Origin of the sequence: Brevundimonas sp. UBA5936, from assembly GCA_002430835.1 — a bacterium.
GTDB lineage: Bacteria > Pseudomonadota > Alphaproteobacteria > Caulobacterales > Caulobacteraceae > Brevundimonas.
The window spans coordinates 1-53513 of record DJDA01000020.1 but is presented as its reverse complement, the minus strand read 5'-3'; the positions used below and the strand labels follow the sequence as shown (position 1 = coordinate 53513).

The 53513-nt window shown below is 66.2% G+C and carries 48 protein-coding genes, 2 tRNA genes and 1 pseudogene; 14 read left to right on the top strand and 37 right to left on the bottom strand.

Annotated elements, in window-relative coordinates; all coding sequences use genetic code 11:
• The 18 genes from B2Y21_RS01790 to B2Y21_RS01705 all read right to left on the bottom strand — a co-directional run.
• Window positions 1-536: proton-conducting transporter membrane subunit (locus B2Y21_RS01790; RefSeq protein ID WP_292056377.1), on the bottom strand; the 536-nt coding region annotated here is incomplete at its 3' end.
• A 7-nt stretch (window positions 537-543) separates the two neighbouring features.
• Entirely contained in the window at window positions 544-2031 is a 1488-nt protein-coding gene (locus B2Y21_RS01785; protein ID WP_292056369.1) for an NADH-quinone oxidoreductase subunit M, read from the bottom strand.
• Between the two features lie 5 nt (window positions 2032-2036).
• The gene (gene nuoL / locus B2Y21_RS01780; protein WP_292056375.1) at window positions 2037-4088 is read right to left on the bottom strand and encodes an NADH-quinone oxidoreductase subunit L; all 2052 of its coding nucleotides are present in this window, start codon (window positions 4086-4088) and stop codon (window positions 2037-2039) included.
• A gap of 14 nt (window positions 4089-4102) precedes the next feature.
• Window positions 4103-4411 (bottom strand): NADH-quinone oxidoreductase subunit NuoK, encoded by a 309-nt coding sequence (gene nuoK, locus B2Y21_RS01775; RefSeq protein ID WP_003164596.1) that lies wholly within the window; start codon window positions 4409-4411, stop codon window positions 4103-4105.
• Window positions 4411-5037 (bottom strand): NADH-quinone oxidoreductase subunit J, encoded by a 627-nt coding sequence (locus tag B2Y21_RS01770; RefSeq protein WP_292056367.1) that lies wholly within the window; start codon window positions 5035-5037, stop codon window positions 4411-4413. The genes nuoK and B2Y21_RS01770 overlap by 1 nt, the downstream gene beginning before the upstream one ends.
• 113 nt (window positions 5038-5150) lie before the next feature.
• Complete coding sequence (gene nuoI / locus B2Y21_RS01765; protein WP_003170180.1) at window positions 5151-5642, bottom strand: NADH-quinone oxidoreductase subunit NuoI; 492 nt, start codon at window positions 5640-5642, stop codon at window positions 5151-5153.
• Window positions 5642-5857, bottom strand: coding sequence for a hypothetical protein (locus B2Y21_RS01760; RefSeq protein ID WP_125900147.1), 216 nt, complete (start codon window positions 5855-5857; stop codon window positions 5642-5644). The genes nuoI and B2Y21_RS01760 overlap by 1 nt, the downstream gene beginning before the upstream one ends.
• Window positions 5854-6081, bottom strand: a complete 228-nt coding sequence (locus B2Y21_RS01755) for a hypothetical protein (protein WP_292056365.1) — start codon at window positions 6079-6081, stop codon at window positions 5854-5856. The genes B2Y21_RS01760 and B2Y21_RS01755 overlap by 4 nt, the downstream gene beginning before the upstream one ends.
• A complete protein-coding gene (gene nuoH, locus B2Y21_RS01750) occupies window positions 6081-7157 on the bottom strand; it encodes an NADH-quinone oxidoreductase subunit NuoH (protein ID WP_292056362.1) in 1077 nt (358 codons plus the stop codon). Before nuoH ends, B2Y21_RS01755 begins: the two co-directional genes overlap by 1 nt.
• A gap of 3 nt (window positions 7158-7160) precedes the next feature.
• Window positions 7161-9206 carry an NADH-quinone oxidoreductase subunit NuoG gene (gene nuoG / locus B2Y21_RS01745; protein ID WP_292056360.1) on the bottom strand — a complete coding sequence of 682 codons (2046 nt, stop codon included), beginning with the start codon at window positions 9204-9206 and terminating at the stop codon, window positions 7161-7163.
• Window positions 9206-9586 (bottom strand): hypothetical protein, encoded by a 381-nt coding sequence (locus B2Y21_RS01740; RefSeq protein ID WP_200165437.1) that lies wholly within the window; start codon window positions 9584-9586, stop codon window positions 9206-9208. Before B2Y21_RS01740 ends, nuoG begins: the two co-directional genes overlap by 1 nt.
• Before the next feature lie 110 nt (window positions 9587-9696).
• Complete coding sequence (gene nuoF, locus B2Y21_RS01735; protein ID WP_200165439.1) at window positions 9697-11010, bottom strand: NADH-quinone oxidoreductase subunit NuoF; 1314 nt, start codon at window positions 11008-11010, stop codon at window positions 9697-9699.
• A gap of 6 nt (window positions 11011-11016) precedes the next feature.
• A complete protein-coding gene (locus B2Y21_RS01730; RefSeq protein WP_292056353.1) occupies window positions 11017-11286 on the bottom strand; it encodes a hypothetical protein in 270 nt (89 codons plus the stop codon).
• Window positions 11286-11960, bottom strand: a complete 675-nt coding sequence (gene nuoE, locus B2Y21_RS01725) for an NADH-quinone oxidoreductase subunit NuoE (RefSeq protein ID WP_292056351.1) — start codon at window positions 11958-11960, stop codon at window positions 11286-11288. Before nuoE ends, B2Y21_RS01730 begins: the two co-directional genes overlap by 1 nt.
• Complete coding sequence (locus tag B2Y21_RS01720; RefSeq protein WP_409514766.1) at window positions 11957-13210, bottom strand: NADH-quinone oxidoreductase subunit D; 1254 nt, start codon at window positions 13208-13210, stop codon at window positions 11957-11959. The genes nuoE and B2Y21_RS01720 overlap by 4 nt, the downstream gene beginning before the upstream one ends.
• A 17-nt stretch (window positions 13211-13227) precedes the next feature.
• Window positions 13228-13851: an NADH-quinone oxidoreductase subunit C gene (locus tag B2Y21_RS01715; RefSeq protein ID WP_292056349.1), complete on the bottom strand. Its 624-nt coding sequence runs from the start codon at window positions 13849-13851 to the stop codon at window positions 13228-13230.
• Window positions 13848-14447 (bottom strand): NuoB/complex I 20 kDa subunit family protein, encoded by a 600-nt coding sequence (locus B2Y21_RS01710; protein ID WP_087141646.1) that lies wholly within the window; start codon window positions 14445-14447, stop codon window positions 13848-13850. Before B2Y21_RS01710 ends, B2Y21_RS01715 begins: the two co-directional genes overlap by 4 nt.
• On the bottom strand, window positions 14417-14794 hold the full coding sequence (locus B2Y21_RS01705) for an NADH-quinone oxidoreductase subunit A (RefSeq protein WP_292056347.1): 378 nt from the start codon (window positions 14792-14794) through the stop codon (window positions 14417-14419). Before B2Y21_RS01705 ends, B2Y21_RS01710 begins: the two co-directional genes overlap by 31 nt.
• Window positions 14795-15003: 209 nt before the next feature.
• Here B2Y21_RS01705 and B2Y21_RS01700 point away from each other — a divergent pair, with 209 nt between their 5' ends.
• Both B2Y21_RS01700 and B2Y21_RS01695 read left to right on the top strand, forming a co-directional pair.
• Window positions 15004-16620, top strand: coding sequence for an AbgT family transporter (locus B2Y21_RS01700; RefSeq protein ID WP_292056345.1), 1617 nt, complete (start codon window positions 15004-15006; stop codon window positions 16618-16620).
• Between the two features lie 94 nt (window positions 16621-16714).
• A tRNA-Asp gene (locus tag B2Y21_RS01695) sits at window positions 16715-16791 on the top strand.
• A 154-nt stretch (window positions 16792-16945) separates the two neighbouring features.
• On the opposite strand, the gene B2Y21_RS01690 is transcribed toward B2Y21_RS01695, so the two are convergent.
• Window positions 16946-18196, bottom strand: coding sequence for a glycosyltransferase (locus tag B2Y21_RS01690; protein ID WP_292056344.1), 1251 nt, complete (start codon window positions 18194-18196; stop codon window positions 16946-16948).
• 300 nt (window positions 18197-18496) lie between these two features.
• On the opposite strand from B2Y21_RS01690, the gene B2Y21_RS01685 reads away from it, so the two are divergent.
• The 3 genes from B2Y21_RS01685 (at window position 18497) to lexA (ending at window position 24814) form a co-directional block, all read left to right on the top strand.
• Window positions 18497-21775 (top strand): autotransporter outer membrane beta-barrel domain-containing protein, encoded by a 3279-nt coding sequence (locus B2Y21_RS01685; protein WP_292056342.1) that lies wholly within the window; start codon window positions 18497-18499, stop codon window positions 21773-21775.
• Between the two features lie 116 nt (window positions 21776-21891).
• Window positions 21892-23988, top strand: a complete 2097-nt coding sequence (locus tag B2Y21_RS01680; RefSeq protein ID WP_292056340.1) for a S9 family peptidase — start codon at window positions 21892-21894, stop codon at window positions 23986-23988.
• A 121-nt stretch (window positions 23989-24109) separates the two neighbouring features.
• On the top strand, window positions 24110-24814 hold the full coding sequence (gene lexA / locus B2Y21_RS01675; RefSeq protein WP_003164579.1) for a transcriptional repressor LexA: 705 nt from the start codon (window positions 24110-24112) through the stop codon (window positions 24812-24814).
• Window positions 24815-24973: 159 nt separating this feature from the next.
• Here the strand turns inward: lexA and B2Y21_RS01670 are convergent, their stop codons facing one another.
• Window positions 24974-27064, bottom strand: a complete 2091-nt coding sequence (locus tag B2Y21_RS01670) for a ComEC/Rec2 family competence protein (protein WP_292056337.1) — start codon at window positions 27062-27064, stop codon at window positions 24974-24976.
• A 58-nt stretch (window positions 27065-27122) separates the two neighbouring features.
• On the opposite strand from B2Y21_RS01670, the gene gltX reads away from it, so the two are divergent.
• The 3 genes from gltX (at window position 27123) to B2Y21_RS01655 (ending at window position 30432) form a co-directional block, all read left to right on the top strand.
• A complete protein-coding gene (gene gltX / locus B2Y21_RS01665; protein ID WP_292056334.1) occupies window positions 27123-28538 on the top strand; it encodes a glutamate--tRNA ligase in 1416 nt (471 codons plus the stop codon).
• 67 nt (window positions 28539-28605) lie between these two features.
• The gene (gene gltA, locus B2Y21_RS01660; RefSeq protein ID WP_200165459.1) at window positions 28606-29907 is read left to right on the top strand and encodes a citrate synthase; all 1302 of its coding nucleotides are present in this window, start codon (window positions 28606-28608) and stop codon (window positions 29905-29907) included.
• A gap of 135 nt (window positions 29908-30042) precedes the next feature.
• Window positions 30043-30432 (top strand): cupin domain-containing protein, encoded by a 390-nt coding sequence (locus B2Y21_RS01655; RefSeq protein ID WP_292056331.1) that lies wholly within the window; start codon window positions 30043-30045, stop codon window positions 30430-30432.
• Between the two features lie 115 nt (window positions 30433-30547).
• On the opposite strand, the gene B2Y21_RS01650 is transcribed toward B2Y21_RS01655, so the two are convergent.
• The 6 genes from B2Y21_RS01650 to clpX all read right to left on the bottom strand — a co-directional run bounded on the left by B2Y21_RS01650 (window position 30548) and on the right by clpX (window position 37357).
• Window positions 30548-31396 carry a pirin family protein gene (locus B2Y21_RS01650; RefSeq protein ID WP_292056329.1) on the bottom strand — a complete coding sequence of 283 codons (849 nt, stop codon included), beginning with the start codon at window positions 31394-31396 and terminating at the stop codon, window positions 30548-30550.
• Between the two features lie 170 nt (window positions 31397-31566).
• Window positions 31567-32739 carry an alpha-hydroxy-acid oxidizing protein gene (locus tag B2Y21_RS01645; RefSeq protein ID WP_292056326.1) on the bottom strand — a complete coding sequence of 391 codons (1173 nt, stop codon included), beginning with the start codon at window positions 32737-32739 and terminating at the stop codon, window positions 31567-31569.
• Between the two features lie 156 nt (window positions 32740-32895).
• Window positions 32896-32972, bottom strand: a tRNA-Val gene (locus B2Y21_RS01640).
• A 46-nt stretch (window positions 32973-33018) separates the two neighbouring features.
• Window positions 33019-33294, bottom strand: a complete 276-nt coding sequence (locus B2Y21_RS01635) for an HU family DNA-binding protein (RefSeq protein WP_292056324.1) — start codon at window positions 33292-33294, stop codon at window positions 33019-33021.
• Between the two features lie 119 nt (window positions 33295-33413).
• Window positions 33414-35813 (bottom strand): endopeptidase La, encoded by a 2400-nt coding sequence (gene lon / locus B2Y21_RS01630; protein ID WP_292056322.1) that lies wholly within the window; start codon window positions 35811-35813, stop codon window positions 33414-33416.
• Window positions 35814-36088: 275 nt separating this feature from the next.
• Window positions 36089-37357, bottom strand: a complete 1269-nt coding sequence (clpX, locus tag B2Y21_RS01625; RefSeq protein WP_200167455.1) for an ATP-dependent Clp protease ATP-binding subunit ClpX — start codon at window positions 37355-37357, stop codon at window positions 36089-36091.
• A 196-nt stretch (window positions 37358-37553) separates the two neighbouring features.
• On the opposite strand from clpX, the gene B2Y21_RS01620 reads away from it, so the two are divergent.
• A complete protein-coding gene (locus B2Y21_RS01620; protein ID WP_292056319.1) occupies window positions 37554-38201 on the top strand; it encodes an HAD-IB family hydrolase in 648 nt (215 codons plus the stop codon).
• Window positions 38202-38207: 6 nt separating this feature from the next.
• Here B2Y21_RS01620 and B2Y21_RS01615 read toward each other — a convergent pair whose 3' ends face one another.
• Entirely contained in the window at window positions 38208-39377 is a 1170-nt protein-coding gene (locus B2Y21_RS01615) for an MFS transporter (protein WP_292056316.1), read from the bottom strand.
• A gap of 115 nt (window positions 39378-39492) precedes the next feature.
• Between B2Y21_RS01615 and B2Y21_RS01610 the strand changes: the two genes are divergently transcribed.
• A complete protein-coding gene (locus B2Y21_RS01610) occupies window positions 39493-40302 on the top strand; it encodes an AraC family transcriptional regulator (protein WP_292056314.1) in 810 nt (269 codons plus the stop codon).
• A 102-nt stretch (window positions 40303-40404) separates the two neighbouring features.
• Complete coding sequence (locus tag B2Y21_RS01605; RefSeq protein ID WP_292056311.1) at window positions 40405-41292, top strand: sulfite exporter TauE/SafE family protein; 888 nt, start codon at window positions 40405-40407, stop codon at window positions 41290-41292.
• 9 nt (window positions 41293-41301) lie between these two features.
• Here B2Y21_RS01605 and B2Y21_RS01600 read toward each other — a convergent pair whose 3' ends face one another.
• The 10 genes from B2Y21_RS01600 to B2Y21_RS01555 all read right to left on the bottom strand — a co-directional run bounded on the left by B2Y21_RS01600 (window position 41302) and on the right by B2Y21_RS01555 (window position 50940).
• The gene (locus B2Y21_RS01600) at window positions 41302-41985 is read right to left on the bottom strand and encodes a GntR family transcriptional regulator (protein WP_292056308.1); all 684 of its coding nucleotides are present in this window, start codon (window positions 41983-41985) and stop codon (window positions 41302-41304) included.
• A gap of 83 nt (window positions 41986-42068) precedes the next feature.
• Window positions 42069-43067: a 4-hydroxyproline epimerase gene (locus B2Y21_RS01595; protein WP_292056306.1), complete on the bottom strand. Its 999-nt coding sequence runs from the start codon at window positions 43065-43067 to the stop codon at window positions 42069-42071.
• A 12-nt stretch (window positions 43068-43079) separates the two neighbouring features.
• Complete coding sequence (locus B2Y21_RS01590) at window positions 43080-44009, bottom strand: dihydrodipicolinate synthase family protein (RefSeq protein WP_292056305.1); 930 nt, start codon at window positions 44007-44009, stop codon at window positions 43080-43082.
• 73 nt (window positions 44010-44082) lie between these two features.
• Window positions 44083-45522, bottom strand: coding sequence for an aldehyde dehydrogenase family protein (locus B2Y21_RS01585; protein ID WP_292056303.1), 1440 nt, complete (start codon window positions 45520-45522; stop codon window positions 44083-44085).
• A gap of 39 nt (window positions 45523-45561) precedes the next feature.
• Window positions 45562-46590, bottom strand: a complete 1029-nt coding sequence (locus tag B2Y21_RS01580; protein ID WP_292056301.1) for an Ldh family oxidoreductase — start codon at window positions 46588-46590, stop codon at window positions 45562-45564.
• 257 nt (window positions 46591-46847) lie between these two features.
• A complete protein-coding gene (locus B2Y21_RS01575) occupies window positions 46848-47564 on the bottom strand; it encodes a DUF6683 family protein (RefSeq protein WP_292056299.1) in 717 nt (238 codons plus the stop codon).
• Between the two features lie 169 nt (window positions 47565-47733).
• The gene (locus B2Y21_RS01570; RefSeq protein ID WP_292056297.1) at window positions 47734-48510 is read right to left on the bottom strand and encodes a DUF6683 family protein; all 777 of its coding nucleotides are present in this window, start codon (window positions 48508-48510) and stop codon (window positions 47734-47736) included.
• Window positions 48511-48591: 81 nt separating this feature from the next.
• Window positions 48592-49245 carry a hypothetical protein gene (locus tag B2Y21_RS01565; protein WP_292056295.1) on the bottom strand — a complete coding sequence of 218 codons (654 nt, stop codon included), beginning with the start codon at window positions 49243-49245 and terminating at the stop codon, window positions 48592-48594.
• Between the two features lie 88 nt (window positions 49246-49333).
• On the bottom strand, window positions 49334-49732 hold the full coding sequence (locus B2Y21_RS01560; protein WP_292056294.1) for a flagellar biosynthetic protein FliO: 399 nt from the start codon (window positions 49730-49732) through the stop codon (window positions 49334-49336).
• Complete coding sequence (locus B2Y21_RS01555; RefSeq protein WP_292056292.1) at window positions 49729-50940, bottom strand: EscU/YscU/HrcU family type III secretion system export apparatus switch protein; 1212 nt, start codon at window positions 50938-50940, stop codon at window positions 49729-49731. The genes B2Y21_RS01560 and B2Y21_RS01555 overlap by 4 nt, the downstream gene beginning before the upstream one ends.
• Before the next feature lie 245 nt (window positions 50941-51185).
• Between B2Y21_RS01555 and B2Y21_RS01550 the strand changes: the two genes are divergently transcribed.
• From B2Y21_RS01550 to B2Y21_RS15920, 3 genes and pseudogenes are all read left to right on the top strand, one after another.
• The gene (locus B2Y21_RS01550; RefSeq protein ID WP_349679411.1) at window positions 51186-51926 is read left to right on the top strand and encodes a lytic transglycosylase domain-containing protein; all 741 of its coding nucleotides are present in this window, start codon (window positions 51186-51188) and stop codon (window positions 51924-51926) included.
• 53 nt (window positions 51927-51979) lie between these two features.
• Window positions 51980-52924, top strand: a pseudogene (locus B2Y21_RS15925) (FHIPEP family type III secretion protein); the annotation flags it as partial.
• Window positions 52925-53081: 157 nt separating this feature from the next.
• A partial coding sequence (locus B2Y21_RS15920) for an FHIPEP family type III secretion protein (RefSeq protein ID WP_414632849.1) occupies window positions 53082-53513 on the top strand: 432 nt, incomplete at its 3' end.

Sequence of the window (53513 nt, the reverse complement as noted above, 5' to 3'; positions counted from 1 at the left end):
CCGTAGATCAGGCTGGCGCCGTACAGCAGCAGACCCGACGACAGGGCGCCCAGGACGAAATACTTCAGACCCGCTTCCGAGGCCTTCAGATCGTCGCGGCGATAGGCGGCCAGGACGTAGAGGGCCAGCGAGTGCATCTCGATGCCGATGTAGAGCGAGATCAGGTCGCCCGACGACGCCATCATGCCCATGCCGACCGAGGCCAGCACGATCAGGATCGGATATTCGAACTTGGCGATGTTGTTGCGATGCATCCAGCCGTCGCCCAGCACCACGGCCACGGCGGCCGACAGGAAGATCACCGCCTTGCCGAAGACGGCTAGCGGATCGGCCACATAGGCCCCGTTGAAGGCCGAACCCAGCGGACCGACGACGGCCAGAGCCGTCGCCGCCAGCAGCAGCAGCACCGACAGGCCCGAGACCAGGCGCGTCGACTTCTCGCCGGCGAAGGCGCCGAGCATGAGCAGCACCAGCCCGCCGACCGCAAGGGTCAGCTCCGGGGCGGCGAGTTGGAGAGCGGAGGACAGATCAGGCATTATGGTCTCACCCGCCGATCGCGGCGCGATAGGCGCTGGTCAGGGCTTCAACAGTCGGCCCGGTGTAGTCGAGAACGGCGTTGGGATAGAGGCCCAGCCAGATGGTGCCGACGATCAGGGGCACGAAGATCAGCAGTTCGCGCTTGTCGATGTCGGTGATGTTTTCCAGCGCCGGATTGGTGATCGGGCCATACATGACGTTGCGGAACAGCGTCAGCGCATAGACCGCCGAGAAGATCACGCCCGAGGCCGCGATCAGGGCCGCCCAGGTCGAGACCTGATAGGCGCCCGTCATCGTCAGCACTTCGCCGATGAAGCCCGAGGTGCCCGGCAGGCCGACGTTGGCCATGGTGAACATCAGGAAGATGGCCGCATACCAGGGCATCCGCGCCGTCAGGCCGCCGTAGAAGGCGATCTCACGGGTGTGCATCCGATCATAGACCACGCCGACGCAGAGGAAGAGCGCGCCCGAGATCAGGCCGTGGCTCAGCATCTGGAAGACGGCGCCCTGAATGCCGGTGTCGTTGCCCGCGAAGATGCCCATGGTCACGAAGCCCATGTGGGCGACCGACGAATAGGCGATCAGCTTCTTGATGTCCGTCTGACGGAAGGCGACCAGCGAGGTGTAGACCACGGCGATGACCGACAGCGTCAGCACCAGAGGCGTGAACATCTGCGACGCCAGCGGGAACATCGGAATGTTGAACAGGATGAAGCCGTAGCCGCCCAGCTTCAGCAGGATGCCGGCCAGGATGACCGAACCCGCCGTCGGCGCCTGAACGTGGGCGTCGGGCAGCCAGGTGTGCACCGGCCACATGGGCATCTTCACCGCGAAGGAGGCGAAGAAGGCCAGCCACAGCAGCGGCTGCACCGCCGGGTCGAAGGCGTACTGCTTCAGTTCCGGAATGCTGGTGGTGCCCGTCGTGTGGGCCATCCACAGCATGGCCAGCAGCATCAGGACCGATCCCAGCAGGGTGTACAGGAAGAATTTGTACGCTGCGTAGATGCGGTTGGCGCCGCCCCAGATGCCGATGATCAGATACATCGGCACCAGGGTGCCTTCGAAGAAGATGTAGAAGAGGAACAGGTCCAGCGAGGTGAACACCCCGATGACCATGGTCTCCAGGATCAGGAAGGCGATCATGTATTCGACGACGCGCGTCTCGATCGACTTCCAGCTGGCCACGATGCAGATCGGCAGCAGGAAGGCCGTCAGCAGGACGAACAGGATCGAGATCCCGTCCACGCCCAGGTGATAGCCGGCGCCCGCGAACCAGGCGTAGTTCTCGACGAACTGATAGGCCGGGTTCGACGGATCGAACTGCGCGACCAGCAGGACGGACACGGCCAGCACCACCATGGTGGTGACCAGCGCGATCCAGCGGGCGGCCGGGGCCGCGGCGTCCTGACCGCCCTTGTTCAGCAGGCGCGCGATCAGGATCGCGGCCGCGCCCAGAAGCGGCAGGAAGGTGACGATGCTCAGAATGTGAGGCACGAGGCTCAGGCTCCCCACGTGAAGATGGCGAAGGCAAGGAACGCAGCCACGCCGATCAGCATCACGAATGCATAGAAGTAGACGAAACCGGACTGGAACCGGGACAACCAGCCGCCCGACTTCAGCGAAGCCCAGGCCGCGCCGTTCGGGCCCAGACCGTCGATGATCTTCACGTCGCCGATCTTCCAGAAGAAGTCGCCGATCGCCTTGGCGCCCTTCACGAAGACGGCGTCGTACAGCTCATCGAAGAACCACTTGTTGTAGAGGAAGGTCCACAGCGGGCCCTTGCGGTCGGCCATCTCCTTGGCCGCGCCTTCCTTCACGACATACAGCCAGTAGGCGATGGCCGTGCCCAGCAGCGTCACGATCAGCGGCGCCCACTTCACCCAGGTCGGGACGTTGTGGCTTTCGTGCAGGACGTGGTTCTCAGCCCCGACGAAGATGGCGCCGCGCCAGAACTCAGCCTCATGGTGACCGATGAAGTGCGGGGCGAAGATCATGCCCGCGAACACCGCGCCGATCGACAGCACCAGCAGCGGCACGACCATGACCAGCGGGCTCTCATGCGGCTTCAGCGGACCATGGTGATGGTCGTCGTGCGCATGATCGTCATGGGCATGATGATCGTCATGAGCGTGGGCGTCCGCATGGTGCGCGCCCTCCTCTTCCTTCCACACAGGCTTATTGTGGAAGGTCATGAACACCAGGCGCCACGAGTAGTAAGCCGTCAGCAGGGCCGCCGAGATGCCGATGACGAAGGCGAACATGCCCGCGGCCGAGTGGCCGGTCGTCGCCGCCGCATAGGCGCTCTCGAGGATGGAGTCCTTGGAGTAGAAGCCGGCGAAGCCGCCGACGCCGGGCATGCCCAGGCCGGTGATGGCGATGGTGCCGATCATCATGGTCGCATAGGTGACGGGCAGCAGCTTCCACAGGCCGCCCATCTTCCGCATGTCCTGCTCGTGGTGCATGCCGTGGATCACCGAACCGGCGCCCAGGAACAGCAGGGCCTTGAAGAAGGCGTGCGTGAACAGGTGGAACATGGCGGGCTGATAGGCGCCGACGCCCGCCGCGAAGAACATATAGCCCAGCTGCGAACAGGTCGAATAGGCGATCACCCGCTTGATGTCGTTCTGCATCATGCCGACGGTCGCGGCGAAGATAGCCGTGATGCCGCCGATGATGGCGATGAACTGCGACGCGACGGGCGCGTGCTCATACAGCGGCGACAGCAGGCAGACCATGTAGACGCCGGCCGTGACCATGGTGGCCGCGTGGATCAGGGCCGACACGGGCGTCGGGCCTTCCATCGCGTCCGGCAGCCAGGTGTGCAGGAAGAACTGCGCCGACTTGCCCATCGCGCCGATGAACAGCAGCAGACCGGCCAGATCCAGAGCCGACCAGGTGTGGCCCAGGAATTCCCAGCCCGTCCCGGCCTTGCCCGCGATCAGCGGGAACAGCTTGGCGAACTCGATCGTGCCGAACATCCAGAACACGGTCATCATGCCGAGCAGGAAGCCGAAGTCGCCGACGCGGTTGACCACGAAGGCCTTGATCGAAGCGGCGGTGGCCGAGGGCTTCTTGAACCAGAAACCGATCAGCAGATAGGACGCCAGGCCCACGCCTTCCCAGCCGAAGAACATCTGCAAGAAGTCGGCCGCCGTCACCAGCGCCAGCATCATGAAGGTGAACAGCGACAGATAGGCGAAGAAGCGAGGACGGCTATCGTCCTCCTTCATATAGCCCCAGGAATAGAGGTGAACCAGCGAGGACACCGAGGTCACCACGATCAGCATGACCGCCGACATGGCGTCGACGCGGATCGACCAGTTCGACTGGAACTCGCCGACGTGGACGAACGGCGCCAGGTGCACGGTGAAGGCTTCCAGCCCGCCCCAGGTCCACTGACTGAACACGATCCAGGAGACCGCGCACGAGAAGAACAGCAGGCCCGTGGTGACGGCCTGCGAGGCGACGTCGCCGATCCGGCGACCGAAGAAGCCGGCGATCATGGCCCCCAGCAGGGGGGCGAAGACGCCGAGAGTGACGAGAGTCTGGATAGTCACGGTTCCGATCAGCCCTTCATCACGGAGGCGTCGTCGACCGCGATGTCGCCGCGGTTACGGAAGAAGGTCACGAGAATGGCCAGGCCGACGGCGGCCTCGGCCGCGGCGACGGTCAGGACGAACATGGCCATCAGCTGACCCGACACGTCGTTCAGGTGCGTGGAAAAAGCCACGAAGTTGATGTTCACCGCGAGCAGGATCATCTCGACCGACATCAGGATGATGATGACGTTCTTGCGGTTCACGAAGATGCCGAAGACGCCGATGGTGAACAGCATGGCGGCGACCGCCAGATAATGCTGGAGCGAGATATCCATTACAGAAGCTCCTCGGGGGTGACGCCCTGGCCCGTGGTCACGGACTTGATCTCAACGGCCTTGGCGCGCTCGCGGTTGGCCTGAGCCGCCAGATCCTGGCGATGCACGCCCGGACGGTGGCGCAGGGTCAGGACGATGGCGCCGATCATGGCGATCAGCAGGACCACGCCCGCCGCCTGGAAGAAGTAGACGTAGTCCGTGTAGAGTACGCGGCCGATCGTCTCGATGTTGGTGACGTCAGGCCCGGCCGGAACCGGCGAAGTCGCGTCGCGGGCGGCCCCGCCCTGAACGACGGTGATCGACACCATGATCATCTCGGCCAGAAGCACGCCCGCCACGATACCCGCCAGCGGCAGGTAGCGCGCGTATCCTTCGCGCAAGCGCACGAAGTCGACGTCCAGCATCATGACGACGAACAGGAACAGCACCGCCACGGCGCCGACGTAAACGACGACCAGCAGCATCGCCAGGAACTCGGCGCTCAGCAGAACGAACAGACCGGCCGCCGAGAAGAAGGTCAGGATCAGCCAGAGAACGGAGTGCACGGGATTGCGCGCGGTCACCACCAGCAGGGCGGAAACCACGGCGACCGTCGCCAGAAGATAGAAGGCCAGGCCTTGCAACATGTGCGGGACGACGCCCCTCTTCAAAACCAATGGCCCGAGAGGAAACCTCGGACCCTTCCAAAATCGGCCCCGGCCCGAAGGTCAGGGTCAGCGTGGCGGAATCGCCGCTCCGTTTAGCGATACGGAGCGTCGAGTTCCAGATTCTTCGCGATCAGACGCTCCCAGCGGTCGCCGTTGTCCAGCAGGCGCGCCTTGTCATAGAGCAGTTCTTCGCGGGTCTCGGTGGCGAACTCGCTGTTCGGTCCCTCGACGATGGCGTCCACCGGGCAGGCCTCCTGGCACAGGCCGCAGTAGATGCATTTGACCATGTCGATGTCGTAGCGCGTCGTGCGGCGGCTGCCGTCGGCGCGCGGTTCGGCCTCGATGGTGATGGCCTGGGCGGGGCAGATGGCCTCGCACAGCTTGCAGGCGATGCAGCGCTCCTCGCCGTTCGGATAGCGGCGCAGCGCGTGTTCGCCACGGAAACGCGGCGACTGCGGGTTGCGCTCGAACGGATAGTTCACCGTCGCCTTGGGCTTGGCCATGTACTTCAGCGACAGGCCGACGGCGCCGAACACGTCGGTCAGCATCGCGCCCTTGGCCGCCTGAACGATACGGGTCAGCATTACGATTTCACTCCGGCGCACTCGCGTTGATAGCGGGCGCTTTCCTTATCGAGGGTCTGGCAAAGGCGCTGGCGTTCCGCCTCGCGCCGTTCGATTTCCTGCACCTTGCGCTCCCACTGATAGACCGACACGGGGTCGGCCTCATAGGGCGCGCAGGCCGACGCCAGCATGGGCGCGGCCAGGGCGAACATCAGGGCTGCGGCTTTCGTCTTCATCCGCCGATCCGGCGTTCGCAGCCGTCCCTGTCGAAGCGCGGATCATCCCGCGACAGACGTTGGCAATAGGCGCGCTTGTCCGCCTCCTCCGCCCGCTCGCGGTCCAGCCGCTCGAGACGCGCGGACGCGGTCTCGGGCGCAGCCGGATCCATCGGCTTGAAGATGCAGGCCGACAGGCCGGCGGCGAGCGCCAGCGCGATCAGGACTGTGGCGCGAGCGCCCATCACGCACCCACCGCGAAGACGCGCCACGCCGCCACGAAGACCACGGCCACCAGCGAAGCCGGCAGGAAGATCTTCCAGCCCAGACGCATCAGCTGGTCATAGCGGTAGCGAGGCACGAAGGCCTTCACCAGGGCGATCATGAAGAACCAGAAGACGACCTTGGTGATGAAGACCAGCAGGTAGAACAGGTTGGCGACGAAGGCCGGGACGCTGTTCAGGAAGTCGGTCGGGAAGCCCGGATTCCACCCGCCGCAGAACAGCAGGGTGATCATGGCGCACATGAAGACGATGTTGGCGTATTCGCCGATCATGAACAGCAGATAGGGCGTCGAGGAATATTCGACCTGATAGCCGGCCACCAGCTCCGACTCCGCTTCCGGAAGGTCGAACGGCGGGCGGTTGGTCTCGGCGAGGGCCGAGATGAAGAAGACGATGGTCATCGGCAGCATGACGATGATCGTCGGCAGGGTCTCAAGGCCGCCGCCGAAGGCGTTCCAGTTCCAGAACCAGCCGGACTGCTGGATCACGATCTGGGTCAGGTTCATCGTCCCGGCCAGCAGGATGACGTTGATGATGATGAGGCCCATCGAGACCTCATAGGACACCATCTGCGCCGCCGAACGCAGCGCGCCCAGGAACGGGTACTTCGAGTTCGAAGCCCAGCCGCCCATGATGATGCCGTAAACGCCCAGCGAGCTGATCGCCAGAATGTACAGGATGCCGACGTTCAGGTCCGCGACCACCCAGCCCGGTGCGAACGGGATCGCCGCCCACGCCACGAAGGCCAGCACGAAGCTGATCAGCGGGGCCAAGATGAAGACCACCTTGTCCGACCCGGCCGGAATGACGATCTCCTTCAGCACGAACTTGAAGAAGTCGGCAAAGGATTGCAGCAGGCCGAAGGGGCCGACCACGTTCGGGCCCTTGCGCAGCTGAACGCCCGCCCAGATCTTGCGGTCGGCCAGCAGCAAGAAGGCCAGGGAGATCAGGATACCGACCACCACCAGCAGGATCCCGCCGACCGTGGCGAGGGTCCAACCCAGAGGCGTGGTCCAGAAGGAAGTCGCAGCGTCCATGATTTACTCCGCCGCCAGGGCGACCGGCGCCGTCCGCTCAGCGGACAGTTGGGCCATGGTTTCACTGGCGCGCGCGATCGGGTTGGTCAGATAGGGATCGGCGATGACGGAGACGAAGGCGACGTCGCCCAGGTCTCCCTTGGCGCCCAGCTTGGCGACGTCGAACGTCGCGGCCGGGGCCAGATAGTCGATGCGGCCGAAGGTCGGATGGTCGCCCATCAGCTTGGCGCGCAGTTGCTCAAGCGTGTCGAACGGCAGCTTGTGGCCGACGCGCTCGGACAGGGCGCGGATGATGGCCCAGTCGTCCTTGGCCTCGCCCTTCGGGAAGACCACGCGCTCGGCCATCTGCACCCGGCCCTCGGTGTTGACGTACAGGCCCGACTTCTCGGTGTAGGCCGCGCCGGGCAGGATCACGTCCGCGCCGTGCGCGCCGCGATCGCCGTGCGAGCCCAGATAGACGCGGAAGGCGCCCGATGCGTCCGCGTTCACCTCATCGGCGCCCAGCAGGAACAGAACGTCCAGCGCGCCCGGCTTCAGCATGGCGGCGACATCCAGACCGCCCTCGCCCGGCAGGAAGCCCATGTCCAGACCGCCGACGCGCGCCGCGGCGCTATGCAGCACGTTGAAGCCGTTCCAGCCGTCCTTGACCACGCCGACCTTCTTGGCCAGCGCGCCCAGGGCGTTCAGCACGGCCGGGCCGGTCTCGCCGGTCAGGGCGCCCGCGCCGACGATGATCGCCGGGCGTTCAGCCTTGGTCAGGAAGTCGGTCGCGACCTTGGGCAGCTTGCCCAGGGTCTTCGAACCGGCGCCCAGCCAGGCGTAGTCATAGGTCAGATCGGCTTGCGGTCCGATGACGCCGACCTCGACGCCGCCCTTCAGCCAGGCCTTGCGGATGCGCGCGTTCAGCAGCGGCGCTTCCGTGCGCGGATTGGCGCCGACGATCAGGATGGCGTCAGCGTTTTCAATGCCTTGCAGGCCAGAGTTGAACAGCCAGCCCTCGCGAGCCTCGCCGCCCAGCGCGACGCCGTCCTGACGGCAGTCGGTGTTGGCCGAGCCCAGCGCGCGGAACAGGTCCAGCGTCGCCTTCATCGACTCGGCGTCCTGAAGATCGCCTGCAATGGCGCCGATGCGGTCAGCCGAAGCGGTCTTCAACTTGTCGGCGACGACCGACAGGGCTTCATCCCACGAGGCCGGACGCAGCTTGCCGTTCTCACGCACCCACGGACGGTCCAGACGACGCGCCTGCAGGCCGTCGACGGCGTAGCGGCTCTTGTCCGACAGCCACTCTTCGTTGATGCCCTCGTTCACGCGCGGCAGCACGCGCATGACCTCGGCGCCGCGCGAGTCGGCGCGGATGTTCGAACCGAGGGCGTCCATCACGTCGATGGTCTCGGTCTTCTTCAGCTCCCACGGACGATAGTGGTACTGCCACGGGCGGTGCGTCAGGGCGCCCACCGGGCACAGGTCGTTGACGTTGCCCGACAGTTCGCTGTCGATGTTCTTTTCCAGATAGGTCGTGATCTCGGCGCTTTCGCCGCGCGAGATCATGCCGATGTCCGGCACGCCCGCCACTTCGGTGATGAAGCGAACGCAACGGGTGCACTGGATGCAGCGCGTCATGAACGTCTTGACCGTCGGGCCCATGTTCTTTTCTTCGACCGCGCGCTTGTTCTCGCCGTAGCGCGAACCGTCGCGGCCGTAGCCGACGGCCTGATCCTGCAGGTCGCACTCGCCGCCCTGGTCGCAGATCGGGCAGTCCAGCGGGTGGTTGATGAGCAGGAACTCCATCACCCCTTCGCGGGCCTTCTTCACCATCGGCGTGTCGGTGAAGATTTCCTGGCCGTCGGCGGCCGGCAGCGCGCACGAAGCCTGTGGCTTCGGCGGTCCGGGCTTCACCTCGACCAGGCACATGCGGCAGTTGCCGGCGATGGACAGGCGCTCGTGGTAGCAGAACCGCGGGATTTCCTGCCCGGCGCGCTCGGCGACCTGCAGCACGGTCATGCCCGGTTCGAACTCGACTTCAACGCCGTTGACTTTGGCGATGGGCATCAGCGGGCCTCACTCTCGGCGGCTTGACCCGCCTCGGACGAAAGAGAAACGGTCTGGGTCTGGCCGTCGCGCGACAGCGACACCGTGGAATCCTTGACCGAACAGTTGAAGGTGACATGGCCGCCATCGACCGGCGCGCGCCACGACACGGTGGAGGCCGCCGCGTCGAACGTCACGGCATCGTCGCCTTGGCCATACAGCGTCAGCACCGCTTGGCGGCAAGCCTGTTCGCCCTCAAGCGGCGCGGACGGCGCCGCCGCCCCCCGGATGAAGGCGTCCCCCACCTCGGAAGGCAGCACATACGGTTCGCGCGTGTTTGCCTGCTCGCCGCAGGCGGCGAGAGCGATCAGGCAAAGAAGCACTGGAGCTGCGCGTTTCATGCGGTCAGTCCTGCGCCCATTCGATGGTGGAAATGGCGCCCGACTGGGTGCAGGCCGAAGGGCCCATCAGCACCGTCGTCGTCAGCAGAAGCATCGGAGATCGCATAGCCCTACTCCGCCGCGATCGCGTGGCCGGCGAAGTTCGCGCGGCGGCTGCGGTAGGTGTGGATGCGCTCTTCGATCTCGTGACGGAAGTGCCGGATCAGGCCCTGAACGGGCCAAGCGGCGGCGTCGCCGAGGGCGCAGATGGTGTGGCCTTCGACCTGACCGGCCACGTCGAGCAGCAGGTCGATCTCGGACGGGTCGGCGTCGCCGATGGCCATGCGTTCCAGCACGCGCCACATCCAGCCGGTGCCTTCACGGCACGGCGTGCACTGGCCGCAGCTCTCGTGCTTGAAGAAGTAGCTGATGCGGGCGATCGCCTTAACGATGTCGGTGGACTCGTCCATGACGGTCACGCCGGCCGTACCCAGCGACGAACGCATTTCGCGCATGGAGTCGAAGTCCATCAGCGCGACTTCAGCCTGCTCGCGCGTGATGACCGGGCAGGACGCGCCGCCCGGGATGATGGCCTTCAGATTGCCCCAGCCGCCGCGCACGCCGCCGCCGTGATCCTCGATCAATTGGCGCAGCGGGATCGACATGGCCTCTTCGACCACGCAGGGCGTGTTCACGTGGCCCGACAGGGACATCAGCTTGGTGCCGGTGTTGTTCGGGCGACCGAAGCTGGCGAACCAGTCCGCGCCACGGCGCAGGATGGTGCCGACCACGGCGATCGATTCCACGTTGTTCACGGTCGTCGGGCAGCCGTACAGACCGGCGCCCGCAGGGAACGGCGGCTTCAGACGCGGCTGGCCCTTCTTGCCTTCCAGGCTTTCCAGCAGGGCCGTCTCTTCGCCGCAGATATAGGCGCCGGCGCCGTGGTGGATATAGACGTCGAAGTCCCAGCCGTGGACGTTGTTCTTACCGATCAGCTTGGCCTCATAGGCCTGCTTGACGGCGGCTTCCATGCGCTCGCGCTCAAGGATGTATTCGCCGCGCAGGTAGATGTAGCAGGCGTGGGCCTGCATCGCGAAGGAGGCGATCATCGCGCCTTCGATCAGCAGTTGCGGATCATGACGCATGATCTCGCGGTCTTTACACGTCGCGGGCTCGGACTCGTCGGCGTTGATGACCAGGTAGTGAGGGCGATCCTTCACTTCCTTGGGCATGAAGGACCACTTCAGGCCGGTCGAGAAACCGGCGCCGCCGCGTCCGCGCAGCCCCGAGTTCTTGACGTTGGTGATGATCCAGTCGCGGCCAAGGTCCAGCATGTCCTTGGTGGCGTTCCACGCGCCGCGCTGCTTCGCCCCCTCAAGGCCCCAGTCCTGGAGACCGTAGAGGTTGGTGAAGATCCGATCCTTGTCTTGGAGGATGCCGACCATGATCCCTTAAAGTCCTTCCGCCATGCGGCGCTTGTGGTAGCGGGTGCGCTGGAAGACGGCGTAGATCACCAGCACCCATCCAACGGCCAACAGGCCATAGGCCGCCACCGCGGCGTTTTCAGTCAGGCCGAAACGGCCTTCGCGCGCGAATATCACCAGAGCGGCCGCGACTACGATACAGGCCAGCCCCGCCCAGCGCGGACGCCAGCCGACGCGACGCAGTTCGGCCCGATAGGCCGCCCTGCCCGTTTCTGTTTCGAGGTCCGGCCGCGCCATCAGGCCGGAGCCTTTTCAGCGACAGGCTCCGAGTTCGGCAGCTTCTTAATCTTTTTGGCGGCCGAGCCGTCGTACAGCGACGGATCGGTCAGCGTCCGCGCGCCGCCTTCAGGCTCCGACGTGTGACGGCCGACATAGCTGCCCGCCTTCGGCGTCTTGCCGGCGGCGAAGTCGTCGATGATCTGAGCCATGTTCTCGGGCGTCAGGTCTTCGTAATAGAGGTCGTTGATCTGGGCCACCGGCGCATTCGAGCAGGCGCCGATGCACTCGATCTCCTGCCAGGTGAAGCGGCCGTCGGCGGACAGCTCGTCCTTGGGGCCGATCTTCTCGCGACAGACGCGCATCAGATCGTTGGAGCCGCGCAGCATGCACTGCGTCGTGCCGCACACCTGGATCAGGGCGGCCGTACCGACCGGCGTCAGCTGGAACATGGTGTAGAAGGTCGCGACCTCCAGCACCCGGATATAGGCCATGCCCAACAGCTCGCCGACAGCGCGCAGCGAGGGCTCGGAGACCCAGCCTTCTTGCTTCTGGACCAGCCACAGCACCGGGATTACGGCCGACTGGCGACGCGATTCCGGGTATTTCTTGATCCACCACTGAGCCTTTTCCATCGTCTCCTTCGAGAACTCGAAAGAGACGGGTTGCTCCTTGGCCAGACGACGAACGCTCATCGGTCCACTTCTCCGAACACCATGTCGAGCGAGCCGAGGATGGCGGACACATCCGCCAGCATGTGGCCGCGGTTCATCCAGTCCATCGCCTGCAGGTGACGGAAGCCGGGCGCCGACAGCTTGACGCGGTAGGGTTTGTTGGTGCCGTCCGACACCAGATAGACGCCGAACTCGCCCTTGGGCGCCTCGACGGCCGCATAGACCTCGCCTTCCGGGGTGCGGAAGCCTTCGGTGTAGAGCTTGAAGTGGTGGATCAGCGCTTCCATCGAACGCTTCATCTCACCGCGACGCGGCGGAGCGATCTTGTGGTCCTCGGTCAGGACCGGCTCGCCGGGGCAGTTGCGCAGCTTGTGGATGCACTGCTCCATGATGCGGATCGACTGACGCATCTCTTCGACGCGCACCAGGTAGCGGTCCCAGCAGTCGCCGTTCTTGCCGACGACGATGTCGAACTCCATGTCGGCGTAGCAGTCGTACGGCTGGGCTTTGCGCAGATCCCAGGCGATGTCCGAGCCGCGCAGCATGACGCCCGAGAAGCCCCAGGCCATGGCGTTTTCCTTGGACACCACGCCGATGTCGACGTTCCGCTGCTTGAAGATGCGGTTCTCGGTGACCAGGCTTTCGATGTCCGCCAGCTTGGCCGGGAACTCGGCGCACCAACGGCCGATGTCGTCGATCAGCTCGGGCGTCAGATCCTGGTGGACGCCGCCCGGACGGAAGTAGTTGGCGTGCAGGCGCGCGCCGCAGGCCCGCTCGTAGAAGACCATCAGCTTCTCGCGCTCTTCGTGGCCCCACAGCGGCGGGGTCAGGGCGCCCACGTCCATGGCCTGCATGGTCGCGTTCAGAAGGTGGTTCAGGATGCGGCCCATCTCCGAGTACAGAACCCGGATCAGCTGGCCGCGATACGGCACGTCCAGACCCAGCAACCGTTCGATGGCCAGGCAGAACGCGTGCTCCTGGTTCATCGGCGAGACGTAGTCCAGCCGGTCCAGGTAAGGGATGTTCTGGAGGTAGGTGCGCGCCTCCATCAGCTTCTCGGTGCCGCGGTGCAGCAGGCCGATGTGCGGATCGACGCGCGTGACCAGTTCGCCGTCCAGCTCCAACACCAGGCGCAGCACGCCGTGCGCGGCCGGGTGCTGCGGGCCGAAGTTGATGGTGAACTTGCGGTCGTCCATCGCCCGCGCGTGCGGGGTCAGGCCGTCTTCATAGTCCTCGAACGGGTCGATGGCGGCGCCGAGCGGCGCGGGCATGTTCTTGACGTCGGCCATTACTGCGCTCCCGCCTTTTCATCGCCCGGCAGGACGGTCGGATAATCGGCGCCTTCCCACGGAGACAGGAAGTCGAAGTTGCGGAACTCTTGAGTCAGTTTCACCGGCTCATAGACAACGCGCTTCTGCACTTCGTCGTAGCGCACCTCGACGTAGCCCGTCATCGGGAAGTCCTTGCGCAGCGGGTGCCCCTGGAAGCCGTAGTCGGTCAAGATGCGGCGCATGTCCGGGTGATCCGAGAAGATCATGCCGTACATGTCGAAGGCTTCACGCTCGAACCAGCCGGCCGACGGATAGACCGACGACACGCTGGGGACCGGCTTGACCTCATCGGTCGACACCTTGACGCGAACGCGCGCGGCGCGCGTCAGCGACAGCAGGTGATAGACGACCTCGAACCGCTCGGCGCGGTCGGGATAGTCGGCGCCGCAGACATCCATGCACTGCTGGAAACCGAACTGATCGCGCAGGGCCGTCATGATCTCGACGATCTTCTCGCGCGGAGCGATCAGGGTCAGTTCGCCATAGGCGACGACAGCCTCGACGCCCAGCGCCGCGACCATTTCCGTGCCCAGAGGCGTAAGGGCGGATTCGCGCTCCGCGACACGCACCAGTTCGCTCATCGTTCGATGGTCCCCGTACGGCGGATCTTCTTCTGCAGCTGCAGGATGCCGTACAGCAGGGCCTCGGCGGTCGGCGGGCAGCCCGGAACGTAAACGTCCACCGGCACCACGCGGTCGCAGCCGCGCACGACGCTGTAGCTGTAGTGGTAATAGCCGCCGCCGTTGGCGCAGCTGCCCATCGAGATGACGTAGCGCGGGTCCGGCATCTGGTCGTAGACCTTGCGCAGAGCCGGAGCCATCTTGTTGGTCAGCGTCCCGGCGACGATCATCAGGTCCGACTGGCGCGGCGAACCGCGCGGCGCGGTGCCGAAACGCTCCAGATCGAAGCGCGGCATCGACAGGTGAATCATCTCGACGGCGCAGCAGGCCAGGCCGAACGACATCCACATCAGCGAACCCGTACGGGCCCAGGTGATGACGTCGTCCAGCGAGGTCGTCAGGAAGCCGCGCTCGCCCAGCTCCGTATTGACGGACTCGAAGAACTTGTCGTGGATCTTGGGATCATAGCCCTCGACGGTCGAACGCGCGGCGGAACCGGCGGGGACCAGAGGACTGGAGGGGGCGATCACTGCCATTCCAGGGCTCCCTTCTTCCATTCGTAGATGAAGCCGACCGTCAGGACGCCCAGGAAGACCATCATCGACCAGAAGGCGAAGACCATGCCGCCGTGCGACAGGTCGAACATCGACACCGCCCACGGGAACAGGAAGGCGATTTCCAGGTCGAAGATGATGAAAAGGATCGACACCAGATAGAAGCGCACGTCGAACTTCATGCGCGCGTCGTCAAAGGCGTTGAAGCCGCACTCATAAGCCGAGAGCTTCTCGGTATCGGGGTTCTTGGGGGCCAGCACCCAGGCCGCCAGCATGAAGCCGACGCCGAGCACGATGGCGATGCCCAGGAAAACGACGATCGGAAGATATTCTAGAAGAAATTCGTTCATTCGAGCTGCCTCGCCCGCCGGGAGGTAGGGGGCGGATTCGGGGCTTCTTAGACCCAACCTCGCCAGGGTTCAAACCCATGTCGGCAAAGGTTTTTTGTTGCGAATGGTTCGCAGATTTTTGGGCGATTTGCCGCAGGCCGCGCGATTGCCTCTTATGCCGTTGATCCGCGAAATGCGTCACCGCCTCCAACACAGCCGAGAGCTTGCGTATGAACCTGGCCGCCCGCCTGCTGAACTCCATCGAACGCATCGGCAATCGGCTGCCAGATCCCGTCTTCCTATTCCTTTGGCTGATCCTCGGCCTCGTGGCCCTCAGCCTGGTCGGCGCAGGGCTGGGCTGGTCGGCGGTCAACCCGGTGACGGGAGAGGTGCTGCAGGCGCAGAGCCTTCTTTCCCCCGCCAACCTCGAACGGCTGTTCATCGGCATGCCGCGCACCCTGGCCGACTTCCCGCCGCTGGGGATCGTCATCACCATCATCTACGGCGCCTCGGTGGCCGAACGGACGGGCCTGTTCTCAACCGCCATCCGCGGCGCCCTGCTGAATGCGCCGCGCTTCATCCTGACGCCCATCGTGGTGGTGACGGGCATGGTGTCCCACCACGCCTCGGACGCCTCCTATGTCGTGGTGATTCCGCTGGCGGCCGTGATCTTCGCCGCTGCGGGCCGACACCCCCTGGCCGGCCTGGCCGCCGGCTTCGCCGCCGTGTCGGGCGGCTATGCGGGCAATCTGTTCCCCGGCGCCAGCGACGCCCTGATCCTGGGCATCACCGAGCCCGCCGCCCACCTGATCGACCCGTCCTACGCCGTCAGCATCGCGGGCAACTGGTTCTTCATCGTCGGAGTGGTGATCGTCTTCACCCCCATCGTCTGGTTCCTGACCGACCGGGTGATCGAGCCGCGCCTGGGCCCCTGGATCCCGCACAACGCCGCCCCGATCGCCGCCGAGGAAAAGACACCCCTCACCGCCGCCGAGAAGCGCGGCCTGGCCTGGGCGGGCCTGACCATCCTGGCCATGATCGCCGTCTGGGCGATCGTGACCTTCCTGCCCGGCTCGCCCTTCGTCGACGCCGACGCCGAACCGGCGCAACGCTACAACCCGCTGTATCGCTCTCTGGTCGCCTTCTTCGCCCTGACCTTCTTCATGGCGGGCGCGGCCTTCGGCGCAGGCTCCGGCTCGATCAAGACCCACCACGACCTGGTCCGCATGATGCGCGAGGGGATCAGCCAACTGGCCCCCTATATCGTCCTGGCCTTCTTCGCCGCCCACTTCGTCGCCATGTTCAACTGGTCCGGTCTGGGTCCGATCCTGGCGGTCAACGCCGCCGCCTCCCTGCGCGAACTGGCCCTGCCGACGCCGCTGCTGCTGATCGTGGTGGTGCTGGTGTCCTGCGTCTTCGACCTGTTCATCGGTTCGGCCTCGGCCAAGTGGTCGGCCCTGGCGCCCATCGTCGTGCCCATGTTCATGCTGCTGGGCATCAGCCCCGAGATGACGACCGCCGCCTATCGCATGGGCGATTCCGTCACCAACATCGCCACGCCGCTGATGAGCTACTTCCCGCTGATCCTGACCTTCGCCCAGCGTTGGGATCCCAGGTTCGGCTTGGGCTCGCTGATGGCGACCATGCTGCCCTACGCCGGAGCCTTCCTGGTCGCCGGTCTGATCATGGTGGCGACCTGGGTGGCTCTGGACCTGCCGCTGGGGCCGGGCGTGGGCGTGCACTACGAACCGCCGCCGCCCTCCACGGCGTCGCAACTGCCTGCGGACGGCGGAATCGCCGGTCCCACAGCCCCGCCTCAAGCCGCCGCTACACCGTCTGCGCGATGATTTGATTTATCCACAGCCGCGTCGCTTGACGTGCGACGCGACCCCGCCTAAACGACGCCCCTCGCCGGGGCGCACAGTCGCTTCGGATGGGAACGCGGGTGTAGCTCAGTTGGTTAGAGTGCCGGCCTGTCACGCCGGAGGTCGCGGGTTCGAGCCCCGTCACTCGCGCCACTCCTCTCAGGGATCTGAGGGAGTGGCGCACCGCCCTTCCCTCTCCTCTCTCAGAAAATCGAGATTGATCGCAGACGCAGCTTTCGCGCGTCTGTTCCGCCGCGTCCGGCCTTAAGCCCTCGGGCAAGCCCGAGGGCGGCAACAGAACAAACGCCTAGTTGATCGGCAGCGCCTCTTGCGGCGTGACGAACTCCGCCTTTCCGGTCAGTTCGCCGTAGAGCATGGTCAGATCCTCGAACACGCGGCTCCAGGCGAACTGCTCGACCGCCTTGACCCGCGCCGCCTGACCCAGAGCCTCCACGTCGCGCGCGAACAGGGCCTCGATCGCCTCGGCGTAATCGACCGGATCGGCCGAGGCGGCCAGTTGACCCACGCTCTCGTCGACCGTCTCGGCGACGCCGCCCGCGTTGACGCCGACCACGGCCCGGCCGCAGGCCATGGCCTCCAGCACGATCAGGCCGAACGGCTCCTTGTCGTTGGCGTGCACGAAGGCGTCGCAGCTGGCGATGATGCGGGCCACGGCGCGCGGATCCTTCTCATACGGCAGGGAGATGACCCGATCCTCGGGCGGCATCCCCGCCCCCGCGCCGACCAGCACAAGATGATAGGGCGCGCCCAGGCGCTGCACCGCGTCGATCAGAACGCCGACGTTCTTCTCCTTGGCCGGACGCCCGGCGAAGCACAGCAGGCGGGCGTCGGCGCCCAGACCCAGCTTCTTCAACAGCCAATCGCGATCCCGGCGATCCGGATGGAAGGTGTCCACCTCGACCCCCAGAGGACGAATCACAATACCGCCCACGCCCGCTTCCTCCAGGCGTTGCGCGATGAATCGGCTGGGCGAGACTACCCGGTCGAATTGCGAGAACAGCTTGGCCCAACGCTTTTCGACCGGCTTCTTGGCCCATTCGCCGAAATGCAGCGCCGCCAGCGCCGCTGGGTCCGAGTGGCAAAAGCCGACGACGGGGCAGCCGACCCTCTGGCCCGCCTCTAGCGCGCCCTGGCCCGGCGTATAGGGATCGCCCGCCTCGATCAGCGTGGGGTTGAGCGACGACACCCAGGCGCCCCAGCGGCGCACGGAACTGGGCCAGCGATAGCCGTCGCCGAACGGCAGCTTGGGCGCATGAAGACGAACGACGCCGTCCGGCTCCGCCTTATACCCAGCGCCCGGCACGACCAGGTTGTGCGCCACCCCCGGCCGATTGGCCTCCAGCCAGGTCTTCTTCGACAGCAGATAGCGCTTCACCCCGCCAGAGCGCGGCGCAAACAGCATGGTGGTGTCGACCAGGCGTGGACGAGAATCAGCGGCTGCCGCCTTCATCGCTCGCAAGGTGTCGGCCACCTCTTCATCCAGGCCGGGGAACAGCCTCAGTTCGCTTTCCTGGACGTCGATATGGCTCGCGCTCATGCGGTGGACCTTCTGCCTGTCGTTCTTCACGCTAACGCTAAAGCTCCGGCTTTGGATGCGACGGGCCCGGTTAATCTTCACCGTGCTTTTCGGCCCCCTACCGCTTGCAACCGTCGCGCTCAAGAGCCCGTCGCAATCCGGTCGCACGCCGACGCTTTTCATCTGCCGTTCAGGTTGATCTCCCTACGGCCGGTCTTGCATTCGCCTCAAATTCGAGAAACTTGGGGCGTGCGGGCGTGGACCCTGATAGGAGGGTCGCCTTCAATCCTTGCGCGTGCGACCACGAGGGGTTTCTTACGAATGCGTATCTTGCTCGCGAGCGCTGTTGCGATCGCTCCCCTGCTGGTCGCTTCCGGCGTTCAGGCCGAACAGGTCATCTCCAACGGGCGGACGACGCCCATCAGCACCGCGACCGCCAACAACGGCGCTCCCGACGACGTTCGGCTCGCCAACGGCGGCTCGATCACCGTGACCTCCGGCGCCGCCGTGACGCTGAATTCCAGCAATGACGTGAAGCTGGACGCCGGCTCCAAGATCGACATGCTCAAGGCCGCCGACGGCGCTACGGGCGTCCTGGTCAACGGCGGCAACACCGGCGACGTCACCATCGGCGGCGCCATCAACATCACCGACTCCATCGAGGAGTATAAGGACGACGACAAGGACGGCGACCTGGACGGCCCGTTCGCCGACGGCACGAACCGTCACGGCGTCCGCGTCACGGGCTCGGACCCGCTGGTCGGAAACATCCGCATCGAATCGTCCGGCTCTATCAAGGTCGAAGGCAACAATTCGTCGGGCCTGACCGTCGAGGCCCCGCTGACCGGCAACCTCTTCAACCAGGGCCAGATCAGCGTCATCGGCAATGACACCTACGGCATCCATACGACCGGCGACGTCACGGGCGACGTCACGCTCCTGGGCAGCGTGACCGCGGTCGGCGAAAACGCGGTCGGCGTCGCCATCGACGGTGCGGTCGACGGCGCCGTCAAGATTCAAGGCGCCGTCACCAGCACCGGCTATCGCTACACCACGGCCCCGCCGAGCAAGCCCACGACGGGCGAACCTCGCGAGGGCGTTACCTATCTCGAAAACCTGGACGCTGACGACCTGCTGCAGGGCGGCCCGGCCGTTCGCATCGCGGGCGATGTCGCCAAGGGCGTGCTGTTCGACGTCGCCCCGTCCTATGGATCTGGCGGGATCGAGGGCGACGACGACGGCGACGGCGTCAAGAACGGCGATGAGGACGACGACGGCGACGGCAAGAAAAATCGCGAGGACGACGACCGCGACGGCGACGGCATTCCCGACGCTCAAGAAACGACGGCCTCCATTCGCACGTTCGGCGGCGCGCCGGCGGTGTTGGTCGGATCGGCCGACAAGGACATCAGCCTCGGCGCCGTCGGAACCGGCGACAACGCCTATGCCTTCATCAACCGCGGCGCCATCGAGGCGGCCGGCGTATACAAGAACATCGACGCCACCGCCGTTCAAATCGGCGGCACGGGTCATTCGGTCAGCCTGGCCGGCGGCCTGAACAACCAGGGCACGATCACCGTCACGGCGAACACGGGCGATAGCACCGGCGTTCTGGTCGGCGCGGGCGCTACGGTTCCCGGCGTCGTCAACTCCGGCGTGATTCAGAGCGTTTCGTCGGGTACCGAAGCCAATGTGGCTGCGGGCGTATTGATCAACCAGGGCGCCAACGTCACCTCGTTCACCAACTCCGGCACCCTCTCAGCCGGCGTGAACGGCTCCAAGAGCGACGCCGTCGCCCTGCGCGACGAGTCGGGCACGCTGACGTCGATCAATAACACCGGCAAGATCCAGGCCGTCATCAGCCCTGAAAAGGACGTGGCCCAGACCGGATCGGCCATCGCCGTCGACGTCAGCGCCAACAGCACGGGCGTCACCCTGGTGCAGGACGGCGTGGTCATCCCCGATCACAAACTGCCCGACGCTGACAAGGACGGCGTGCCGGACATCAATGAGCCCGCCATCCGCGGCGACATCCGCCTGGGTTCGGGCGCCGATGTGCTGGATATCCGCAACGGCACGGTGAACGGCGACATCTCCTTCGGGACCGGCGCCGATCGCCTGTCCATCAGCGGCGGCGCCGTCGTGACCGGGAAGCTGTCCAACGGCGACGGCCAACTGGACATCGACATCTCCAAGGGCACTCTGGACGCGCGCCAGACCGGCCAGGTCGCTGTCAGCAACCTGAACGTCGGCGCCGACGGCAATCTGATCGTGACCCTGGACCCGGCGAACAACGCTTCCGGCGGCTTCAAGGTCAGCGGCAGCGCCGACCTGGCCGACGGCGCGGGCCTGGGCGTCCGTTTCAACTCGCTGATCCAGGATCCGACGTCCTTCACCATCATCGAGGCGGGCGACCTGAACGTCGGCGCCATCGACCAGGATCTGCTGCAGTCCAACTCGCCCTACGCCTTCGTGGTCAAGGCCAACGTCGACGACGCCGCCGGCAAGCTGACGGTCGACGCCCGCCGCCGCACCGCGGAAGAGGCCGGCATGATCAAGGCCGAGGCCGCCGCCTATGACGTGCTCTACGCCGGCCTGGCCGACAATGAGCTGATCCGCGCGGCCATGCTGAACCAGACGGACCGCGACGGCTTCTTCAACATCTATCAGCAACTGCTGCCCGACCACTCAGGCGGCCCGCTGCTGTCGCTGGCCAGCGGCGTCGACGCCGTGACCCGCGCCCTGACCGGCCGCAACGCCGCCGCCGCGCCGGGCGAGACCAGCGCCTGGGTGCAGGAGATCAACTTCTACGCCGACAAGGACAAGACCGACACCTACGGCTTCCGTTCTGAAGGCTTCGGCCTGGCGGGCGGCGTCGAGCGCGGCACCAACATGGGCGCCTTCGGCCTGACGGCGGCCTTCACCTCGTCGGATCTGGAAGACCCCGAAGCGGCGGCTGAAGAAGTCCTGTCGGCCAACCTGCTCGAGCTGGGCCTCTACTGGCGCGCTCAAGGCCAGTACTGGACGACCTGGGCGCGTGCGGCGGGCGGCTACGCCTCCTTCAGCGCCACGCGTAAACTGGTCGCCGACGGCATCAACCTGAAGAACGAGTCCGACTGGCACGGCTTCACCCTGGCCGCCGCCGGCGGCGCCTCGTACGAGCGTCACTTCGGCCGCCTGAACATCCGTCCCGAAGCCTATGTCGAATACTTCTCGCTGAGCGAAGACGCCCGCACCGAACGCGGCGGCGGCGACGGCTTCGACCTCGATATCGATGAGCGCGACGGCCACATCTTCTCGGGCGTGGCCGCCGTGAACATCGGCTACGGCTTCGGCAAGGAAGGCTGGATCCGCCCCGAAGTCCGTCTGGGCTGGCGTCAGAACTTCTCGGTCGACGCCGGGACCACCATCGCCCGCCTGGCTTCGGGCGGCGACGCCTTCACCCTGGAACCCGCCAGCATCGAGGGCGGCGGTCCGATCCTCGGCTTCCGCCTGAACGTCGGCAACGACCTGGGGCTGCTGTCGATCACCGGCGACGCCGAACTGCTGGAAGACTACGTCCGCTACACCCTGCTGCTGCGGGCCAGCTTCAAGTTCTGATTTTTCTTCGGAACGCGAATGAAAAAGGGCCGCCGGATTCGTTCCGGCGGCCCTTTCCCTATCTTGCCGCGCCCTCGCGCCTTTCTATGATCCCTCCAAACCAGAGGGGGTTTCATATGAACAAGTTCGCCTGGGCGGCCTGCGCCCTGATCCTCAGCGCACACGCGCCCGCGATGGCGCAAACCGCCGTCCAGACGGCCGCCGCGCCTAGCCTGCCGACCGCCGACCGCGGCCTGTTCACCGCGCAAGACCTGTTCGGCATGGAGGTCGCCTCCGACGCCCAGATCAGCCCGGACGGCGGGCAGATCGCCTATGTCCGCCAGACGGCCGACATCATGACCGACCGGATGCGGCCGACCATCTGGCTGATCGACGTCAAGACCGGCCGCCATTCGCCCCTGGTCGCCTCGGCCGGGTCGCATCGCCAGCCGCGCTGGTCGCCGGACGGCGCGCGCCTGTCCTACATCTCCAGCGCCGAGGGCGGCGCGCCGCAGTTGTTCGTGCGCTGGATGGCGTCGGGCGAATCGGTCCGCGTCACCAACCTGCCCAACACCCCGTCCAGCGTCAGCTGGTCGCCCAACGGCGAGCAGTTGGCCTATTCCGTCCTGGTCCCCGGCGAGAAGCCCAAGATCGGCTCCCCCCTGGCCAAGCCCGAGGGCGCCCAGTGGGCGCCGCCGCTGGAGATCATCGACAGCGTCTCCTACCGCTCCGACGGCCAGGGCTATCTGAAGCCGGGCTTCCGCCACGTCTTCGTCGTCGGGTCGCAGGGCGGCGGCGCGCGCCAGCTGACGCATGGCGACTTCCATCACGGCGGCGGCCTGTCCTGGTCGGCCGATTCCCGCACCCTCTACCTCAGCGCCAACCGTCGCCCCGACTGGCAGCGCGAAGCCGCCGACAGCGAAGTCTTCGCCCTGGATGTCCAGACCGGCGGCCTGACCGCCCTGACCAGCCGTGCGGGGCCGGACAATGCGCCCGTCGCCTCGCCCGACGGCCGCCGCATCGCCTACCTGGGTTATGACGACAAGCGGATGGGCTATCACAACACCCGCCTCTATGTGATGGACGCCGACGGCTCGAACAGCCGCGTCCTGACCGAAAGCCTCGATCGCTCGGTCCAGTCTCCCGTGTGGAGCCGCGACGGCCGCTCGGTCTATGTCGCCTATGACGATCAGGGCCGCACCAAGGTCGCCCGCGTGTCGCTGGACGGCGCCGTCACCACCCTGATCGAGGATCTGACCGGCGACGACTTCGGCCGCCCCTACACCGGCGGCGGCTTCACCGTGGCCGACGACGGCGCCATCGCCTATACGCGCGGCGATTCCAGCCGCCCGGCCGACGTTCACGTCATGAAAGGCGGCCGCAGCACCCAGCTGACCCGCCTGAACGCCGACTTCCTCAGCGCCCGCCGCCTGGGCGAGGTGCGCCGCATCCAGGTCGCCTCCTCCCACGATCAACGCGCGGTCGAAAGCTGGCTGACGCTCCCGGCCGACTATGTCGAGGGCCAGCGCTATCCGCTGGTGCTGGAGATCCACGGCGGCCCCTTCGCCGCCTATGGCCCGCACTTCGCCACCGACAACCAGCTATTCGCCGCTGCGGGCTATGCGGTGCTGTCGGTCAACCCGCGCGGTTCGACCTCCTATGGGGACGAGTTCGCCAACCTGATCCACCACAACTATCCGTCGAACGACTATGACGACCTGATCAGCAGCGTCGACGCCATTATCGCTCAGGGGATCGCCGACCCGAACAAGCTGTTCGTCACCGGCGGCTCGGGCGGCGGCGTGCTGACCAGCTGGATCGTCGGCAAGACCGACCGCTTCAAGGCGGCCGTCGTCCAGAAGCCGGTCATCGACTGGGCCAGCTTCGTGCTGACGGCCGACAACCCGGCCTTCTTCGCCCGCTACTGGTTCGGCGAATATCCGTGGGAGAACCCGGAGGCCTACTGGCGCCGGTCGCCGCTGTCGCTGGTCGGCAACGTCAAGACCCCGACCATGGTCGTCGTCGGCGACGAGGACTACCGCACCCCGGTCAGCGAGTCGGAGCAGTACTACACCGCCCTGCAGCTGCGCGGCGTGCCAACGGCCCTGGTGAAGATCCCCGGCGTCGGCCACAGCCTGGCCGTCCGCCCGTCCCAGAACGCCGCCCGCATGAACGCCATGATCGAGTGGTTCGCGCGCTACAAGGACGGCGCCCCGGCCGCTCCGGCGCAATAAGACCCGGCTCCGCGCCCGTCATGCGGCGGGCGCGGAGGTTCAGCGTGGCGTTAGTTGACTTTTAGCCAGAACACTTACAGAACATCATCAACGGTTCACGCCTTGTTCTGGATTCTGCGCCATGCTCACGAAGAAACAGCACGAACTCCTGATGTTCATTCATGAGCGCATCCGGGAGACGGGCGTTTCGCCGTCCTTCGACGAGATGAAGGAGGCGCTGGACCTGGCGTCCAAGTCGGGCATCCACCGCCTGATCACGGCACTGGAGGAACGCGGCTTCATCCGCCGCCTGGCCCACCGCGCCCGCGCGCTGGAGGTGGTGAAGCTGCCGGAACAGGCGACGACCGCCGCGCCGGCCAAGGGCCGCGCGCCTTTCAAGCCCGACGTGATCCAGGGCGGCGGCCTGAACCCTCGCCCCGCCGTCGCCGAGGCCGCCAACGACGTCCGCGACCTGCCCCTGCTGGGCAAGATCGCCGCTGGCACCCCCATCGCCGCCATCCAGCACGAGCGCGAGCGCCTGCCCGTCCCCGAAGCCATGCTGGGCGCGGGCGAGCACTACCTGCTCGAGATCGAAGGCGACTCCATGATCGAGGCCGGCATCCTCGACGGCGACACGGTCATCATCAAGCGGGTGGAGAACGCCTCCTCAGGCGAGATCGTCGTCGCCTTGGTCGAAGGCGAGGAAGCTACGCTGAAGCGCCTGCGCAAGAAGGGCCAGTCCATCGCGCTCGAGCCCGCCAACAGCGCCTATGAGACCCGCATCTTCGGCCCCGATCAGGTCGAGGTTCAAGGTAAGCTGGTCGGCTTGCTGCGCCGCTATCACTGAGGGGCCCTCCCCCATCCCCGCTCGTCCCGGCGGACGCCGGGATCAAATGCTTTGGCTTCAAGCAGGGTCGTCTGGAAGTTTGCCTGTGATCTGGCCTCTTCTAGCCAACGACAGCACGTCCGGCTCTATTTGGATCCCGGCGGACGCCGGGATGAGCGGTTAGGAGTGAGCCCCGCCCCACGGCCGCCGTCCCCGCACCTCCGCCGCCCACAGGGCGCGCCAGCCGCCGGCCCCATCGCGCCACAGCTCCACCGAACCGCCGCGCGCATGATCCGCGCCGTCCAGCACCAGCCGCCCCTCGCATGACGACGGCAGGACCGCGACCACAGCCCTTATGCTGACCACCTCGGCGCTGCGGCACATATGATCCATCTGCGCCTCGCTAGGCGACGCCTTGCCCCACCACAGCACCAGCGCGCCTTCCTCGCTATCCGGCGCGCAGAAGGATCGCTTGCAGGTCCAGCCTTCGCCCGGCCGCCCCACCGCCTCCAGACCCCGCCGCCGGGACCACAGATCGCTAGCGAACTGACGCACCGCAGGCCGCATGACGATCGCCTGCTCTCCCTGCCGATACGCCGCATTCGCACCGCCGTCGCCGACCCAGACATCCGGCGGCGCCGGGCGCGGCCAGATCAGCACCGCCGCCGCGAACGGCAGGCCCAGCCAGCGCCACCGTCCGCGCCACAGGCACATGAACAATATGCCCACGAAAGCGACCGGCAGAGCCGCCGCCGGGGCGCTGGGGATCGCCTGAACCGCGCCGGGCAGACCCGCCGCCCAGTGCCCTATCGCCAGCATGACATCCACCGACTTGCCCGCCAGCCACAGGAAGGGCGCGCCCAGGCCCAGCGGCTCCAGCGCCGCGCCCAGCGCCAAGGCGGGCATCATGATGAAGTCCGCCAGCGGCGCCGTCGCCAGATTGGCGATCAGTCCATAGACGGCCGTGCGGTTGAAATGCTGCATAGCGAACGGCCCCGTCGCCATGCCCGCGACCAGGCTGGCGGCGCAGGCGGCCAACAGCCAGCTGCCGAACCGCTGCACGGCGACAATGGGCCAGGGCGCGGCGAACTCTCGGATGCGGCGCGGCCAGACCTCGACCAGGGCGACCAGGGCTGCCGTCGCCGCAAAGGACATCTGGAACCCCGGCGTCACCACGGCTTCGGGCCGCAGCAACAGCACGACAAAAGCCGCCGCCGCCAGCGCCCGCATCGTCACCGCCTGCCGGTCGGCCAATACGGCCAGAAAGGCGATGGAGGCCGTGACCGCCGCCCGCTCGGCCGGCGGCGGCGACCCCGAGATCACCAGGTACGTCCCGACCGCGATCAGGCCTGCGATCGCCGCAACCTTCTTGCCCGAGACGCGCAACGCCAGCCACGGCCAGGCCGCGACCAGCAGACGCACGGCGAAGAAGACGAAGCCCCCCACGACCGCCATGTGCAGGCCCGAGATCGACAGGATGTGCGCCAGTCCCGAATCCCGCATGGCGTCCAGGTCCGGGCTCTGGATCCAGGTCTCGTGCCCCGTGGTCATGGCCGCCGCCACCCCGCCGGTCCGCTCGCCCAGGCGCGCCACGATCCGCTCGGCCAGGGCGTAGCGCACAGCGTTGACCTTCATCACCATCCGCACCCGCCAGGGCGGCGGCGTCAGATCGGCGGCGCGCGTCGGCCCCAAGGCGAACAGCGTCCCGCCCATGCCCTGAAAATAGGCGTTGCGGCCGAAGTCATAGGCGCCGGGGCTGGCCGGGGGCGGCGGCGGATTCAGGATGCCGAAGACGCGGATCGCCGCGCCGGGCGGCGGCGGCGTCCCCTTCACCGTGACCCGCAGCCGCTCAGGCGTCGCCTCGGGCGTCAGACCGCGCACCCGCACAGGCGCCACGACGATGCGCGCGCCGTTCTGGCCCGGCGAATCCACGTCCATGACCCAGCCCTCAAGCTGCGTAGGCTTCATGTCCGCAGGCGCGATCGGCGCCGCCACGGCCTCGGCCCTCAGCTTGGCGACCGCCAGGCCGCCGCCGAAGCACGCCAGCATCAACAGGATCAGGGTCGCCGCGCGTGGCAGCCCCCGCGCCCGCCCGACGATCCAGGCTCCGAACAAGACCATGGCCGCCGTCACCAGCGGCCACGTCGCAGGTTCATCCTTCAAGGCAAAGTAGGCGGCACACCCTGCGCCGAAACAGACGGACGACCACAGGGGCCAGCGATCCGCCTGCGCCCGCACGTCATGGCGAAGACTGTCAAATAACCGGGCCATAAGGGTTCGCTTCCCCACGGGCGGGCGTATAAGACCCTGCCCTATGGACCCTGCCTCTATGACCTCCCCTTCCTCGACCGTCGTCACCCGCTTCGCCCCCTCGCCCACAGGCTACCTGCATATCGGCGGGGCGAGAACTGCGTTATTCAACTGGCTGTACGCCAAGGGGCGCGGCGGCAAATTCCTGATCCGCATCGAGGACACCGACCGCGAGCGTTCGACCGACGAGGCGGTGAAGGCCATCTTCGACGGCCTGTCCTGGCTCGAACTGTTCGGCGACGAAGAACCGGTCTTCCAGTTCGCTCGCGCCGACCGTCACCGCGATGTGGTCAATGAACTGCTGGCGACCCGCCACGCCTATCGCGACTTCCTGACCGCTGACGAGACCACGGCCCTGCGCGACCAGGCCAAGGCCGAGGGCCGCGATTTCGTCTCCCCCTGGCGCGATCGCGAACCGAGCGTCGACGATCTGGCCAAGCCGCACACGGTGCGCTTCCGCCGCCCGCTGGATCAGGCCGTCGCGGTCGATGACGCCGTGCAGGGAACCGTGCGCTGGGACTCGGCGTCGCTGGACGACCTGGTCATCCTGCGCTCGGACGGGGCGCCGACCTACAATCTGGCCGTGGTGGTGGATGACCACGACATGGGCGTGACCCACGTCATTCGCGGCGACGATCACCTGAACAACGCCGCCCGCCAGAGCCTGATCTATGACGCCCTGGGCTGGACGCGGCCGACCTTCGCCCACATCCCCCTGATCCACGGCCCGGACGGCGCCAAGCTGTCGAAGCGCCACGGCGCCCAGGCGGTGCACGAATACGCCGACATGGGCTATCTGCCCGAGGCCATGCGCAACTATCTGGCCCGCCTGGGCTGGGCGCACGGCGACGACGAACTGTTCAGCGACGAGCAGGCGCTGGCCTGGTTCGACCTGACCGGCGTCAACAAAGCCCCCGCCCGCCTGGACTTCGACAAGCTGGCCCACGTCAACGCCCATTGGCTGCGCCTGGCCGACGACGATCGCCTGGCCAAGCTGACCCTGGACGCCCATCTAGCGCGCGGCCGCACGTTGCAGCCGGACGACGAGGAACGGCTTCTGCGCGCCATGCCCTTCGTCAAGGATCGCGCCAAAACCATCCCCGAACTGGCCGATCAGACGGCATTCGTGTTGCAGGTGCGTCCGCTCGCCTTAAACGAGAAATCGGCCGGTTTGCTGCAAGGCGAAGGCGGGCAGCGAATTTCACGACTGCGTGAACGACTGGGTCTTTTCCAGAGCTGGGACGTCTTTGCTCTGGAAGCCGAGCTTAAAGTTTTCGCTGAAGAGGAAGGCGTAGGTTTCGGAAAAATCGGACCTTCCATGCGCTCCGCCTTGACGGGCGGCTCGACGTCGCCAGATATCGCACGCACTCTCTGCGCGCTCGGGCGCGACGAAAGTCTCGGACGCTTGGATGATGCGCTGCAACAGACTAAGTGATCACCCATAACCAACTCAGGCCGTCCGCCTCCCCGCGCGCCGGTCGAAAGAAGAACAAGGGGCCTAGATGACTGAACAAGCGAAACCCGCCGGCTCGGCGACCCTGTCCTACCAGGACAAGTCCATTGAGCTTCCCGTCCTCTCCGGCTCGACCGGCCCGGACGTCATCGACATCCGCAAGCTGTACGGCGGCACCGGCGCCTTCACCTTCGATCCCGGCTTCACCTCCACGGCGGCCTGCGAATCGGGCCTGACCTATATCGACGGCGATGAAGGCGTGCTGCTGCACCGCGGCTACCCCATCGACCAACTGGCCTCCAAGTCCAACTTCCTGGAAGTCTGCCACCTGCTGCTGCACGGCGAACTGCCGAACGCCGCCCAGTTCGAAGAGTTCGAGCAGAGCGTCACGCGCCACACCATGCTGCACGCCCAGTTCGACCGCTTCTTCGAAGGCTTCCGCCGCGACGCACACCCGATGGCGATCATGGTCGGCACCGTCGGCGCCCTGTCGGCCTTCTATCACGACAGCCTGGACATCCATGACCCGGTCCAGCGCAACATCTCGGCCATCCGCCTGATCGCCAAGATGCCGACGATCGCGGCCCGTGCGTACAAGTACCACATCGGCCAGCCCTTCATCTCGCCGCGCAACGACCTGTCGTACGCCGAGAACTTCCTGCGCATGTGCTTCGCCGTGCCGGCCGAGGACTATCATGTCGATCCGGCCCTGGTGCGCGCCATGGACCGCATCTTCATCCTGCACGCCGACCACGAGCAGAACGCCTCGACCTCGACCGTTCGCCTGGCCGGTTCGTCGGGCGCCAACCCCTTCGCCTGTATCGCCGCCGGCATCGCCTGCCTGTGGGGCCCGTCGCATGGCGGCGCCAACGAAGAGGCGCTGAACATGCTGAAGGAAATCGGCACCCCGGACCGCATTCCTGAATTCATTCAGGGCGTTAAGGACAAGCGCTACAAGCTGATGGGCTTCGGCCACCGCGTGTACAAGAACTACGACCCGCGCGCGAAGGTCATGCAGCAGTCGGCCTATGAAGTGTTGGCCGCCACGGGCCGCGAGAACGACCCGCTGTTCCAGGTCGCCAAGGAACTGGAAGCCGTCGCCCTGAAGGACGAGTACTTCACCTCGCGCAAGCTGTTCCCGAACGTCGACTTCTATTCGGGCATCACCCTGTCGGCCATGGGCTTCCCGACCACCATGTTCACCGTGCTGTTCGCCCTGGCGCGCACCGTGGGCTGGATCGCCCAGTGGCAGGAAATGATGGCCGATCCGTCGCAGAAGATCGGCCGCCCGCGTCAGCTGTATACCGGCCCGACCGAGCGCGACTACGTGCCGCTGGCTCAGCGCGGCTGAGCCGTCGCACAGCGCAGAATACGAAACGCCGGGGCGCAAGCTCCGGCGTTTTTTCTTGGCCTTGCGAAAGATCAAGGCCCGGCGCCTCAGGACGGGTTAAGGGGTGGCCCTCCCTGCTCTCCATGAGGATTCGCCATGCAAGGCTATCTCGACGACATCGAACGGGCGACGCTCGACAACGACGACTTCCGCCGGGTGCTCTACACCGGCCGCCACCTGCAACTGGTGCTGATGACGCTCCAGCCCGGCGAGGAGATCGGCGAAGAGGTCCACGAAGGCCACGACCAGTTCTTCCGCATCGAGCAGGGCCAGGGCCAGATCGTGATCGACGGCCTGTCCCGCCCGGCCGAAGCCGAGTCCGGCATCATCGTGCCCGCCGGCGCCCGCCACAACCTGATCAACACCGGGACCGAGCCGCTGAAGCTCTACACCCTGTACGGCCCGCCCGAGCACCGCGACGGCGTGATCCACCCGACCAAGGCCGACGAAGCCGAAGAGCATTTCGACGGCAAGACGTCGGAATAGGCTTCAAGCAAGACGGAAGACCTGACGCTGGGCCAGCATGGAACAGCGGCCCGACAGAGCCAGGCCCGGACGACATCGTCGCCATCGGGCCTGACTCGCGACCTCAGCGCCGTGCTTAGGGCGCGCTGAAAGGCGCGCCGAATCCGCCGGCGCGATAGTCGTGCATCGCCTCATCCAACTCGACCTCGGTGTTCATCACAAAGGGGCCGCGAGCGGCGACCGGCTCATTCAGCGGAGCCCCCGCCAGCAGGATGACGTGCAGAGCGGTGGCGGCGGTGATGGACACCACGCTGTCCTCGGCCTTGTGCTCCATCCACAAGGTCGCGTCGGGGCCGCCCTGCGTCGCCGTCGCGCCGAACGCTCCTTCGCCGTCGATCACGTAGAGAAAACCGTTAAAGCCCGCCGGAATGTCCTGGGTGAACTCCGCACCGGGCTCCAGACGAATGTCCAGCATCATCACCGGCGAATGGCTCTGAGCCGGTCCCGCCACGTCGCCGGAGCGCCCGGCGATAACCCGCGCCTCGACGCCAGGCTCGCGCCGCACCGGCATGTCAGCCCCCCGCAAGTCCTGATAGCGCGACGGCGTCAGCTTGTCCTTGGCCGGCAGGTTCAGCCACAGTTGCAGCACATGAACGAAGCCGTCATCAGCCGGAATTTCATTGTGGATCACGCCTCGGCCCGCCGTCATCCACTGGGTGTCTCCCGGCCCCAGTTCGCCCCCGCCGCCCTTGTTGTCCTCATGGCGCAGACGGCCTGACATCACATAGGTGACGGTTTCGAAACCCCGGTGCGGATGCGGCCCGAAGGCGCCGCGCTTGAAGCGGTCGTTCATCATCGACAGGAAGGGATCATGCTTCCGCCAGTCGCCCGGCATGACGGCGGCGCGTCCATCGCGGATGGCGTCGCGGTGCATGGGTTGCGAGCGTGTGACGCTGACGATCGCGCGTTCGGGGGTGTTCGACATGGCCGTCTCCTCGTTGCAGGCGCCCGACCGGGCGCCTTTGACCCGATGTGGGATGGGCCCTCTTGCGCAACAAGCGATCCAGGCCCCCTCAGCGTCTCACCAGCAGAACGCATCGGTGCAAATTTACACACCATCCGATCCATCGTCCCATTTCTGGAACTCCAGATACGCTAGGTGACGAACTTGCGGGAGATGTCGTCCACGGTGGCGCAACCGGACAGCTTCATGGCCAGCGCTAGTTCGGTCTTCAGTGTTTCGAACATGGAGGTGACGCCTGGCGCCCCGCCCAGGGCGAGGCTGTAGAGCGTCGGTCGCCCGACCGCGACCGCCTTGGCCCCCAGCGCCAGGGCCTGAAAGACATGAACGCCACGCCTTACGCCGCCGTCGAGATAGACCGGCACGCTGGAGCCTACGGCCTCAACGATCCCAGGCAAGGCGGTGATCGCCGCCGGCACCGTATCCAACTGCCGCCCGCCATGGTTGGAGACCTGGATCGCCGCCGCGCCATGGGCCACGCATTCCCTGGCGTTTTCAGGCGTCAGAACGCCCTTCACCACCACCGGCAAACCAGACTCGCGCGCGATGAATTCGAGGTCGCCGAATGTCAGATCGCGCTTGAAGACCTGAAACAGCTCCGCCAGCGTCGCCCCGACCGGCGCATTCGGCACGTTCGGGAACGGCAGCGTCTCGGGGAAGGCGAACCCATTGCGCCGGTCCGCCTCTCGATTTCCGGCCCACTCCAAGTCGACAGTAAAGACAATGGCCGTGCAACCGGCGGCCTTGGCGCGCTGCATCAATTCGCGATTCACGCCCGCATCCTTGGCGTAATACAGCTGGAACCACTTCGGGCCGGAACTGGCCCTGGCGATATCCTCCAGCGGCGTATTGGCCAGGGTTTGCGCGCAGAACAGGGCGCCGGCGTCAGCCGCGCCCTTGGCGCTGCCTCGTTCAGCCGTCGCGTGGGCCAGACCGTGGGCCGCCATCGGCGGCACGAAGACCGGCAAAGCGACCTGAGATCCGAGCAGTTCCGCACGAGTGTCCGGCTGCGTCACCCCCGCCAGATTGCGCGGGAGGATCTGTCGATCATCAAACGCCCGGACGTTTTCACGCAACGTCCACTCATCTCCGGCTCCGCCCGAGATGTAGCCGAACGGTCCCTTGGGGATCAGGCGCTGGGCTTCAGCTTCCAGATCCAGAAGATTGATGATGTCCAGCCGCTTCTCGGCCGTCCCGGCGACATAGGGCGCGCCGGCCTGCGCGCCCGCTCGCGTTCCATAGCCAAATGTGGTCGCCGCTGCGGCGAACCCCAGAGTAGAGATCAGGGCGTCTCTGCGACTTGGCATCGTCAGGCTCCAGTTCGAGCCCCCCTGTCTTGGATAGCACCCGTCTCGCCATGAGTCTTTATGGCGAAAATGCGTTCATCATCACGAGTTCTCGATAGCCGTGATGTCGCTACGGCGCAGACGACGCGCCGAACACACATATTGTCCAAAAAGGAATGGTAGGCGGCGACGGGTTCGAACCGCCGACCCTCTCGGTGTAAACGAGATGCTCTGACCAGCTGAGCTAGCCGCCCACATCATCCGACTCAGCGTCGGGACAGGCTTCATGCCCTGTGGCGGTCAGCCGTTCAAGGCGCTTTTCAAGCCTTCGCCGGGGCGAAAGCGCGCGGTGCGCGAGGCCGGGCGGGCGATCTCCTGGCCGGTCTGAGGATTGCGGGCCACGCCCGCCTTGCGGTCCACGGCGACGAAGCTGCCGAAGCCGACCAGGCGCACGTCGCGCCCCTGAGCAAGTGAACCCGTCACCTGATCGGTGAAGGCTTCCAGCGCCAGCTTGGCCTGGTCGCGGCTGATGCCCGCCGCCTCGGCCATGCGGCCGATCAGTTCCGTCTTGGTCATGTCTGCGGCTCCCCTCGCGAACGAAGCGCGCACTTAAGCCGCTGTCGGCGGGCGGGTCAAAAAGAAGGCGGTCCGGGTCCCCCCGAACCGCCGTCCTTCATCTGGTCAGAGACCCAGAGTCAGTGGCTGATGCTGGCCCCCTCGCCCGCCGTCGGGGCGGGCGGAGTCGGCGTCATCGGCTCGGCCGCCTCGTCCCACTCGACCGGGGTCGGCGTGCCCGTCAGGGCCCACTTCAGCGCCTCGTCGGCGGTGGAGATCGGCACGATCTCAAGGGCGGCCTTCACGTTTTCGGGCACGTCCTCCAGGTCTTTCTCGTTCTCCTGCGGGATCAGCACGGTCTTCACGCCCGAGCGTAGGGCCGCCAGCAGCTTCTCCTTCAGGCCGCCGATGGCCGTGACCCGGCCGCGCAGGGTGATCTCGCCGGTCATGGCGATGTCCTTGCGGATCGGGATGCCGGTCAGGACCGACACCATGGCCACCGTCATGGCCACGCCGGCCGAGGGGCCGTCCTTGGGCGTGGCGCCGTCGGGAACGTGGACGTGGATGTCGGTCTTCTCGAACACCGGCGGCTTGACGCCGATGCTGAGGGCGCGGCTGCGGACGTAGGACGCCGCCGCCGAGATCGATTCCTTCATGACCTCCTTCAGGTTGCCGGTCACGGTCATGCGGCCGCGGCCCGGCATCTTCAGGGCTTCGATGGTCAGGATGTCGCCGCCGAACTCGGTCCAGGCCAGGCCGGTGACGATGCCGACCTGATCTTCCGCGTCCGTTTCGCCATAGCGGAACTTCTTCACGCCCGCATATTCGGCCAGCTTGGCCGCATCCACGGTGATCGAGGCGGCCTTGGTCTTGGCCATCTCGCGCACCGCCTTGCGGGCCAGACCGCCCAGGGCGCGTTCCAGCGAACGCACGCCGGCTTCACGGGTGTAGTAGCGGATCAGGTCGCGGATCGTCTCGTCGGGGACGATCAGTTCCTCTTCCTTCAGGCCGTGGTCCTTGAGCTGCTTGGGCAGGACGTGGCGCTTGGCGATCTCGACCTTCTCGTCCTCGGTGTAGCCGGAGACGCGGATGATCTCCATGCGGTCCAGCAGGGGCTGGGGCATGTTCAGGCTGTTGGCCGTGGTGACGAACATCACCGGCGACAGGTCGTAGTCGACCTCCAGATAGTGGTCGCCGAAGGTCGAGTTCTGGGCCGGGTCCAGCACTTCCAGCAGGGCCGAGGACGGGTCGCCGCGCCAGTCGGCGCCCAGCTTGTCGATCTCGTCCAGCAGGACGAAGGCGTTGGTCGTCTTGGCCTTCTTCATCGACTGGATGATCTTGCCGGGCATGGAGCCGATATAGGTCCGGCGGTGGCCGCGGATCTCAGCCTCGTCGCGCACGCCGCCCAGCGACATGCGGACGTATTCACGCCCCGTCGCCTTGGCGATGGACTGGGCCAGCGAGGTCTTGCCGACGCCGGGAGGGCCGACCAGGCACAGGATCGGGCCTTTCAGGCTGCCGGTGCGCGCCTGAACGGCCAGATACTCGATGATCCGTTCCTTGACCTTCTCGAGGCCGTAGTGATCCTCTTCGAGGATGTCCTCGGCCTTCTGCAGGTCGATGGCCTTGGGCTTGGTCTTCGACCACGGGATCGACAACAGCCAGTCGAGATAGTTGCGCACCACGGTCGATTCCGCCGACATCGGCGACATGTTGCGCAGCTTCTTCAGCTCCGCCTCGGCCTTGATGCGGGCCTCCTTGGACAGGCGCGTCTTCTTGATGCGCTTTTCCAGTTCCAGCAGTTCGTCGCGCGCGTCGTCGGTCTCGCCCAGCTCGCGCTGGATCGCCTTCATCTGCTCGTTCAGATAGTACTCGCGCTGGGTCTTCTCCATCTGCCGCTTCACGCGGCTGCGGATCTTCTTCTCGACCTGCAGGACGCTGATCTCGCCTTCCATCAGGCCATAGACCTTCTCCAGCCGGGTCGGGATGACCACGGTTTCGAGCAGGGCCTGCTTGTCGGCGATCTTGACCGACAGATGGGCGGCGACCGAGTCCGCCAGCTTGGACGGATCGGTGATCTGGGGGATGGCGCTGAGGGCTTCGGGCGGAACCTTCTTGTTCAGCTTCACATAGTTTTCGAACTGCTCGATCACGGCGCGCAGAAGGGCTTCGCTCTGCGACGGATCGCCGGCCTCATCGTCGATCTCGACGGCTTCGGCTTCGTAATAGTCCTCACGGTCGGTAAAGCGGGTCAGGCGCGCGCGCGACTTGCCTTCGACCAGCACCTTCACGGTGCCGTCAGGCAGCTTCAGCAGTTGCAGCACCGTCGCCAGCACGCCGGTCGAATAGATGGCGTCCGTCGCCGGATCGTCGTCGACGGAGTTCTTCTGCGTGGCGAGCAGGATCTGCTTCTCGCCCTTCATGATCTCGTCGAGGGCGCGCACGGACTTCTCGCGCCCAACGAACAGGGGCACGACCATGTGCGGAAAGACGACGATGTCTCTCAGCGGCAGGACAGGGAGGATTTTGCTCTCGGTCATGATGCGTACTTTCCGGGGCCTTCGTGAATCTCAGACCCGCCGACCCGATCCGACTTGGCGTTACTGCCGCCTCGTCTCGACTCGACCCGCTATTTTTCAGCGGCTTTCGTGTGAGTATGTGGTTCTGTCTGGACGCGGTTCAAGCGTAACGGGGCGGCGGCCCACAGAAGCGTGAAAAAGCGTGTGATTTCAGACGGCCGCCTGGGTCGTCTCTGAAACGATGAAGGGGCGGCCCGTGGCGAGCCGCCCCTTTTCGCTTGGATCGGGCCTCAGCGTCAGGCGGCGCCGTCGGCCGTCTTCTTCTTGGTTTCCGAATAGATCAGCAACGGCTGGGCCTTGCCCTCGATCACCTCGGCGTTGACCACGACTTCCTCGACGCCCTCGTAGGTGGGCAGTTCGAACATGGTCTCCAGCAGCACGCCTTCCAGAATGGAGCGCAGGCCGCGGGCGCCGGTCTTGCGGGTGATCGCCTTCTTGGCCACCGCCGACAGGGCGTCGTCGGTGAAGGTCAGCGTCACATTCTCCATCTCGAACAGGCGCTTGTACTGCTTGACCAGAGCGTTCTTCGGCTCGGTCAGGATCTTGATCAGAGCGACCTCGTCCAGATCCTCCAAGGTCGCCAGGACCGGCAGACGGCCGATGAACTCGGGGATCAGGCCGAAACGCATCAAATCGTCAGGCTCGACCTGCTTGAGGATTTCGCCGGTGCGACGCTCGTCGATCTCCTTGACCTTGGCGCCGAAGCCGATCGAGGCCCCCTCGCCGCGCGCCGAGATCACCTTTTCCAGGCCGGCGAAGGCGCCGCCGACGATGAACAGGATGTTGGCGGTGTCGACCTGCAGGAACTCCTGCTGCGGATGCTTGCGCCCGCCCTGCGGCGGCACGGAGGCGACGGTGCCTTCCATGATCTTCAGCAGGGCCTGCTGCACGCCCTCGCCCGACACGTCGCGGGTGATCGACGGATTGTCCGACTTGCGCGAGATCTTGTCGATTTCGTCGATGTAGACGATGCCGCGCTGGGCCCGCTCGACGTTGTAGTCCGACGCCTGAAGCAGCTTCAGGATGATGTTCTCGACATCCTCGCCCACATAACCGGCTTCGGTCAGGGTCGTGGCGTCGGCCATGGTGAACGGCACGTCGATGATGCGCGCCAGCGTCTGGGCCAGCAGCGTCTTGCCCGAGCCGGTCGGCCCGATCAGCATGATGTTCGACTTGGCCAGTTCGACGTCGTTGTTCTTCGTCGCGTGGTTCAGGCGCTTGTAGTGGTTGTGGACGGCGACGCTCAACACCTTCTTGGCGTGGCTCTGACCGATCACATAATCGTCGAGGACGTCGCGGATCTCCTTGGGCGTGGGCACGCCGTCCTTGGAGGTCTTGAACGCGATCTTGTGCTCTTCGCGGATGATGTCCATGCACAGTTCGACGCATTCATCGCAGATGAAAACGGTCGGTCCGGCGATCAGTTTGCGGACTTCGTGCTGGCTCTTGCCGCAGAACGAGCAGTAGAGCGTGCTTTTGGCGTCTGTGCCGGCGGCTTTGGTCATAGACCCTTCTCACTATCCGCGATCCGCCCCGACATTGGGACGAAAGGCGCTTCCTTCACGATCGATCCAAGGAATCTATCATCGAAGGTCTTCAAAAAATGACAATCACCCATCACACGTTCCGCCACAACCCCGTTGCGGCGCCGCAGCGCGCTTCGGGGAACGGACAGGACAGATAATATGGGGATCACGGCTAATGTCTGACATGGGAAGCGAAAAAGCCTTTCACCAGTCCCCTGCCCCCGGCCAACTCATCGTCGCCTTCGATTTCGACGGCACCCTGACGATTCGCGACAGCTTCACCAGCTTTCTGAAATGGCGGGCCGGGCCGGTGCGCTGGCTGACCGGACTGGTGCAGATGATCCCGGCGGTCTTCGCCTATCTGGGCGACCGGGATCGGGGCCGGATCAAGGTCGCGTCGGTGCGCGAGTTCCTGATGGACGCCGACCGCAAGGCGCTGGAGGTTGAGGCCGAACGCTTCGCCGCCGAGATCTGGCCGCGCTTCATGCGCCCTGATGCGCTGGCGACCTGGGAAGACTGGGGCCGTCGCGGCGCCCATCGCGTCATCGTCACCGCCTCGCCCGAAACCACCGTCGCCCCCTTCGCCCGCAGGCTCGGGGCCGAGAACTTGATCGGCACCCGCCTGGCCTTCGACGATCAGGACCGCGTGCAGGGAACCTTCGTTGGCGGCAACTGCCGAGGCGAGGAGAAGATGCACCGCCTGCGCGCCGCCTATGGCGCGGACATGCAGTTGGCCGCCGCCTATGGCGACACCTCCGGCGACGCCCAGATGATCGCGGCGGCCGAGGAAAAGGGCTACCGCGTCTTCACCGCCCGTCCCTGACCGCGTTTAGGCGAGTTGGCGATCCCGCCCGGCGCCCAGTCCCAGCCCGACCATCAGGATGCACAGGGCGCCGCACACGGCCAGAGCCGGAGCCCAGCTGCCGACCGCGTCGTGCAGCGCCCCGATCGCGATCGGGCCGCAGGCGGACAGCAGATAGCCTACCGACTGGGTCATCCCTGAAAGCTGCGCGGTCTGCTCGGCCGAATGGGTCCGCAGACCGATGAAGGCCAGGGCTAGGATGAAGGCGCCGCCGATGGCGAAGCCGAACAGGGCGACCCAGATCATCGCCAGCGCTGGCGCAGCATAGAGGCCCGTCAGCGACGCAAGGCCCAACAAGGCGAAGCCCGCGGCCAAGGCTCGCTGGTCCTTCATCCGGCGCACCAGCGGCGCCAGAACCAGCCCCGGCGCCGCCGTGGCCAGTTGCATTACGCCGTGCAGACCGCCCGCCGTCTCGGGCGACGCTCCTGCGCTCGTCAGGATCGACGGCAGCCAGGCCGCCACTGCGTAGTAGACGAAGGAGTTCACGCCGAAGAAGAGCGTCACCTGCCACGCCAGGCCGGATCGCCACACCGAGACGCCGCTCACGCCCGCCGCAGCCTTGGACGCAGGCGTAGAACGGCGGCGCAACTGCGGAACCCAGACCAGAGCCGCCGCCGTCGGCAGGGCGATCAGCGCCGCCAGCGCCAACCGCCAATCGAACGCCTGCGCCAGGGGAACCATCACGGCCGACGCCCCGGCCGAAGCCACGCCCATGGTGATGGCGTAGAGAGTGGTCAGCCGGGTGATCTGATCGGGAAAGTCCCGCTTCAACAGGCTGGGCAGCAAGGTGTTGCCGACGGCGATGCCCGCGCCGAGCGTCATCGATCCCAGATAGAGCGCCCACAACGGCCCGGCCGACCGGATCGCGACGCCCGCGATCATGGCGACCAGCGCCAGGAAGATCGCCCGCTCCAGGCCCACCGCCCTGGCCAGTCGCGCCGCGAACGGCGAGACGACGAAGAAGGCCAGCAACGGCAAGGTGATCAAGAAACCCGCCTGGCTCGCCCCCAGGCCGAACGCCTGGCCGATATCGCCGAGCAGCGGGCCCGCCCCCGTGAACGTCCCGCGCAGGGTGCTGGCCACCAGCAGAACGCCGGCGACGACCCAGAACGGGTGCAGGAAAGAACGCGAAGTCATGACAGGCCGCCAGGGAAAGACGCCTCGGGGAGGAAGGCCGGCCCACACTAGCGATGGAGCAATCGGCGAACTTCGGATATTCAGACATGAAGTTTTGATAATCGGTCAGATCGCCATGACCTCGCTGCACGCCTGCTTCCAGAGCTTCGATCCCGACGCCTTTCCTCAGGCCGCCGTCGCCGTCAGCCTGGGCGGATCGGCCCATGACGTCGAACTGCCCCTGCACACCCATCGCAAGGCCCAGCTCGTCGTCGCGCTTCAGGGCGGGGTCATGTGCCGGACGCAGGACGGCCTGTGGATGGCGCCCCTCGGCGGCGGCGTCTGGGCGCCGGGCGGCACGCCGCACAGCAACCGCGTCACCGCCAACGGCCGCGTCTGCATGCTGTTCGTCGAGCCGGACGTGCCCGGCCTGCCCGACCGCTGCTGCACCCTGTCGCTCAGCCCCATGCTGATCGAGCTGATCCGCCATCTCGCCCGACAGCCCACGCCCGACTATGCGCCCGGCGGCCACCTGGACCGGATCGCCCAGGTCGTTCTGGAAGAGTTGCGGCGGACGGAGATCGCGGCCCTGCACCTGCCCATCCCCGCCTCGCCCGCCCTGCGCCGCATCGCCGAGGCCCTGATCGAGCACCCCGGCGACCGATCCACCGTGGGCGAATGGGCGCGCCGCGTCGCCATGAGCGAACGCACCCTGACCCGGCTGGTCATGCGCGAAACGGCCATGAATTTCAGCCGCTGGCGTCAGCAGTTGCAGATCGTCCTGGCCTTGCAACGACTGTCCTCCGGCGCCTCGGTCCAGAGCGTCGCCTATGACCTGGGCTATGAGTCCGCCAGCGCCTTCATCACCATGTTCAAGGCCGCCATGGGCAAGCCGCCCGCCAAATACATCGCGGCGGCCGATCCTCGCGCGCTCGACCAATCCTGAACGCCGAAAGCAATCAACGTATATTGTATCTGATTTACAGGCGTGTTTTCCTTCGGCTCAGACCGTCCGGCAAGGGCGGCGAGACCTCGGGGGAGGGAAACCATGATCGTAGCCGTTCTGCTGACGGCGCTGGCGCTGCTGGCCGCCTATTACGCCGTTCAACTGGTCCGCACGGCCAGGGCGCGCGGCGAACTCAGGCCCAAGGCCGAAGGCGTGGCCATCGGCGCGGTCGCCAACTTCTTCGACGCCCTGGGCATCGGATCGTTCGCGCCGACGACGGCCTGGCTGCGGTTCCGCAAGCTGGTTCCCGACAGCTTCCTGCCCGCCGTGCTGAACGCGGGTCACTGCCTGCCCACGGTGATGCAGGGTCTGGTCTTCATGAAGCTGATCCAGGTCGACCCGGTGCTGCTGATCGCCTGTATCGGCGCCTCGATCCTGGGGGCCGTGATCGGCGCGCCCATCGTGCTGCGCCTGCCGGTGCGGGCGGTGCAACTGGTGGTCGGCGCGGCCCTGCTGATCGCCGCCGCCCTCTACGCCATGACCAATCTGAACCTGATGCCCGCAGGCGGCGAGGCGGTGTCGCTAGAGGGAAACCTGTTCATCGTCGCCGTCCTCGCCCACCTGGTCATGGGCGCGCTGATGAGCTTCGGCATCGGCCTCTATGCGCCGTCCCTGATCATGCTCAGTCTCATGGGAATGAACCCGACGGCGGCCTTTCCCATCATGATGGGCGCCTGCGCCTTCCTGATGCCTGTGTCGAGCCTGCGCTTCATCAAGAGCGAGCGCATCGACCTGCGGCTGGTGCTGGGCATGGCGATCGGCGGGATACCGGCTGTGCTGCTGGCCGCCTTCGTCATCACCTCCCTGCCGCTGACAGTGCTGCGCTGGGGCGTGGTGGTGGTGGTCCTCTACGCCGCCGCCAGCCTGCTGACGACCGCCCTGAAATCAGCGCAGCCCGTCGCCGCCCCCGCAGACATCAAGGAGAGCTGAGCCCCTCGGTCAGGACGCCTTGCGTTCCGCCTCAGCCGCTTCGAGCTCGAACTCCTCGCGCAGGTCACGCAAGGTGTGCGCAAGGTGCGCGTTCGCCAGGCGACGCACGGCGTCGGCGTCCCGATCCAGCCACGCCCGCAGGATTTCGCGGTGTTCGGCCTCGGCCGTCAGGTGGCGGCCCTTGTGCTCCAGGTGCTTGCGGACGTAGCGGTCCGCCATGACGTGCAGGCGGGCGGTGATCTCGGCCGTCAACACTCGCTGGCCCGGCTGCACCAGGGCCATGTGGAAGGCGCGGTTCAACGGCCCGACGCTAGGCAGATGAGCGGCCGCCGCAGCATCCAGTTCGGCCAGCACGCGCTGAGCCGTGGCGCGCTGGGCGTCGTCCGCGATGAGGCAGGCCTGGGCCGCCGCTTCCGGCTCCAGTTGTAAGCGCAGTTCATAGATTTCCTCGGCCTCGGCCGCGCTCATGCCGCGCACGAAGAAGCCCCGGTTGGCGTGCGACACCACCAGACCGTCCTGCTCCAGCCGCACCAGGGCTTCGCGCAGGGGAATCTTGGAAACATTCAGATCAGCCGCCAGCGAATCCTGTCGGATCGGCACCTCAGGCGCGATCGCGCCGGACAGGATCATGTCGCGCACCACCTCCGTCAGGCGGTCGGACAGGGTGCGGACTTCAAGCGGGGCTGCGGCCATGCGGTTCATCAAATGGAAAAGGCTGGGCCGGTCGCCCAGCCCAGCCATAACCCGCAAAGTCCGCAATTACGATGTGGAATACGTCACACCACCTGGAAGCCGGCCCAGAAGGGATCGCGTCGATCCACCCAGATGGTGTTGAAGCCCGTGGCGATCGCCGATCCCTCGATCGAAGGCACGATCGCCTTGTGATCGCCCACCGTCGTCTCCGCCTCGACCCGGCCGATGAAGCGGCTGCCGATATAGCTTTCGTGGACGAAGGCGTCGCCGACCTTCAGCCGCCCCTTGGCGTGCAGATGGGCCAGCCGCGCCGAGGTGCCGGTGCCGCACGGACTGCGGTCGATAGCCTTGTCGCCATAGAAGACGGCGTTGCGGCCGTCGGCGCCCTGCCCCTTCGGCCTGTCGGCCCACAGGACATGGCTGACGCCGTTGATCGAAGGCTCGTCCGGGTGGACAGGGTGGAGGGCCGCCCGCACCCGTTCGCGCACCAGACCGCTCAGTTCGATGATGCGGCTGGCGCCCAGATCATCCAGCGCGGTGTAGGCGCCCTGCGGCTCGACGATGGCGTAGTAGTTGCCGCCGTAGGAGACATCGACGCTCAGCGGGCCGAGGCCCGGAACCTCGATCTCGATCCCTTCCGCCGCCAGATAGGCCGGGACGTTGCGGATGCGCACCGAGGTCACGCGGTCCCCCTCGGTCTCATAGGCGATGTCGAGAACGCCCGCCGGAACCTCGACCTTCAGCCGCCCCGGCGTGCGCGGCCGGATCAGGCCATGCTCAATGCCGAAGGTGATCATGCCGATGGTCCCGTGGCCGCACATGGGCAGGCAGCCGCTGGTCTCGATGAAGAGAATGCCCGCGTCCGCATCCGGCAGGGTCGGCGGATACAGGAAGCCGCCGCTCATCATGTCGTGGCCGCGAGGCTCGAAGCACAGCGAGGTGCGGATCCAGTCGTAGCGGCTGAGGAAATCCAGCCGCCGCTCGGCCATGCTCGCCCCTGACAACAGGGGCGCGCCGCCGGCGACCAGGCGAACCGGGTTGCCGGCGGTATGACCGTCAATGCAGAAGAAGACGTCGCGCATTCAGTATCCCGATCAGACGATCTTCACGGCCTTGCCCGAGCCGATCGGGCGCGTTTCCGCCGCCTTCTCGACCATGGCGATGACCTCGGCCCGGCGCGCGCCCGCCAGCGGCATACGCGGCATACGGACCCGCTCGCTGCCCCGGCCCATGATCATTTCGGACAGCTTGATCGACTGAACCAGATCCGAAACCGAATCCAGGTGGAGCAACGGCATGAACCAGCGATAGATCTCCAGCGCGCGGGCGATGTCGCCGTCCTTCACCGCCTTGACCAGGGCCACGGACTCTTCGGGGAAGGCATTGGTCAGGCCCGACACCCAGCCCTTGGCGCCCAGGATCATGCCCTCCAACGCCACATCGTCCAGACCGACCATAACCGCGTAACGGTCGCCCAGTTCGTTGAAGATGTCAGTGATGCGTCGCGAGTCCGGGGCGCTTTCCTTCAGGGCCACGATGTTCGGCACATCCGACAGACGACGCAGGTCGTCGTTGTTCAGCGTCTGCCGATACATCAGCGGGTTGTTGTAGAGCATGTTGGGCAGGCCGCTGGCCGCCGCCACGGCGCGGAAGTGAGCCTCCAGCTCCGCCTGCGTCGGCACATAGACCATGGCGGGCAACACCATCAGGGCGTCCACGCCGATATCCTCGGCGTCCTTGGCGTAGCGTTCGGCCCGCGCCGTGGTCAGTTCGCTGACCCCGGTGATGATCGGCACGCGGCCGTCGGCGACCTCGACCGCCGCCTTCAGCACGGCGCGCTTTTCTTCAGGCTCAAGCGAGTTGTTCTCGCCGACCGTGCCCATAACGATGATGGCGTCGACGCCGTCCTTGATCAGGCCGTCCAGCACCGTCTGGGTGGCGTTTAGATCGACCGCCAGGCCCTCATCGAATTGCGTGGTCGCCGCCGGGATCACCCCGCTCCAGTCCAACTTCGCCCCAGCCATAAGCCACTCCTCCTAAAGCGATATTATTATCGTATACGATATATGATTGTATGCAATGTCAAGCGAAGTTCGCCTATCCGGCGCTGTAACTGGTCTTGGTCAGGGTGAAGAAATCGGCCGCCGCAAAGCCCTGCTCGCGCGGGCCGTAGGACGAGGCCTTCGTGCCGCCGAACGGCACGTGATAGTCGACCCCGGCGGTGGCCAGATTGACCATGGTCATGCCCGCCTTGGCGCGGCGTTGGAAGTCGCGCGCATGCTTCAGCGACTGGGTGACGATGCCCGCCGACAGGCCGAACTCGACGCCGTTGGCGACGGCCAGCGCCTCTTCATAGTCCTTGACCCGGATGGTCGAGGCGACCGGGCCGAACACCTCTTCATTGTTGATGCGCATCGCCGGGTCGGTGTCGGCGATCAGGGTCGGCTCGACATACCAGCCAGGCGCCTCGCGGTTCAGGCGGCCCCCGCCGGTGACGACGCGCCCGCCCTCGGACGCAGCGATGTCGATGTAGCGATAGGAGGTCTCGCGCTGCGCCTCGCTGACTGCCGGGCCGACCTGGGTGTCGGGATCAAGGGCGTTGCCGACGCGCAGGGCGGCGACCTTCTCGGCCAGCGCCGCCACGAAGCGGTCGTGGATTCCATCCTGCACGATCAGACGGCTGGAGGCCGTGCAGCGCTGCCCCGTGGCGAAGAAGCTGCCGTCCAGCGCGATGTTCACCGCCCGGTCCAGATCGGCGTCGTCCAGCACGATCAGCGGGTTCTTGCCGCCCATCTCCAGTTGCACCCGCGCCTGACGCGCGGCGGCCCCGGCGGCGACGCCCGCGCCGACCCCTTGCGAGCCGGTGAAGCTGACGCCCGCCACATCCTTGTGGTCGACGATGGCCTGCCCCACCCGGCCGCCGCCGATGACCATATTCAGCACGCCCTTGGGCAGACCCGCCTCATGCAGGATCGCGACCAGGGCCTCGGCTGTCGCGGGCGTATGGCTGGCGGGCTTGATCACCACCGTATTGCCGAAAGCCAGCGCGGGCGCCGCCTTCCACGCCGGAATGGCGATGGGGAAGTTCCACGGGGTGATCAGCCCGAACACCCCGACCGGCTGGCGATAGGTCTGCACCTCCACCCCCGGCCGGGTCGAGGACAGGTTCTGGCCGTGCAGGCGCAGGGCCTCGCCGGCGAAGAACTTCAGGATGCGGGCGGCGCGCGCCGTCTCGCCGATGCCCTCGGCAAGGGTCTTGCCCTCTTCGCGCGACAGCAGGCGGCCGACCGCCTCGCGCCGCTCCATCAGCAGCGTCCCGGCCCGGTCCAGCACGTCCGAGCGCACCTCGGGCGAGGCGCCCGCCCAGCCGTCGAAGGCCGCCGAAGCCGCCGCCACCGCATCATCGACCTCGGCCGCCCCGCCTGCAGGGGCCAGGGCCACCACCTCGCGCGTGTCGGACGGGTTCAGGCTCTCAACCGTTCCCGCCCCCCGGCGCTCGCCGTTGATCCAGTGGCTCAGTTCGATGGTGGCGGTCATGGGGCGTTTCTCACTGCGGGAAGGAGGCTGACGAAGGGCTCAGAAGCCCAACGCCAGAATCTGATCGTAAAGCACCTTGGGCGTGCGCACGCCGTGCGCCAGGCTGCGGGCGCGGGCTTCGTAGCGGCGTTGCGACGGCAGTCGCGCGCCCTGATCCGCGAAGGCGGCGAACAGGGCCTCGGCCCGTGCGGCGTTCGCCTCGGCGTCGCCCCCGCCCATGATGGCCGGATCAAAGGCCAGGATCAGCTCGCCGTGCATGGGCGCCGCCTTGGCGCCGTCGTCAAAGGCCATCGACTCGCGGCTGGTCAGATCGCCGATCAACGGCCCCGCCATCAGCTCGATCATGGTCGACAGGGCCGAGCCCTTGTGCCCGCCGAAGGTCAGCATGGCCCCGTCCAGCGCCGCGCGCGCATTCGTCGTCGGCCGCCCCTCGGCGTCCACGCCCCAGCCCTCGGGGATCGGCTTTCCGGCGATGTCGTGCAGCGCCATATCCCCGCGCGCGATGGCGCTGGTGGCAAAGTCGAAGACGTATGGATACGGCCCCGGACGCGGCCAGCCGAAGGCGATCGGATTGGTGCCCAGCAGCCCCTTTTTACCGCCCGCCGGCGCCACCCATGAATGGCTGGGGGTCATGGCCAGCGCCGCCACGCCCATTTCCGTCAACTGCTCGATCTCGGGCCACAGAGCGGAGAAATGGAAGCAGTTGTTGATGACCAGCGCCGCCACCCCGACGCCCTTGGCCTTCTGCGCCAGCAGCGGCGCCGCCCGCTCGAACGCCAGCAGCGAATAGGCATGACGCGCGTCAGCCCGCACCAGCGCAGGCGACACATCCTCGACCACAGGCTCCGCATCCAGCGACAGCTTGCCCGACCGGATCGTCATGACGCAGCCCGGCAGTCGGTAAAGCCCATGCGAGGCGCACTCGTCCCGCTCACCCGCCGTGATGACGCGAGCCACCGCCTCGGCGTGCGCGATCGACAGCCCCGCCCCCGTCAGCACCCGCCGCGACAGAGCGAACACCTCGTCCATCGACAGGGCGACCGTCTCCTGGGCCTCAAACACGCTCACATCGCTCTCCCGACCTTGAATCGTATACGATGCTGCCGGGATGCGCGCGAAACATCAAGGCCGATCAGTTCACGTCGACCGACGCCTAGGAGAGTTCGCTCATGTTATTGTCGACCTCGCCGCCGTCCCATGGCCCAAAACGCCAAAGCGATCAGACCGGCGCCCGCCAAACCCGCGACGCCGAAAACCCGCGCGCCCATAGGCGTCGCTGGCGGTTCAGTTGAAGGATTGGCCTCCGGGCTCTCGCCCTGCCCCTTTCAAGAGGCGGACACCAGGCCCGCGTCGGTCAACTGCAGTCGACGCAGATCAACGCCCATTTCGTTGCGGAACCGCGTAACAGCCGCATCGCCCAGACGCCGCATCATCGCCTGATCGCCCCGCTGCATCGCATCCACATAGGTCGCCTGCTGCACCAGGAAGTTCAGCATCAGCACCTCGGCCATCTCCTGGCGCCCGGCATCGCCCAGTCGCGCCACGGCGGGCGATCCGCCAATGACGCCACGCACCTGATCGCGAACAGCCAGCGCCTGGGTCCGATTGTTGTCGCCCTGATTGGCCATGATCCAATTGAGAATCCAATAGGCCGCCATGGCGTCGGCCAGATCACCAGTGCGCAGACCGTCCTCCCGCACGATGCCTGCCCAGCTGGCGATCGGATCGCCGCTCTGAAAAGCCGAACGCGTCCGTTCAGCGGCTTCGCGACCGGAAGTTCGTTCGATGAAGTCAGCAAACTGAGACTGAACGCGCGTCGATACAGCCGCTGTCGAGCGATAGGTCGTAGCCGCCGCGACACGGCTGCGCTCAGGCGGTCGAGGCTCAGAGGACGGCTCCGTCATATTGTCACGCACGGCGGCGTGCATCTGGTTCATTGCGTCCGCCGTCGCAAAGCCCTGGAAGGCGTAGTCCTGGGCGCGAGCCATCGGCGCGCTTGCCGCCGCACAAGCCATCACCGCCATGACCGCCAAATACTTCATAGCAAGTATCCTAACCCTGGCGTCGTCGACGCATCACGGCCCAGACCGCCGCAACGAACAAAGCTCCTGTCGCCAATCCGGTCGCCCCATAGGCAAGAAGGCCCGAAGACGACGGATCATGCGAAACTTCAGACGCGGGATTGGCCTTCGGGCTGTCGCCCTGCCCCTTTCAAGAGGCGGCCGTGAACCCGCTGCCGCCCAAACGCAATTGGCGCAGATCCACGTTCATCTCATTACGGAACCGCGTCCTCGCCGCGTTCTGCAAACGACGCTGCATCGTCGCGTCATTGGCCCGCATGGCGTCTTCATAGGCGACGCTCTGGGCGATGAAATTCAGGATCAACGCTTCGGCCATCTCTTGCTTCTGCGCATTGTTCAGAGCGCCGAACTGGGTGTTGCTGGTCATGTTCTGGCGCACCTGCGCCTTGACGGCCTGAACCTGCGAGCGATCCACCGAACGAACGTCGTTGGCTATCTGCCAGTTCAACACCCAATAGGCCGTCATGGCGTCCGCTACATCGCCCCGGCGCAGACCATACTGGGACACGTGCCCGCCCCAGCGAGCGAAGAAATCCTGATCGTTCATCGCAGCAGCGATCCCGGCCCCGTCACCGCCCGTCGAACGCACGAAGTCCGCGAACTGGCGTTTGACGCGCTCAGTGACAGCAGCCGAAGCCTGATAGGTCGTGGCATAGGCGCCCGCCCGAGACGTGCGAGCGCTCATAACGGGATCACTCGGCGCAACCCTTTCGCTGCGCTCCCGGTTGATGCCCATCTGCGCTTCCATCAGAGTGTTATTCATGATGGTGTTGGCGATATCGGCCGACAGATTGCCGTTGCTGAACGACGGCATATAGTCCTGCGCTTGGGATGTAGCTCCCGAAAGCAATGCGATCACGCCACCGAGCACAATGGCTTTACGAACCAACACCAGGCGCGATTTCATATCCATCTCCGATTTACATCCGACATAAACGCAGACAAGGGCGACGAGTTTCCTCGTCGCCCCACAGTCTTTTCTTTCGCCTTACCCCTGCTTACGGGCCAAGGTAGAGACCGATTCACCGATCGACTTGATGACCGTATTGAGCGCCTGAGTGATGAAGCCGATCTCCTGACCGACAGCCTGCATCTCGGCGCTGAGCGAGGCCACTTTGGGCTTCTTGCTGTCCTGAGCCTTGTCGATCTTCTCGCCCAGTTCGATGGCGCGCTCCATCTTGGAGTCGACGATCTTGCCCAAGGCTTCAGCCAGACGAACGAGGAAGCTCTTCTTGCCTTCGGCGCCGCCGCTCTCGGCGCCGCCCTCTCCCTCACGCGCCTTCTTCAGCGTGTTTTCCGTCAACTGGCGCACAACGTCATTGGCCTGACGCTCGATCTCACCGGCTTCAAAGGCGCCGCCGCCCACGGCCGAGGCCAATTGTTCCGAAGCTTCGGACAGGTTGCTGGCCGCGCCAGCAAAATCCCCCGTCGCCGCATGGAAGGCGCCCTGCGCGACATCGATCACCGCTTGAGGCAGGCCCAGTTGCTGACCGACCTGCTGGATCACCGCACTGCCGATCTGCGTCATCAGGCTCTTCAGAGCCACTGAAACCGCCAGTGAAGTGCCACCCGTGGCGACCGCCAGGGCCGCCGTGCTGACTAGGCTGCCGATGTTGAAGCCGCCGCCGCCGATGCCGAACATGATCTATCTCCGAATAAGTGTGCGTTTCCGGTTCGCCGGCCAGGCGCCTCGCCCGGAAACCCGACGACCTCACGAAACCACCCGTCCCCTATCCTCGGTAGTCAGGCCGTTCCCCAGCTAGGGACTTCCCTAGCCAACGGCGCAGGCGCGGCGGGACGCGAGCGGAGACAGCCGCCGTCTGAGCGCGCGCAGCCTCGGCACGAGCCGCGTCCTCGGCGATTTCTTCGGGCGTGCGGGCGCGCCGGTCCAGGACGGTGATCCCGCCCGCCGTGACGCCCAGCAGCAGCACCTCGTCGCGCCAGACCACCACCGTCGCCCGCTCGCGCGTTCCCAGCGGCAGCGAGCGGATGAAGCGGATGTCGTCGCCGCTGGGCGCGCCGCTTTGGACCTTCTTCAGCATACGGATGGAGAAGAAGGCCAGGCCCAGCACCAGGGCAAGGGCGACCAAAACGGTCAGGAAGTCCATCAGCAGGGCGAACGGCGTCATTGCGTCTCCGAGGGGGAAGCCACGCCGTCGTCCGGCATGGCGGGAAAGAGCGGGGCGCGGCGGGCGGATGCGTCTTCGGGCACGGCAACGTCGCCTCGGCCTTCGCCTTCCGCTGTCAGATCAACCGGTTCAAGCGTCTCGCCTCGCGCAACCTCGTCGCGCAGGCGGCGCGCCGTCAGGATCACTTCGGCGACCGCGGCGAACATATCCTCAGGCACCACGGCCTCGACCGGCACCTGTTCGTGCAGGGCGCGGGCCAAAGGGACGTTGCGGATGATCGGCACCCCTTCGCGCTCGGCCATGCCGCGCATGGCGCGTGCGATCAGGCCGTCGCCCTTGCCCGCCACCACCGGCACCACGTGCTCGCCGGGATCATAGGCCAGGGACACGGCGATGTGGGTCGGATTGACCACCAGGGCGGCGGCCCCGCGCACGGACCCGACGGCGCTGGACTGGGCCCACTCCTGGGCCAGTTCGCGGCGCCGCGCCTTGACCGTGGGATCGCCCTCCATGTCCTTGGCTTCCTGACGGATGTCGCGGCGGCTCATCCGCAGCCGCTTCATGAAGCTGAAGCGCTGATAGGCCGAATCCAGGATGGCGACGAAGACGAAGACCACCAGGGTCCAACCCAGCAGGTGGAAGCCCGCTGCGCCGAACGCGCCCAGCACCTCTCCCGGCTGGGCGGCGGGCAGGCGCAGGATGCGGTCGAACTGGCCGAACAGGATCAGCGCCGCCAGCCCCAGCAGCAGAGCCGTTTTCACCAGCGACTTCGCCACCTCGAACAGGTTGTCGGTGTTGAACATCCGCTTCAGCCCCTCGCCGGGGTTCAGGTGGTCCAGCTTGGGCGTCATCTTCTCCAGCGTGAAGACCGGCCCGGTCTGCAGGAACTCCATCAGCGACGCGAACAGGGCCACCGGCAACAGCAGCAGCGCCGTCAGATAGACGAACCGCCGCGCCGCCGACCACGCGACCTGCTCGAAGGCGTCGCCGAACGGCTGATCCATCACGCGGAACACGTCGTCGAACAGGGCCGCGAAATTCTCGAACACCGCCCCCGCCAGCATCAGGCCGACCAGCAGCCAGGCCAGCAGCACGGCGGTGGAGCCGACGTCCTTGCTCTTGGCGACGTCGCCTTTCTTGCGCGCGTCCTGAAGCCGTTTCGGTGTCGGCCGCTCTGTCTTGTCGCCGCCGTCGTTCTTCTCCGCCACGCGCGCTCCGCCTCATCGAACAGGTATGAAAAACATCAGGAACAAGCTGTGCCGAATACAGAAACAGCACAGCTTATGGTCAAGCTTATTCCTTCTCCGCACCCTGACAACTTCAGAATAAAAACAAGCTAGGGTTAACCCTACTGGCAAAAATTTTCATTCCCGATCTCGTTGACAACATTCATGAGCAATAATATCGCTGTCACACAAGATCGAAATTCACATAGCTTCGGGCGAAATACGAAGTGAGACAATTTTGCTCGGCAACAGGCACAGTAATACTTATAATTACTGCATGGAATCACTCCGCAATTGCGGAAGACTGTAGCTCCACCTCGTCGCAGCTGGTCGCTTCAGCCGCTTCCGTCAGCCGGTTTTCCCTGGCGCTGGGAAGCGGAGCGCTCGGATCAGGGTCTTGCTCGGCACACGCTCAGCGAGAGGCGCGGGCGGCACAGCAACTGCTGATCTACGACAATGAGTCGCCGACCGAGGTGATCGGTTCCTCGGAAACCGTTGTTTTTTACAAACCGCGAAGTTCCACGACCGGCTCGGGACCAGACCGCAGCAGGCCGCCGCACGGCGATCTGATCGCAGCAGCGGCGCGCGAGCACGACATCGATCCTGCCCTGCTACAGGCGATCATCAGCGTGGAATCCGCCGATAATCCCAACGCCCGCTCGCCCGTCGGCGCGCGCGGCCTGATGCAGGTGATGCCCGCCACCGGCCGCCGCTTCGGCGTCGCCGACGAGATGCGGCTGCACGAGCCGGAAACCAACATTCGCGCCGCCTCGCGCTACCTGAAGACGCTTCAGGGCATGTTCGGCAACGACCTGCGTCTGGTGCTGGCCGCCTACAACGCCGGCGAAGGCGCCGTGCAGCGTTACGGCCGCAACATCCCGCCCTACCGCGAGACCCAGGACTACGTACGCAAGGTCATGGCTCGCTACGACCAGCTCCTCACCGCCCGCCGTTCCTCCTTCCGATAGTTCTCACCGATCTCCCGTTCGGCCTGATCCGCCGGCAGCCACAAGGCGCGTCCATGTCCTTCGCCAGCCCGCTGAAACTGCTGGGCCTGCGCCACAACGGCGGAGGCGTCGGCCGCTATTCGGACCTGTTCCTGGTGGCGGGTGTGGCGGCGATCATCGCCATGATGATCATGCCCCTGCCGTCGCTGGCGATCGACGCCCTGGTGGCGATCAACATCAGCGCGGGCGTGGTGATGCTGCTGGTGTCGATCTACATCGCCTCGATCGTCGACATCTCGGTCTTCCCCAGCCTGCTGCTGATCACGACCCTGTTCCGGCTGGCGCTGTCGATCGCGACGACGCGGATGATCCTGCTGGAAGGCCACGCCGGGGCGATCATCAACACCTTCGGCAACATGGTGGCGGGCGGCAATCTGGTCGTCGGCCTGGTGGTCTTCCTGATCATCACCGTCGTGCAGTTCATCGTCATCGCCAAGGGCGCCGAACGGGTGGCCGAGGTCGCCGCCCGCTTCAGCCTGGACGCCATGCCAGGCAAGCAACTGTCGATCGATTCCGACCTGCGCTCGGGCCTGATCGACAAGGACGAGGCCAAGCGCCGCCGCCGCCTGCTCGAGATGGAGAGCAAGCTGAACGGCAATCTCGACGGCGCGATGAAGTTCGTGAAGGGCGACGCCATCGCCGGGATCATCATCGTGGTGATCAACCTGCTGGGCGGCCTGGCCGTGGGCATGCTGCAGAACGGCATGGATTTCGGCGCGGCGGTCCAGAAATACTCCATCCTGACCATCGGCGACGGCATGGTGATGCAGATCCCGGCCCTGCTGGCGGCCATGTCGGCGGGCCTGCTGGTGACGCGCGGCGGCGATTCCGAGACCGACGCCCACCTGGGCGCCTCGATGCACCGCCAACTGTCGGCCCAGCCCAAGGTCTTCCTGGTCGCGGGCGGTATGTGCTGGCTTCTGGCCCTGGTGCCAGGCTTTCCGACCGTGGTCTTCCTGCTGCTGGGCGCGGCGGCCATGACCGCCTCCATCATGATCGAGCCGCGCTGGCGCAAGTCGGCCGGGCGCAAGATGAGGGCNNCTGACCGGCCGCTCGTCCGCAGAGACCGAAGGGCCGATCGCCTCGACCCAGACACGGCCGACCGAAGGCGCCGCCATGACGCCTCTGCTGCTGGAGATCGACGGCCGCGCCCTGCGCGCGACCGATCCCGAGCGCCTGACCGCCGCCCTGGAGACCCTGCTGGACGAGTTCGAGGCGTCGCTGGGCGTGGCCCTGCCGCGCGTGACGGTGCGCTACGGCCCGGCCGAGGCGGCGGACCGCTGGCGGTTGATGGCGTTCGAGGCGCCCCTGGGCGCGGGCGATCCCGGCCCGGCCGAGGACGCGCTGGAGGCGACCCTGGCCGGCGTGCGCGGCCTGCTGCGCCGCAACGCGGGGATGTTCATCGGCATTCAGGAGGCCTCGATCTTGCTGAACCGCGCGGGCGAGAGCTATCCCGAGGTGGTCAAGGAGGTCGCCCGCGCCCTGCCCCTGGCCCGCATCGCCGAAATCATGCGTCGCCTGGCCGAGGAAGAGGTGCCGCTGCGCAAC

Excerpts from the sequence above, each read along its gene's own strand:
- B2Y21_RS01770 (WP_292056367.1), bottom strand. The coding sequence starts at position 5,037 with ATGTTGCAAGGCCTGGCCTTCTATCTTCTGGCGACGGTCGCCGTGGTT.
- B2Y21_RS01730 (WP_292056353.1), bottom strand. The coding sequence starts at position 11,286 with ATGGCGCGGCCGGACCTCGAAACAGAAACGGGCAGGGCGGCCTATCGG.
- B2Y21_RS01685 (WP_292056342.1), top strand. The coding sequence starts at position 18,497 with ATGCGTATCTTGCTCGCGAGCGCTGTTGCGATCGCTCCCCTGCTGGTC.
- B2Y21_RS01700 (WP_292056345.1), top strand. The coding sequence starts at position 15,004 with ATGAACCTGGCCGCCCGCCTGCTGAACTCCATCGAACGCATCGGCAAT.
- B2Y21_RS01635 (WP_292056324.1), bottom strand. The coding sequence starts at position 33,294 with ATGACCAAGACGGAACTGATCGGCCGCATGGCCGAGGCGGCGGGCATC.
- nuoG (WP_292056360.1), bottom strand. The coding sequence starts at position 9,206 with ATGCCCATCGCCAAAGTCAACGGCGTTGAAGTCGAGTTCGAACCGGGC.
- nuoI (WP_003170180.1), bottom strand. The coding sequence starts at position 5,642 with ATGCTGACCCGTATCGTTCAGGCGGCCAAGGGCGCGATGCTGACCGAC.
- nuoH (WP_292056362.1), bottom strand. The coding sequence starts at position 7,157 with ATGGACGCTGCGACTTCCTTCTGGACCACGCCTCTGGGTTGGACCCTC.
- B2Y21_RS01710 (WP_087141646.1), bottom strand. The coding sequence starts at position 14,447 with ATGGAAGAAGGGAGCCCTGGAATGGCAGTGATCGCCCCCTCCAGTCCT.
- B2Y21_RS01690 (WP_292056344.1), bottom strand. The coding sequence starts at position 18,196 with ATGAGCGCGAGCCATATCGACGTCCAGGAAAGCGAACTGAGGCTGTTC.
- B2Y21_RS01705 (WP_292056347.1), bottom strand. The coding sequence starts at position 14,794 with ATGAACGAATTTCTTCTAGAATATCTTCCGATCGTCGTTTTCCTGGGC.
- B2Y21_RS01655 (WP_292056331.1), top strand. The coding sequence starts at position 30,043 with ATGCAAGGCTATCTCGACGACATCGAACGGGCGACGCTCGACAACGAC.
- B2Y21_RS01600 (WP_292056308.1), bottom strand. The coding sequence starts at position 41,985 with ATGGCCGCAGCCCCGCTTGAAGTCCGCACCCTGTCCGACCGCCTGACG.
- nuoK (WP_003164596.1), bottom strand. The coding sequence starts at position 4,411 with ATGGATATCTCGCTCCAGCATTATCTGGCGGTCGCCGCCATGCTGTTC.
- B2Y21_RS01670 (WP_292056337.1), bottom strand. The coding sequence starts at position 27,064 with ATGGCCCGGTTATTTGACAGTCTTCGCCATGACGTGCGGGCGCAGGCG.
- B2Y21_RS01565 (WP_292056295.1), bottom strand. The coding sequence starts at position 49,245 with ATGTTCGGCATCGGCGGCGGCGGCTTCAACATCGGCAGCCTAGTCAGC.
- B2Y21_RS01575 (WP_292056299.1), bottom strand. The coding sequence starts at position 47,564 with ATGAAGTATTTGGCGGTCATGGCGGTGATGGCTTGTGCGGCGGCAAGC.
- lon (WP_292056322.1), bottom strand. The coding sequence starts at position 35,813 with ATGACCGAGAGCAAAATCCTCCCTGTCCTGCCGCTGAGAGACATCGTC.
- clpX (WP_200167455.1), bottom strand. The coding sequence starts at position 37,357 with ATGACCAAAGCCGCCGGCACAGACGCCAAAAGCACGCTCTACTGCTCG.
- B2Y21_RS01560 (WP_292056294.1), bottom strand. The coding sequence starts at position 49,732 with ATGACGCCGTTCGCCCTGCTGATGGACTTCCTGACCGTTTTGGTCGCC.
- B2Y21_RS01645 (WP_292056326.1), bottom strand. The coding sequence starts at position 32,739 with ATGCCAAGTCGCAGAGACGCCCTGATCTCTACTCTGGGGTTCGCCGCA.
- B2Y21_RS01650 (WP_292056329.1), bottom strand. The coding sequence starts at position 31,396 with ATGTCGAACACCCCCGAACGCGCGATCGTCAGCGTCACACGCTCGCAA.
- nuoF (WP_200165439.1), bottom strand. The coding sequence starts at position 11,010 with ATGGTCGGCATCCTCCAAGACAAGGATCGGATCTTCACCAACCTCTAC.
- B2Y21_RS01755 (WP_292056365.1), bottom strand. The coding sequence starts at position 6,081 with ATGGGCGCTCGCGCCACAGTCCTGATCGCGCTGGCGCTCGCCGCCGGC.
- B2Y21_RS01615 (WP_292056316.1), bottom strand. The coding sequence starts at position 39,377 with ATGACTTCGCGTTCTTTCCTGCACCCGTTCTGGGTCGTCGCCGGCGTT.
- nuoE (WP_292056351.1), bottom strand. The coding sequence starts at position 11,960 with ATGAGCGTTCGTCGTCTGGCCAAGGAGCAACCCGTCTCTTTCGAGTTC.
- gltA (WP_200165459.1), top strand. The coding sequence starts at position 28,606 with ATGACTGAACAAGCGAAACCCGCCGGCTCGGCGACCCTGTCCTACCAG.
- B2Y21_RS01720 (WP_409514766.1), bottom strand. The coding sequence starts at position 13,210 with ATGCCCGCGCCGCTCGGCGCCGCCATCGACCCGTTCGAGGACTATGAA.
- B2Y21_RS01760 (WP_125900147.1), bottom strand. The coding sequence starts at position 5,857 with ATGAAGACGAAAGCCGCAGCCCTGATGTTCGCCCTGGCCGCGCCCATG.
- B2Y21_RS01680 (WP_292056340.1), top strand. The coding sequence starts at position 21,892 with ATGAACAAGTTCGCCTGGGCGGCCTGCGCCCTGATCCTCAGCGCACAC.
- B2Y21_RS01570 (WP_292056297.1), bottom strand. The coding sequence starts at position 48,510 with ATGAAATCGCGCCTGGTGTTGGTTCGTAAAGCCATTGTGCTCGGTGGC.
- gltX (WP_292056334.1), top strand. The coding sequence starts at position 27,123 with ATGACCTCCCCTTCCTCGACCGTCGTCACCCGCTTCGCCCCCTCGCCC.
- B2Y21_RS01610 (WP_292056314.1), top strand. The coding sequence starts at position 39,493 with ATGACCTCGCTGCACGCCTGCTTCCAGAGCTTCGATCCCGACGCCTTT.
- B2Y21_RS01595 (WP_292056306.1), bottom strand. The coding sequence starts at position 43,067 with ATGCGCGACGTCTTCTTCTGCATTGACGGTCATACCGCCGGCAACCCG.
- lexA (WP_003164579.1), top strand. The coding sequence starts at position 24,110 with ATGCTCACGAAGAAACAGCACGAACTCCTGATGTTCATTCATGAGCGC.
- B2Y21_RS01605 (WP_292056311.1), top strand. The coding sequence starts at position 40,405 with ATGATCGTAGCCGTTCTGCTGACGGCGCTGGCGCTGCTGGCCGCCTAT.
- B2Y21_RS01585 (WP_292056303.1), bottom strand. The coding sequence starts at position 45,522 with ATGACCGCCACCATCGAACTGAGCCACTGGATCAACGGCGAGCGCCGG.
- B2Y21_RS01590 (WP_292056305.1), bottom strand. The coding sequence starts at position 44,009 with ATGGCTGGGGCGAAGTTGGACTGGAGCGGGGTGATCCCGGCGGCGACC.
- B2Y21_RS01740 (WP_200165437.1), bottom strand. The coding sequence starts at position 9,586 with ATGAAACGCGCAGCTCCAGTGCTTCTTTGCCTGATCGCTCTCGCCGCC.
- B2Y21_RS01620 (WP_292056319.1), top strand. The coding sequence starts at position 37,554 with ATGTCTGACATGGGAAGCGAAAAAGCCTTTCACCAGTCCCCTGCCCCC.
- B2Y21_RS01715 (WP_292056349.1), bottom strand. The coding sequence starts at position 13,851 with ATGAGCGAACTGGTGCGTGTCGCGGAGCGCGAATCCGCCCTTACGCCT.